Annotated in this window: 47 protein-coding genes, 2 pseudogenes and 1 riboswitch (1 of these 50 running past the window's edge); of the genes and pseudogenes, 25 read left to right on the top strand and 24 right to left on the bottom strand. The window is 70.2% G+C overall.

The annotated features are described in order from the left end of the window. Positions 1–2,750, bottom strand: partial view of a lanthionine synthetase LanC family protein gene (locus ACFWNN_RS08400; RefSeq protein WP_382439217.1) — the 5' portion only. The gene continues 19 nt to the left of window position 1, outside the view; 2,750 of the gene's 2,769 nt are visible here — the first part of the coding sequence; the start codon lies at positions 2,748–2,750; its stop codon lies off the left edge, out of view. 470 nt (positions 2,751–3,220) lie between these two features. Between ACFWNN_RS08400 and ACFWNN_RS08395 the strand changes: the two genes are divergently transcribed. Genes ACFWNN_RS08395 through ACFWNN_RS08385 form a run of 3 tightly spaced genes read left to right on the top strand, consistent with a single transcriptional unit; the run spans position 3,221 to position 8,830 of the window. Next, positions 3,221–5,623: a type 2 lanthipeptide synthetase LanM family protein gene (locus tag ACFWNN_RS08395; RefSeq protein WP_382439216.1), complete on the top strand. Its 2,403-nt coding sequence runs from the start codon at positions 3,221–3,223 to the stop codon at positions 5,621–5,623. Positions 5,624–5,680: 57 nt separating this feature from the next. Next, positions 5,681–5,905, top strand: a complete 225-nt coding sequence (locus ACFWNN_RS08390) for a hypothetical protein (protein ID WP_382439215.1) — start codon at positions 5,681–5,683, stop codon at positions 5,903–5,905. Between the two features lie 51 nt (positions 5,906–5,956). Continuing rightward, positions 5,957–8,830 (top strand): ATP-binding protein, encoded by a 2,874-nt coding sequence (locus ACFWNN_RS08385; RefSeq protein ID WP_382439214.1) that lies wholly within the window; start codon positions 5,957–5,959, stop codon positions 8,828–8,830. On the opposite strand, the gene ACFWNN_RS08380 is transcribed toward ACFWNN_RS08385, so the two are convergent. After that, positions 8,827–9,195: a nitroreductase family deazaflavin-dependent oxidoreductase gene (locus tag ACFWNN_RS08380; protein WP_382439213.1), complete on the bottom strand. Its 369-nt coding sequence runs from the start codon at positions 9,193–9,195 to the stop codon at positions 8,827–8,829. The genes ACFWNN_RS08385 and ACFWNN_RS08380 overlap by 4 nt on opposite strands. 63 nt (positions 9,196–9,258) lie before the next feature. Between ACFWNN_RS08380 and ACFWNN_RS08375 the strand changes: the two genes are divergently transcribed. The 4 genes and pseudogenes from ACFWNN_RS08375 to ACFWNN_RS08360 all read left to right on the top strand — a co-directional run bounded on the left by ACFWNN_RS08375 (position 9,259) and on the right by ACFWNN_RS08360 (position 13,112). Further along, entirely contained in the window at positions 9,259–9,801 is a 543-nt protein-coding gene (locus ACFWNN_RS08375) for an SMI1/KNR4 family protein (RefSeq protein ID WP_382439212.1), read from the top strand. A gap of 132 nt (positions 9,802–9,933) precedes the next feature. Continuing rightward, positions 9,934–11,742: pseudogene (locus tag ACFWNN_RS08370) on the top strand (glycoside hydrolase family 3 protein); the annotation flags it as partial. A 24-nt stretch (positions 11,743–11,766) separates the two neighbouring features. Then, the gene (locus ACFWNN_RS08365; RefSeq protein WP_382439490.1) at positions 11,767–12,156 is read left to right on the top strand and encodes a carbohydrate-binding protein; all 390 of its coding nucleotides are present in this window, start codon (positions 11,767–11,769) and stop codon (positions 12,154–12,156) included. Positions 12,157–12,215: 59 nt separating this feature from the next. Further along, a riboswitch (cobalamin riboswitch) is annotated at positions 12,216–12,579 on the top strand. A 20-nt stretch (positions 12,580–12,599) separates the two neighbouring features. Then, positions 12,600–13,112 carry an acyl-CoA thioesterase gene (locus ACFWNN_RS08360; RefSeq protein WP_382439211.1) on the top strand — a complete coding sequence of 171 codons (513 nt, stop codon included), beginning with the start codon at positions 12,600–12,602 and terminating at the stop codon, positions 13,110–13,112. A 260-nt stretch (positions 13,113–13,372) separates the two neighbouring features. Here ACFWNN_RS08360 and ACFWNN_RS08355 read toward each other — a convergent pair. The 4 genes and pseudogenes from ACFWNN_RS08355 to ACFWNN_RS08340 all read right to left on the bottom strand — a co-directional run. Next, positions 13,373–14,086: pseudogene (locus ACFWNN_RS08355) on the bottom strand (glycosyltransferase 87 family protein); the annotation flags it as partial. Positions 14,087–14,266: 180 nt separating this feature from the next. Further along, positions 14,267–14,893 carry a response regulator gene (locus tag ACFWNN_RS08350; protein ID WP_382439210.1) on the bottom strand — a complete coding sequence of 209 codons (627 nt, stop codon included), beginning with the start codon at positions 14,891–14,893 and terminating at the stop codon, positions 14,267–14,269. After that, the gene (locus ACFWNN_RS08345) at positions 14,890–15,909 is read right to left on the bottom strand and encodes a sensor histidine kinase (RefSeq protein WP_382439209.1); all 1,020 of its coding nucleotides are present in this window, start codon (positions 15,907–15,909) and stop codon (positions 14,890–14,892) included. The genes ACFWNN_RS08350 and ACFWNN_RS08345 overlap by 4 nt, the downstream gene beginning before the upstream one ends. Before the next feature lie 80 nt (positions 15,910–15,989). Continuing rightward, positions 15,990–17,216 carry an aspartate aminotransferase family protein gene (locus tag ACFWNN_RS08340; protein WP_382439208.1) on the bottom strand — a complete coding sequence of 409 codons (1,227 nt, stop codon included), beginning with the start codon at positions 17,214–17,216 and terminating at the stop codon, positions 15,990–15,992. A gap of 78 nt (positions 17,217–17,294) precedes the next feature. Between ACFWNN_RS08340 and ACFWNN_RS08335 the strand changes: the two genes are divergently transcribed. The 7 genes from ACFWNN_RS08335 (at position 17,295) to ACFWNN_RS08305 (ending at position 26,087) form a co-directional block, all read left to right on the top strand. Continuing rightward, positions 17,295–18,164 carry a LysR family transcriptional regulator gene (locus ACFWNN_RS08335; protein ID WP_382439207.1) on the top strand — a complete coding sequence of 290 codons (870 nt, stop codon included), beginning with the start codon at positions 17,295–17,297 and terminating at the stop codon, positions 18,162–18,164. A 2-nt stretch (positions 18,165–18,166) separates the two neighbouring features. Then, positions 18,167–19,150 carry a LacI family DNA-binding transcriptional regulator gene (locus ACFWNN_RS08330; RefSeq protein WP_382439206.1) on the top strand — a complete coding sequence of 328 codons (984 nt, stop codon included), beginning with the start codon at positions 18,167–18,169 and terminating at the stop codon, positions 19,148–19,150. Positions 19,151–19,238: 88 nt separating this feature from the next. Further along, positions 19,239–20,522 carry an extracellular solute-binding protein gene (locus ACFWNN_RS08325; RefSeq protein WP_382439205.1) on the top strand — a complete coding sequence of 428 codons (1,284 nt, stop codon included), beginning with the start codon at positions 19,239–19,241 and terminating at the stop codon, positions 20,520–20,522. Beyond that, entirely contained in the window at positions 20,519–21,424 is a 906-nt protein-coding gene (locus ACFWNN_RS08320; protein WP_382439204.1) for a carbohydrate ABC transporter permease, read from the top strand. Before ACFWNN_RS08325 ends, ACFWNN_RS08320 begins: the two co-directional genes overlap by 4 nt. Next, on the top strand, positions 21,421–22,248 hold the full coding sequence (locus ACFWNN_RS08315; RefSeq protein ID WP_382439203.1) for a carbohydrate ABC transporter permease: 828 nt from the start codon (positions 21,421–21,423) through the stop codon (positions 22,246–22,248). The genes ACFWNN_RS08320 and ACFWNN_RS08315 overlap by 4 nt, the downstream gene beginning before the upstream one ends. 5 nt (positions 22,249–22,253) lie before the next feature. After that, a complete protein-coding gene (locus tag ACFWNN_RS08310) occupies positions 22,254–25,040 on the top strand; it encodes a glycoside hydrolase family 2 TIM barrel-domain containing protein (RefSeq protein WP_382439202.1) in 2,787 nt (928 codons plus the stop codon). Positions 25,041–25,082: 42 nt separating this feature from the next. Continuing rightward, entirely contained in the window at positions 25,083–26,087 is a 1,005-nt protein-coding gene (locus ACFWNN_RS08305) for an LLM class flavin-dependent oxidoreductase (protein ID WP_382439201.1), read from the top strand. On the opposite strand, the gene ACFWNN_RS08300 is transcribed toward ACFWNN_RS08305, so the two are convergent. Continuing rightward, complete coding sequence (locus tag ACFWNN_RS08300; RefSeq protein ID WP_382439200.1) at positions 26,084–27,346, bottom strand: lanthionine synthetase LanC family protein; 1,263 nt, start codon at positions 27,344–27,346, stop codon at positions 26,084–26,086. The two genes, ACFWNN_RS08305 and ACFWNN_RS08300, sit on opposite strands and share 4 nt — an antisense overlap. A 19-nt stretch (positions 27,347–27,365) precedes the next feature. Between ACFWNN_RS08300 and ACFWNN_RS08295 the strand changes: the two genes are divergently transcribed. Both ACFWNN_RS08295 and ACFWNN_RS08290 read left to right on the top strand, forming a co-directional pair. Beyond that, positions 27,366–28,217: an aminoglycoside phosphotransferase family protein gene (locus tag ACFWNN_RS08295; RefSeq protein ID WP_382439199.1), complete on the top strand. Its 852-nt coding sequence runs from the start codon at positions 27,366–27,368 to the stop codon at positions 28,215–28,217. A 30-nt stretch (positions 28,218–28,247) separates the two neighbouring features. Then, on the top strand, positions 28,248–31,280 hold the full coding sequence (locus ACFWNN_RS08290) for a BTAD domain-containing putative transcriptional regulator (RefSeq protein ID WP_382439198.1): 3,033 nt from the start codon (positions 28,248–28,250) through the stop codon (positions 31,278–31,280). A 21-nt stretch (positions 31,281–31,301) separates the two neighbouring features. Here the strand turns inward: ACFWNN_RS08290 and ACFWNN_RS08285 are convergent, their stop codons facing one another. The 11 genes from ACFWNN_RS08285 to ACFWNN_RS08235 form a co-directional block, all read right to left on the bottom strand. After that, on the bottom strand, positions 31,302–32,075 hold the full coding sequence (locus tag ACFWNN_RS08285) for an ABC transporter permease (protein ID WP_382439197.1): 774 nt from the start codon (positions 32,073–32,075) through the stop codon (positions 31,302–31,304). Then, the gene (locus ACFWNN_RS08280) at positions 32,072–33,022 is read right to left on the bottom strand and encodes an ATP-binding cassette domain-containing protein (RefSeq protein ID WP_382439196.1); all 951 of its coding nucleotides are present in this window, start codon (positions 33,020–33,022) and stop codon (positions 32,072–32,074) included. The genes ACFWNN_RS08285 and ACFWNN_RS08280 overlap by 4 nt, the downstream gene beginning before the upstream one ends. Before the next feature lie 68 nt (positions 33,023–33,090). After that, a complete protein-coding gene (locus ACFWNN_RS08275; protein ID WP_382439195.1) occupies positions 33,091–33,534 on the bottom strand; it encodes a winged helix-turn-helix transcriptional regulator in 444 nt (147 codons plus the stop codon). Next, positions 33,531–34,541: an LLM class F420-dependent oxidoreductase gene (locus ACFWNN_RS08270; protein ID WP_382439194.1), complete on the bottom strand. Its 1,011-nt coding sequence runs from the start codon at positions 34,539–34,541 to the stop codon at positions 33,531–33,533. The genes ACFWNN_RS08275 and ACFWNN_RS08270 overlap by 4 nt, the downstream gene beginning before the upstream one ends. After that, complete coding sequence (locus tag ACFWNN_RS08265; protein WP_382439193.1) at positions 34,538–35,635, bottom strand: acyl-CoA dehydrogenase family protein; 1,098 nt, start codon at positions 35,633–35,635, stop codon at positions 34,538–34,540. Before ACFWNN_RS08265 ends, ACFWNN_RS08270 begins: the two co-directional genes overlap by 4 nt. 81 nt (positions 35,636–35,716) lie before the next feature. After that, a complete protein-coding gene (locus tag ACFWNN_RS08260; protein WP_382439192.1) occupies positions 35,717–37,243 on the bottom strand; it encodes a pentapeptide repeat-containing protein in 1,527 nt (508 codons plus the stop codon). Positions 37,244–37,294: 51 nt separating this feature from the next. Then, entirely contained in the window at positions 37,295–38,044 is a 750-nt protein-coding gene (locus tag ACFWNN_RS08255; protein ID WP_382439191.1) for a glucose 1-dehydrogenase, read from the bottom strand. Beyond that, entirely contained in the window at positions 38,045–39,550 is a 1,506-nt protein-coding gene (locus ACFWNN_RS08250) for an aldehyde dehydrogenase family protein (protein WP_382439190.1), read from the bottom strand. It abuts the gene before it with no gap. Positions 39,551–39,558: 8 nt separating this feature from the next. Next, positions 39,559–40,407 (bottom strand): 3-oxoacyl-ACP reductase, encoded by an 849-nt coding sequence (locus tag ACFWNN_RS08245; RefSeq protein ID WP_382439189.1) that lies wholly within the window; start codon positions 40,405–40,407, stop codon positions 39,559–39,561. A gap of 9 nt (positions 40,408–40,416) precedes the next feature. Further along, complete coding sequence (locus tag ACFWNN_RS08240) at positions 40,417–41,502, bottom strand: Zn-dependent alcohol dehydrogenase (protein ID WP_382439188.1); 1,086 nt, start codon at positions 41,500–41,502, stop codon at positions 40,417–40,419. 79 nt (positions 41,503–41,581) lie between these two features. Next, the gene (locus ACFWNN_RS08235) at positions 41,582–41,773 is read right to left on the bottom strand and encodes a ferredoxin (protein ID WP_382439187.1); all 192 of its coding nucleotides are present in this window, start codon (positions 41,771–41,773) and stop codon (positions 41,582–41,584) included. Between the two features lie 45 nt (positions 41,774–41,818). Here ACFWNN_RS08235 and ACFWNN_RS08230 point away from each other — a divergent pair, with 45 nt between their 5' ends. Together ACFWNN_RS08230 and ACFWNN_RS08225 are read left to right on the top strand one after the other, a co-directional pair. Further along, positions 41,819–42,979: an acyl-CoA dehydrogenase family protein gene (locus ACFWNN_RS08230; protein WP_382439186.1), complete on the top strand. Its 1,161-nt coding sequence runs from the start codon at positions 41,819–41,821 to the stop codon at positions 42,977–42,979. Positions 42,980–42,990: 11 nt separating this feature from the next. Then, a complete protein-coding gene (locus ACFWNN_RS08225; RefSeq protein WP_382439185.1) occupies positions 42,991–43,902 on the top strand; it encodes an acyl-CoA dehydrogenase family protein in 912 nt (303 codons plus the stop codon). Here the strand turns inward: ACFWNN_RS08225 and ACFWNN_RS08220 are convergent, their stop codons facing one another. Together ACFWNN_RS08220 and ACFWNN_RS08215 are read right to left on the bottom strand one after the other, a co-directional pair. Next, positions 43,903–44,991 carry an NAD(P)H-dependent flavin oxidoreductase gene (locus ACFWNN_RS08220; RefSeq protein WP_382439184.1) on the bottom strand — a complete coding sequence of 363 codons (1,089 nt, stop codon included), beginning with the start codon at positions 44,989–44,991 and terminating at the stop codon, positions 43,903–43,905. After that, complete coding sequence (locus tag ACFWNN_RS08215) at positions 44,972–46,558, bottom strand: acyl-CoA synthetase (RefSeq protein ID WP_382439183.1); 1,587 nt, start codon at positions 46,556–46,558, stop codon at positions 44,972–44,974. The genes ACFWNN_RS08220 and ACFWNN_RS08215 overlap by 20 nt, the downstream gene beginning before the upstream one ends. 74 nt (positions 46,559–46,632) lie before the next feature. Here ACFWNN_RS08215 and ACFWNN_RS08210 point away from each other — a divergent pair, with 74 nt between their 5' ends. Continuing rightward, positions 46,633–47,424, top strand: coding sequence for a crotonase/enoyl-CoA hydratase family protein (locus ACFWNN_RS08210; protein ID WP_382439182.1), 792 nt, complete (start codon positions 46,633–46,635; stop codon positions 47,422–47,424). 11 nt (positions 47,425–47,435) lie between these two features. Further along, positions 47,436–48,158 (top strand): HAD family hydrolase, encoded by a 723-nt coding sequence (locus ACFWNN_RS08205; RefSeq protein ID WP_382439181.1) that lies wholly within the window; start codon positions 47,436–47,438, stop codon positions 48,156–48,158. On the opposite strand, the gene kstD is transcribed toward ACFWNN_RS08205, so the two are convergent. From kstD to ACFWNN_RS08185, 4 genes are all read right to left on the bottom strand, one after another. Next, entirely contained in the window at positions 48,155–49,729 is a 1,575-nt protein-coding gene (gene kstD, locus ACFWNN_RS08200; protein WP_382439489.1) for a 3-oxosteroid 1-dehydrogenase, read from the bottom strand. The two genes, ACFWNN_RS08205 and kstD, sit on opposite strands and share 4 nt — an antisense overlap. A 128-nt stretch (positions 49,730–49,857) precedes the next feature. Continuing rightward, positions 49,858–50,310, bottom strand: coding sequence for a pyridoxamine 5'-phosphate oxidase family protein (locus tag ACFWNN_RS08195; RefSeq protein ID WP_382439180.1), 453 nt, complete (start codon positions 50,308–50,310; stop codon positions 49,858–49,860). Next, the gene (locus ACFWNN_RS08190; protein WP_382439179.1) at positions 50,303–51,814 is read right to left on the bottom strand and encodes an acyl-CoA synthetase; all 1,512 of its coding nucleotides are present in this window, start codon (positions 51,812–51,814) and stop codon (positions 50,303–50,305) included. Before ACFWNN_RS08190 ends, ACFWNN_RS08195 begins: the two co-directional genes overlap by 8 nt. Before the next feature lie 25 nt (positions 51,815–51,839). Further along, complete coding sequence (locus ACFWNN_RS08185) at positions 51,840–52,868, bottom strand: LLM class F420-dependent oxidoreductase (RefSeq protein WP_382439178.1); 1,029 nt, start codon at positions 52,866–52,868, stop codon at positions 51,840–51,842. A gap of 45 nt (positions 52,869–52,913) precedes the next feature. Here ACFWNN_RS08185 and ACFWNN_RS08180 point away from each other — a divergent pair, with 45 nt between their 5' ends. Genes ACFWNN_RS08180 through ACFWNN_RS08160 form a run of 5 tightly spaced genes read left to right on the top strand, consistent with a single transcriptional unit; the run spans position 52,914 to position 57,369 of the window. Then, complete coding sequence (locus ACFWNN_RS08180; protein WP_382439177.1) at positions 52,914–53,858, top strand: Zn-ribbon domain-containing OB-fold protein; 945 nt, start codon at positions 52,914–52,916, stop codon at positions 53,856–53,858. A gap of 7 nt (positions 53,859–53,865) precedes the next feature. Then, complete coding sequence (locus ACFWNN_RS08175) at positions 53,866–54,921, top strand: thiolase domain-containing protein (RefSeq protein ID WP_382439176.1); 1,056 nt, start codon at positions 53,866–53,868, stop codon at positions 54,919–54,921. After that, a complete protein-coding gene (locus ACFWNN_RS08170; protein ID WP_382439175.1) occupies positions 54,921–56,063 on the top strand; it encodes a thiolase domain-containing protein in 1,143 nt (380 codons plus the stop codon). Before ACFWNN_RS08175 ends, ACFWNN_RS08170 begins: the two co-directional genes overlap by 1 nt. After that, the gene (locus ACFWNN_RS08165) at positions 56,060–56,920 is read left to right on the top strand and encodes a TIGR03619 family F420-dependent LLM class oxidoreductase (protein ID WP_382439174.1); all 861 of its coding nucleotides are present in this window, start codon (positions 56,060–56,062) and stop codon (positions 56,918–56,920) included. The genes ACFWNN_RS08170 and ACFWNN_RS08165 overlap by 4 nt, the downstream gene beginning before the upstream one ends. Next, positions 56,917–57,369, top strand: coding sequence for a nuclear transport factor 2 family protein (locus tag ACFWNN_RS08160; protein ID WP_382439173.1), 453 nt, complete (start codon positions 56,917–56,919; stop codon positions 57,367–57,369). Before ACFWNN_RS08165 ends, ACFWNN_RS08160 begins: the two co-directional genes overlap by 4 nt. Positions 57,370–57,671: the final 302 nt, after the last annotated feature.

Below are 57,671 nucleotides of genomic sequence, written 5' to 3'. Positions count from 1 at the left end.
CGCAATGTCAGCGGCGACCGGGCGACGTGCCCAGCGAGCCGAAGCCGGAACGCGTGCACACCCGTGTACCCGCGCATGTAGTCGGGCCGAGGCACCCCGAGCCCCTCGGGAGCCCACTTGACCGCAAACCCGTCCCGAAACCGCAAAGCGTCCAACTTGCGTCCGATGTGGACGGCCCCGCCGTGGAACTCCTCGTGCTTCACTGCAAGATCGAGCAGGAAGTCCCCGTCCCCAGCCAGCCCGTGACACCGGCAGGCACTGCCGAACGGCCGGGCCGTGGTGATCGCCCGCCCGGCGCCCACCGCCCCGTCCTCGAACTCAGCGTCCCCGGTGAACTCAGCCAACGCCTGCAACAAGATCCCAACCCCGGCGGCCCCGTTGCACCAGTGCGACCACACGGTGTCGCTCCCACCCTTGTGCGGCCAGGACACCCCATCACCCGCAGGCACCGCTTTACCCAGCAACGCCCGCCCAGTGGCAACCGCCAAGTCCACCGCCACCGGATCGTCCACGGCAAGCCCCGCGTGCAACAGGAAGTACGCGACCCCGGCACTCCCGTGCGCGAACCCGTAGAAGTCCGACCCGTTGTTGGGCCAGGCAGGCCCGCCGTCCTTGTTGGACACCCCGCCCAGCACCTTGGCGATGACCTTCGAGACCTCACCGGCCCCTTCCCCCGTCGCCCGAAGCAACGCGACCTTCGCCAACCCGACCCCGGCCCACCCGTGGGTGACGTCCCACCCGTGCACCTCGACCGAGTCGAGCTCACCGGCGAACCGCAACGCCTCCTGCCGCCACAACTCCGGCTCGTGCCCGGCGGCCGCCAGCTCCGTCATGAGCCAGGGCAACGCCCCGAGCCCGAAGTACAACCCGGCCGGCGTCTGCCCGGGCACCACGGGATGGGCGTCGACGGTCCAGCTGATGAGCTTGTCGGCGTGCCCGAGCCAGGCCCGATCGCCGGTGGCCTCGTGCAGGTCGAGGTAGAACCGCGCAATCCCGGCCGTGCCCGCCATGAACGAGGCGGGGTGCATGGCTCCCGGCGCCCACCGCTGAGGCCAGGGCCAGGGATACCGGTCCCACTCGGCCAGCCGAACGAGCTCCTCGCCGGCCTTGACCGCTTCCTCGACAGTCGAGTCGGCACCGACCGCACCGATGACCGCCGGCTCGGCACCGCCCGACTCGACAACGCCGAAGTCCGCACCGTCGGCTTCCGAGCTGCCGAAACTGTCAGACCTGTCTGAGACGATGAGCGTGGCGGCCTCACACACCCCTCGGAGAGGCCGAAGGTGGATCGACTCCGCGTCCACCCCGGCGGGCGAAAGGGCAGCCACAGCCGTCGGCAGGTGCGCGGCATGGTCGACGTTCGTCCCCACGTCCTCCCCGGAAGCAAGCCGTCGGTCGTTCTGCCGTCCACGATCAGCGCGCAGGGGCCGAAGGTGGATCGACTCCGCGTCCACACCGGCGGGCGCGAAGGCAGCTACCACGGCTGGCAGGTGCGCGGCATAGTCGACGTTCGCCCCCAGGAACGGATCGATCCCGGTCAGCACGAAGTGCGCGATCGCCGCCAGCGCGTACTCGCTGTCCCCCGCCCAAGGCGCACCAGCCGGCACATACCCAGGCGTGTGCGCGACAAACGGCGGCTCCGCGGAGTCCACCAGCGCCGCATGCTCCAGATCGATCACCGACAGACGCGAGCCGGCAACCATGATGTTGTTGGGCGTCAGATCCAGCAGCCGAACCCCCAGGGCCTCGACCGACCGCACCAGCTCCCCCACCCGGTCCACCAGCTCGACCAACGAAGCAGCCGACGCAACAGACCGGTAGTTCGAGCGCTCCACCTCGGCCCGCAACGTCCGCCCCGGCAGGAACTCCTGCACGAGGTACGCGTTGTCCTCCTGATGAAAAAAGGCCAACGGCTCAGGTGCAAGCCCGGAGCCGGACAGCACCCGAAGCAGCTTCCATTCGTTCAGCAACGCGGTGCGCGAGTCACGGCCGAGCCGGTCAGGCGTGGTGCCGATGCGCGCTTCCTTCAGCACAGCGGGCACCCCCCGATGCAGCACGCGGAACACGCCGCCCTTCACCGACTGCCGCAGCACGCCCTGCACCACGATCTCGCGCCCGAACAGCCCGCTGCCGGGCCGCTCCAAGAACGGACGCGCGACAGAAGAAACCGTGTCGTCGATCCAGTCGGGTGCGGCGACCCCAGGCGCACGCCGGTCCTCGACGCGGCGGCCGGACGGGTCGACCAAGACATAGGTGAGGCTCTGCGAGACCGGATCGAAGACGCTGGAGCCGACGAACGCCCCGAACCGCAGGTAGACGTTGCTGTGCGGCCGGAAGCGGCGGTCCGAAGGGACCACGGGCGCGTCGAACTCGCGGGTGACGGAGTCCAGGGCGAGGCACAAGGACTCGACGTCGGAAGATGAGGGCGGGTAGATGGTGATGAACTTGCCCGACTGCGTCAGGGGTGACGGGGGCGCGCTCAGGTTCATCAGCTTGTCGATCGAGCGCGCGGCCTTCCAGCGCAGGGACAGCGGGGTGACGACGGCGGCCACTCGGCGCAGGACCTCGGCGGCGTGGGCCGGGGCGGCGCTCACGTGGATCTTCCAGCCCTGCCGGCGGGCCGGGACGTCCGCGACCGGGTCGAAGTGCCACCAGTACGGTTCGGCGCGCACGGTGTAGGTGTCGGCGTGTGTGGCGGCCAGCAGGCCCGCCTCGCGCCGGATCGGGTCCGGGGCTACGCGTCGTCGCATTCCACTCACCTGCCTGAGAAGGGACTTGCGGTGGGGCGCCCGACCGCCGGCCGCCGCCAACACCGAGGGCCCGTGCGATAATGGGATGGGGCCCAGGCCCAGACGGGCCGAGGGAGTTGTCCTCCATCAGCAGCGCGTCGTCCTCGAAGCCCATGGTCAGCAGGTCGGTCGCGTCGACGATCTTCTCCATCGGAATGCACCTCCGTGTAGTGGTACTGCCTGGTGTTTCGGGCCCCGTTTGCGGCCTGCCACAAATTTGCCGTCTACCTGCGAAAACCTCATCCGTGGCGGTTACCACCATTCGGAAACGGCAGCTCAGGACCGCCGGCGACGAAGGGAAACCAGGCGGCCGCTCAAGCGAGGTGCGAGCGGCATGGGTGAGGATGCGTAGTGGCCTGTACGTAGGCGCGGGGCAATGGTGGTGTTCTACACCCATGACCCGCCGGTAGCGCCCTGGCACGCTTCGTCTCATGGAGATCGCCTGCCGCGCCACACCCGCTCCCACGGACGTGTTCGCGCACGTCGTGGCCCCGTGGGTGAGCGCGGCGAGCGCCCGCCTGCACGCCAACCTGGCCTCGCTGCCCGAGCACGCCGTCGACGCGAACGCCCTCACCGCCGCCAGCGCCGAACGCCTCACCACGAGGCTCGCCCGCATCGCCACGCCCGTCCTCGTGCACGAACTCGCCACGGCGACGGACCTCAAGGGCGCGGACGAGCACACGCGGTTCCAGGACTTCCTCCAGCGGGACCACCTGGCCGGCTACCCCGTGCTCACGAACGACCTGGACCGCGAACGCGACGCCGCCGTCGAGGTCATCACCGAGCTCGCCACCCGCTACGCCGAGGACCAGGACCGCCTCACCGGCACGCTGCTCAACACCAAGTCCCCGCTCACCGCCGCCCACCCCGGCGGCGACCGGCACCGCGGTGGGCGTTCCACCACGGTGGCGGAGCTCAAGGACGGCCAGCGGATCGTCTACAAGCCGCGCGGTGTGGACGCGCACCTCGCCCTCGCCCACGTCGTCGAACTGGTCAACGACCTCGTCGACCTCGGCCTCGCGACGGTGAAGGCGGTGCCGTCCGACGGCTACGGCTGGACCGAGCACGTCGAGCCCGCGCCGCTGCCCACCCCCGACGCCTCCGCGTACTTCCTGCGCCTCGGCGGCCTGCTCGCCGTGCTGCACCTGGTGCGCGCCACCGACATGCACCACCAGAACGTGATCACCCGCGCCGACCAGCCGTTGCTGATCGACGTGGAGACCCTCTTCCAGGCCCAGCTGCCGGGTGAACGGCCCGATCCCGCCGTCGTCGCGCTCGGCCGTTCGGTCGCCCGCACAGGTCTGCTGCCCGCGATGGCCGGGCGCCACGGACTGGTCGACATCTCCGGCGCCGGCGGTGACGCGGGCCAGGAGACCTCCGGCACCACAACGGAATGGCTCGACACCGGCACCGACCGCATGCGCGCCGCCCAGCGCCCGGAGATCACGACCGGGGCGACCAACCGTCCCACCTGGCAGGGTGAGCCGGTCGAGGCCGCCGACCACGCCGACGCGATCACGACCGGGTTCCGCCAGACCTACGACGCGATCTCCTTCCACAGCGCGGAGTTCGCCGCACTGCTGGCCGGCTGCGCGTCGGTGCCGGTGCGGATCGTGCCGCGGCCGACGGCCCAGTACGCGGACCTGCTGGCCGCCGCCCGCGCCCCGGAGTTCCTGCGCCAGCCGAAAATCCGGCACCAGGCCTTCACCACGGCGTGCGCGACCACCACGCTCCCCGGACTGGCCGAGCTCGAAGCCGCGGAGCTCGACGCCGGTGACGTCCCGCTCTTCACGACCAGGGCCGACGGCCACGACCTGCACGCGGCGAACGGAAGCCTCGACGACGTGCTCGCCACGTCCGGCCTGGAGGACGCGCTCGCCTGCCTCGCCGGGTTCGACGAGTTCGACCGCGACGACCAGGAGTGGGTCATCGCCGCGTCGCTCGCCACCCGCCGCATCGCGGTCACCGGAACCGGTCCCGGACAGGTGCAGCCGCACGCCGTCGGCACCGACGAGGTGCTGTCCGCGGCGTGCGCCGTCGCCGACCGGATCGTGACCACCAGCTACGGCACCGAACGCGTCAACTGGATCGGCCTCGAACCCGTCGGCGACACCCGCTGGCTCGTGCTCCCGATGGGCGCGGGGCTCGCACACGGCTACACCGGCGTCGCGCTGTTCCTCGCGCAACTCGGGCAGATCAGCGAGGTCACCCGCTACACCGACGTCGCCCGCCGCGCGCTCAACGCGGTCCCCGACCTCCTCGCGGGCCTCAAGGGCAACGACGACATGATCGCCGCGGTCGGTTCCGGTGGCCTCACGGGCTTCGCCGGAATCGGTTACGGACTCGCCAGGATCGCCACACTCCTGGGCGACGACGAGATCGCGCGGTGGGCCCGCACGACCGTTCGGTTGGCAAGTGCCGCGGCGGAGTTCGAACCGGAACACGGCCTGGCGGCGGCGATGCGCGCGCTGGACGCGGAAATCGGCTGCTCCGACGCACGTGAGCTGGCCGAGCGCTACCCGGACGGACCCGCCGGTCCGGTCCAGTGGTGCCAGCACGATGCTTCCAAATGGACGGACGACGACTTGTCCTTGTGCCACGGGGAACTCGGCCATGCGGACGTGTCGGTCAGCGGCTGGTCCGCCGCACGCAGGCACCGCCGTACGGGTGAGGTGCTCGCGACGTTGCGGCGCGACGGCCCCCGCTGCGTCACCCCCGACCGCGTGCCGACACCGGGACTCCTCACCGGACTCGCCGGACTCGGAATCGGCCTGCTGCGCCTGGGTTTCCCGGAGCGCACGCCGTCCGTCCTGCTCTTCGAAGCAGGGAACTGATCTTCCCCGGATCCACCGGGGAGAGCTGGAAACCGTTACTCACCAACAGGAGAAGCAATGAGATTGCCGGAGACCCACGACCAGTCCGCCTCGGTTCGCGCCACCACCAAGAAGATCGGTATGCGGATCGCCGCGCTGACCGGCGTCGTTCTCTCCGCGGGCGTCATCGCCGCAGCTCCCAGCGTTTCCGCGGCCCCGGCCAACGCCGACGTCGTGCTCGACTCGGTCGTGTCCGTCACCGGCGGTGGAAACGGTTCCACGTGTTGCCGGCCGGAAAACTGACGCCCGATTTCTGACCGTGTGTCACCCTTTTGTGGCGTGACGTGATTGCATGTGCACGTGGCATTGCGTGCACCAGTCGTCGTCGGTCGTGACCATGAACTGGGACTGATCAGGACGACGTTGGCGAAAGTCGCTACGGGGAGGGGTCAGGTCGTATTCCTGACCGGTGAAGCCGGGATCGGCAAGTCCCGGCTCGCCTCCGCGGCGACCGACCTCGCCTACCAGAGCGGGATGAGCATCATGCGCGGCCGCGGCAGCGCCATGAGCCGCACGATCCCGTTCCGCTGTCTGAGCGAGGCGTTGCTGTCGCTGCAACGCCTGGGCACCACCGTCGACATCGACGCCTTGGGCCCCTACCGCCCCGCACTCGCCCGCCTCAACCCCGACTGGGGCACCGCGGCCGACGACCCGTCCGGCAGCTCGCTCATCGTGCTCGCCGAGGGTGTGCTGCGACTGACCGAACTGGTGGGGCGCAACGGTGGTTGCGCCGTCGTCATCGACGACCTGCAGTACGCCGACCCGGACACGTTGGCAGTGCTCGAATACGTCATCGACAACATCTCGCACCAGCCGACGTTGCTGCTCGCGACGATGCGCGACGACGACAGCGCGGCGCTGGAGTTCGCCCGCGCCACCAGCAAACGCGACTCGGCCACCCTCATCGAACTGCGCCGCCTGAGACACGAGCAGGTCTCCGCGCTCGCCGGCGCGTGTCTCGAAGGCACCGTTCCCGCGCCCGCGCTGGACCTGCTGTGGGCGGGCAGCGGCGGGTTGCCGTTGTTCGTCGAGGAACTGCTCGACGAGATCGTCTCGGACGGACACCTCGTGCGCACCGGTGACGTGTGGAGCATGGGCGACGCCGGGGTGCCGCCGTCCGCGTTGGTGCACAGCGTCGCGGGCCGCTTCGGACGCCTGAACGACCAGGCGCGCGAGTTCGTGTCGGTCGCGGCCGTGATCGGCCTGCGGTTCCCGCTGACGGTCGTCCGCGAGGTCACCGGACTCGACTACCGAACCCTCCTGCGGTACCTGCAGAGCGAGCCCGTCGCGCACCTGATCGGCCCCGACGACCACACGCCGGACTGGTACCTCTTCACGCACGCGCTGGTCGCCGACGCCGTGCTGACCCTGATCCCCGAGGACGTCCAGGCGTCGCTGGCCACCCGTGCCGCCGACGCCGTCGAGAAGCGCTACCCCGGCGTGCCCGGCGACTGGTGCCACCTCTGCGCGACGCTCCGCGAGGCGGCGGGCCAGACCGCGGCGGCGGGATCGCTCTACGCCGAGGCCGGACGGCGGGCGCTCGCCCAGGGCGCCGCGCAGTCGGCCGTCACCCTGCTCGACAGGTCGCTGGAACTCGTCGAGGACCCGGTGCAGCGCTTCGAGGCGTTGGAGGCCCAACTGCTGGCGCTCACCGAGGCGGGCCAGGTCGACCGGGCGCTGGCGATGAGCTTCGACAGCTCGGGCCTCGACCGCCCGCACCGCGCCCGCCTGCACACCCAGCTCGCGTGGGCGGCGAACCTCGCGGGCCGCACGTCCGACGGCCTGGCCCAGGTCGAGATCGCCCGCGCCCTGCTCGGCGACGCGGCCCCCGAGGACTGCGCGCCCGTCGACGTCGTGGCGGCCCACCTGGAGCTCGACCGCGCCGAACCCGGCGGCCTCGAACGCGCCGAGGAGATCGCCCTGCGCGCCGCCACCGTCGCCGAACGCGTGCCGCTCCCGGTCGTCGCCTGCCAGGCGTGGCAACTGCTCGGCGCGCTCACCCGCCGCCGCGACCCGGCCCGCGCCACCGCGTACCTGGAACGCAGCCGCGCGTTCGCGATCGCCCACGACCTGCCGATCTGGGAGATCCACGCCCTGGTGCGCCTGGGCCTCGACGACGCCCTGCGCTCCGGCGACGTGGGCCGCCTCGAACAGGCCCGCGACCTGGCGTCCCGGATCGGCGCGGTGATCGCCCGCTACCAGTCCGAGGTCAACATCGGCCTGCAGCTGGTCCTGCGCGCCGACTTCGCCGCCGCCTCCCTCGTCGTCGAGGACGTCTCGTCGGCCGCGAAACGCCTGGGGCTCCAGGAGATCGGCCAGTTCATGGCCGTGCTGCGCGCCGTGCTCGCGGGCCACCGAGGCGACCGGACAACGTTGACCGAAGCCTGGTCCGTGCTCTCCGAACCGGGCGGCGAACAGCACACCGCCCGCCTGCACGGCCTGGCGGCGACCTTCTGCTCGCTGCTGGAAGAGGACCGGCCGAGAGCCCGCGCGGACCTCGCGGCGGCGTTGGAGGCCGAACGCGCCACCCCGACCACCTACCACCTGACCGGCCGCCTGGGCCTGTCGCTGCTGCTGCGCGCCGTCGACGGCGACCTCACCATGGCCGAGTACGACACCGTGGTCGCCGACCCGGCCGCGGGCCTGCGCTGGGACCACCACTTCGCCCTCCTCGCCTCCGCCGTCCTGGCCGGCGCGGCGGGCGACCACGACCTGGCCGCCGCCCAGGTGGCCGAGAGCGGCGACGTGGGCCTGCTCTACCCGATGGCCCGCCACCTCGGCCTGCGGCTCGTCAGCGAGGCGGCGGCCCGCGACGGCTGGGGCGACCCCGAGACGTGGCTGCGCGCCGCCGAACACCACTTCCACGACGCCGGCATCCCGGCCGTCGCGGGCGCCTGCCGGGCCCAGCTGCGGCTGATGGGCGTCCGCGTCACGCAACGCCGCTCCGGCGTCGACGAGGTGCCCGACGAGCTGCGGCTCGCGGGCGTGACCGTGCGGGAGTACGAGGTGCTGCGGCTGCTCGGCGCGCGGCTCGCGAACAACGAGATCGCGGCGCAGCTGCACCTCTCCCGCCGCACGGTGGAGAAGCACGTGTCGAGCCTGCTGACCAAGACGGGCCTGACGAACCGGCTGGCCCTGGGCAAGCTCGCCACCGAGCACACCGACTAGAGGACGTCCATCCGGAGGAACTCCTTGATGCGCAGCGACTTCGGCGGGCGCTTCACGTCAGGGGCCAGCGCCTCGAACGCCTCCGCCTCGGTCACCACGCGCGGCGCCGTCACCTCGACGTCCTGGCCGCCCACGGTGAGCTTCGCACGGCCCGCCGCCATCACGTTGCGCACCCAGTCGGACTTGGACCCGTACACGAGGACGACGAGGTAGCCGCCGTCGACCGGATGGGCCTCCATCGGGGTGCGGTAGAGCATCCCCGAGCTGCGGCCGACGTGGGTGAGCACCGCCCACTTGCCGCTCCTGAGCGCGTGCGGGTTGAACACGCGCTTGTTGATGTGGCCCCACCACCTGGGCATAGGCATGGCTGACTCCTCTCCTGCACCAAGACGCCGTGGCCGCGCGATCTGTTGAAGTAGCGTGCGCGGGTGCAGATCACTGACGACCGCGCCTTCCCCGCCGCGCTGGCCGCTCTCAGCGGCATCGACTTCCCGTGGGAGTACGACGAGAAGGCCGACGAGCCCTCGCCGGGCAACATGGACTACGAGCCGTACCAGGAGTTCGACTCGGCCGAGGAGACGACGGACTGGATCCGGTCGTGGACCGGCAACAAGGAGCTGGACGGGGACGCGTTCCGGGTCTTCGGGCAGGACGGGACGGGTGGGCTCGCCACGCTCTGGCTGGTGCGCGAGGGGCCGTTGACGGCGCAGCCCGTGGTGTTCTTCGGGTCGGAGGGTGAGGTCGGGCCGGTCGCGACGAGCCTGGGCGAGTTCCTGTGGCTGCTCGCGGGCGGGGTGGGGCCGCAGGAGGCCGTCGAGTTCGGGTCCGACAGCGGGGTGGAGAACGCCGAACTGCGTGCCGTGGCGGAGGAGCACTCCGGGATCGCGCCGCGCACGCCCGCCGAGGTGCTGGCGGCCGCCAAGGCCGAGTTCCCCGAGTTCGCGGAGACGGTGCGGTCCTGGTGCCGGTAGGACCAGCCGGGGAACCGGTACTGGTTCCGGTTCCCCGATGGTCTATACCACTTGGTTAACGCACGTTACGCTCCGGCACAACCCTGTTGTGCCGCAAGGTAAACAGGACCTCGTCCCTCGGAGGTCTGCCCTGTGAGAAAGTTCCTCGCGGCCGCACTTCTGCTCAGTGCCGCCGTCATCCCCACCGGTACGGCCGCCGCGGCCGACCCGATCTACAAGGACCCGACGCAGCCGATCCCGGCTCGGGTGGCCGACCTGCTGGGCCGCATGTCGCTCGACGAGAAGGTCGGGCAGATGACGCAGGCCGAGCGGAACGCGGTCAGCAACGCCGACCTGACGAACTTCCGGCTCGGGTCGTTGCTGTCCGGTGGCGGTTCCGCGCCGTCGCCGAACAACGCCACGTCGTGGGCCAACATGTACGACAACTTCCAGCGCGCGGCGATCGCCACCCCGCTGGGCATCCCGATGATCTACGGCGTGGACGCCGTGCACGGGCACAACAACGTCGTCGGCGCCACGATCTTCCCGCACAACATCGGCCTGGGCGCGACCCGCGACCCCGGTCTGGTGCAGCGGATCGGCCGCGCGACCGCCGAGGAGGTGTCGGGCACCGGCATCGACTGGGACTTCGCGCCGTGCCTGTGCGTCGCGCGCAACGACCGCTGGGGCCGCACCTACGAGTCGTTCGGTGAGACGCCGCAGGACGCCACCGCGATGACCACGATGATCACCGGTCTGCAGGGCTCGAAGCTGTCCGACCCCGGTTCGGTGCTCGCGACGGCCAAGCACTACATCGGCGACGGCGGCACGACCAACGGCACCGACCAGGGCAACACGCAGGTCAGCGAGGCCGAGCTGCGGGCGACACACCTGCCGCCGTTCCGCGACGCCATCGCCAAGGGCGTCGGCTCGGTGATGATCACCTACAGCAGCTGGAACGGCACGAAGCTGCACGGCCACAAGTACCTGATCACCGACGTGCTGAAGAACGAGCTCGGCTTCAGCGGCCTCGTCGTCTCGGACTGGAACGCCATCGACCAGATCGACGGCCAGCCCGGCTTCACCGCGGCCGAGGTGCGCGACTCGATCAACGCCGGCCTCGACATGATCATGGTGCCGACCGAGTGGCGGCAGTTCATCACCTACCTCAAGCAGGAGGTGCAGGCGGGCCGCGTGCCGATGTCGCGCATCGACGACGCCAACCGCCGCATCCTCACCAAGAAGTTCGAGCTCGGCCTGTTCGAGAAGCCGCTGACCGACCGCACCTACACGCCGACCGTCGGCAACGCCGCGCACCGCGCCCTGGCCCGTGAGGCCGTGCGCAAGTCGCAGGTGCTGCTGAAGAACCAGAACGGCGTGCTGCCGTTGTCCAAGACCGCGTCGAAGATCTTCGTGGCGGGCAAGAGCGCGGACAACATCGGCTACCAGAGCGGCGGCTGGACGATCTCGTGGCAGGGCGGCAGCGGCGCGGTGACGCCGGGAACCACTGTGCTGCAAGGCATCCGCGGCGCCGTGTCGACGTCCACGACGGTGACGTACAACCGCAACGGCACCGGCATCGACGGCACGTACAACGCCGCGATCGCCGTCATCGGTGAGACCCCGTACACCGAGGGCGCGGGCGACCGGCCCGGCGGCCTGGGCCTCGACGCCGAGGACATCGCGACGCTGAACACGTTGCGCGCCACCGGTGTCCCGGTCGTCGTGGTGCTCGTGTCCGGCCGCCCGCTGGACATCGCGGCGCAGCTGCCGCAGTGGACCGCGCTCGTCGCGGCCTGGCTGCCCGGCACCGAGGGCAACGGCGTCGCGGACGTGCTCTTCGGCGACTACAAGCCGACCGGCACGCTGCCGTTCACGTGGATGCAGAGCGCCTCGCAGCAGCCGATCAACGTCGGCGACGGCAAGGCACCGCTGTTCCCGTACGGCTTCGGCACGCAGTTCCCGGCCACGCAGAACGCCTACAACATCATCGGCGCCTCGTACTACGACGAGCAGCGCGGCACGCAGGTCGAGCGGTGCACCGACTCGGGCTGCGGCCAGAACGTCGGCTACCTGACGCCGGGCGACTACGTGGCCTACGCGGACGTCGACTTCGGTGCCACGCCGCCGACGTCGGTGACCACGCGCCTCGCGTCGGGCTCCACGGCGAACGGCACGCTGCAGTTCCGCCTCGACAGCCCGACCGGCCCGGTGGTCGCGACGGTGCCCGCGGCGAGCACGGGCGGCTGGCAGACGTGGACGAGCCGCACGGCCGCCGCGTCGGGTGCGACCGGCGTGCACCGGCTGTACCTGGTGGCGGCCGGCGGCACGGGCGGTGACCTGGCGAACGTGAACTGGTTCCAGTTCGCCCGCTAGTGACCTGCGCGAACGGGGGTCCCGGCCACGCGCCGGGGCCCCCGTTCGCGCGTGCGGGTTAGGCTGACCGGGCTGACGGTTCGCTCCCCGGCAACGGGAGCGAGGCAAGAGGGAACCCGGTGTGAGTCCGGGACTGCCCCGCAGCGGTGAGTGGGAACGAAAGCTGCCAGGAAGCACTGGGTGGTGCCGCGGCAGTCAGCCTTTGCCCCGTCTTCGGTGTTCAGACGGTCGCATCGGGGTACCGGCCCCACACCCCTGTACTGGTTGTACCGGGGTGTGGGGCCGGTGCCGCGAGGTGACCTGCTGAGCGCCGAAGACGCGGCGAAGGCTGACTGACGTGGCACCAGCCTGGGAAGCGGTGGCCGGTAGGAGCGAGCGGTACGCCCACGAGTCCGAAGACCTGCCGCCGGCGTTCCATCCGCACGCTCGCGAGGAGAGAGCTTGTGATTCACCCAGTGCTGCCCGGAAGGTCACCCGCCGAGTCGCGGCTGACGCTGTCGCAGATCATGGACAACAACGACACCAACCTGATGGGCACCGTCCACGGCGGGGTGCTGATGAAACTCGCCGACTCGCTGGCCGGGGTGGTGTCGGCCCGCCACTCCGAGGGTGCCGCGGTCACCGTGGCGATCGACGAGATGACGTTCCGGGTGCCGGTGCGCGTCGGTGACGTGCTGCACCTGCACGCCCAGGTCAACTGGGCGGGCGCGACCTCGATGGAGATCGGGGTCCGGGCGCTCGCCGACCGCTGGGACAGCACGGTCCCGGCGGTGCACGTGGCGTCGGCCTACATCGTGCTGGTGGCCGTCGACGAACTCGGCACGCCGCGAGGTGTGCCCCCGGTGGTGCCGGTGACGGACGAGGACCGGCGGCGCTTCGGCGAGGCCGAGATCCGGCGGGCCCACCGGCTCGCGCGGCGGGCGGCGATCGAGGACTCCCGCGCACTCAGCGCCTGATCGAGCGAACGCGGCCGGGTGAGCGCGCCCGGCCGCACCGCGCACCAGACCAGGAACGCGAGCGCGAGCCACACGTAGGTGTTGCCGACGACGTGCTGCCACCACGTCCACGCCAGTTCCTTGTCCCCCGCCGACGGCAACAGCCAGTGCGGTCCGACGGCGAACACCGCGGCCACCAAGATCCTCACCCTGCCGCGCAACAACATCAACGCGGGCGCGATCCACACCCAGTGGTGCGACCACGACACCGGCGAGATCAGCAGACCCGCCGCCGCCGTCGCCACGAGGGCCGTCAGGTCGTCCCGCAACCGGGGCAGCACCACGAGCGTCAACGCCAGCACCGCCGCCACCGCGACGAACCACGCGAACTCCGGCGCGCCGATCCGGACCAGCAAGCCGCGCACCGACTGGTTCGACGTGTAGGCGAGGCCGCCGACGCGTTCGGGGTCGAGCATCGCGTGCAGCCAGAACTGCCTCGCCTGGCCGGGCGCGAGCACGGCGCACGCCCCGAACGTCGCCACGGCGGTCAGGGCCGGCCGCCACCGCCCCCGGCACAGGAAGAACAGCACGAAGATCGCCGGGGTCAGCTTGATCGCCGCGGCCAGCCCGACGAGCATCCCCCGCGGCCAGAAGGTGCGCGGCAGCAGGCAGTCCAGCGCCACGAGACCGAGCAGCACCAGGTTGATCTGTCCCAGGTCGAGCGTGGTGCGCATCGGTTCGAGCACCAGGAACACCGCGATCAGACCGAACCCCGCCCACACCCGTGCGGCCACCGTGAACAACCCGATGCCCAGCACCGAGAACAGCAGTGCCGCCACGGCCAGCGGCAACGGCGTCAGGGCGCTGAACAGCGTCGCCGAGAACGGCGGGTAGGTGAACGGCAAACCCTTGTAGGCGTGGAAGTCAGCGGTGTACAGGCTGGTGCCGCCGAGCCACGCCTCGCCGCCCGCGAGGTAGACGCGGAGGTCGATCACGCCGGTGCCGAAGCTGCGCACGAGCACCCAGACGAGCAGGCCGAGAACTGTTGCGCCCCAGAGGTTCTTCACACCTCCGAACACTGCCGGGACGAGCCGCGGCGCCAGATCGGCCGGACAGCACCAAGATCATGGCCGTTCGGGCAACCGGACGCGAGGGGACTGGCCGGACGGCCATGGTCAGCCGGCCACCACGTGCGCGCGGAACGCCCACGCGACGATCTCCACGCGGTTGCGCGCACCGACCTTGGTCTGCACCGACGCGAGATAGGCCTTCACCGACGACACCGAGACCTTCATCAGAGGCGCGATCTCGTTGTTGCTCAATCCTTTCGCGACGTGCCGCACGACCTCCAGCTCGCGTTCGGTCAGCACCTGGGCGTCGGCGGAGGCGACCGGCGGCGTGGACCTGCGCAGCACCCGCAGCACGACCTGGGGCGAGACCAGGACGTCCCCGCGCGCCGCCGACCTGACCGCCTCGACCAGCAGCCCGGGGCTCGCGTCCTTCGTGAGGAACCCGCACGCACCGAGGTCCAGGGCCTTGTTCAGCACGTCGTCGCTGTCGAACGTCGTCACGACGACGACGCGGGTGTGCGGGGCGAGCTGCCGGGTGACCTCCAGGCCGTCCAGCCCGGGCATCCGCACGTCCACCAGGCACACGTCCGGCTCCAGCGCGCGGGCCTGCTGCACCGCGCTCACCCCGTCCGGCACGTCCGCAACGACGCCGATGTCCGGCTGCGCCTCCAGGATCAGCCGGAACCCGGCGCGCACCATGTCCTGGTCCTCGGCGATGAGCACGGAGATCACGCGCGCACCTCCAGCGGCAGCTCGGCGGTGACGAGCCAGCCGTCCCCCGTGGCGCCCGCGAAGAACCGCCCGCCCAGTTCACTCACCCGTTCCCGCATACCCACCAGCCCGAACCCGCCCGAGTGCGCCGGTCGCGTCCTGCCGTTGTCCACAACGGACAGCAGCACGGCGTCGGCGGTCGACCGCACCTCCACCTCCACGCTCGTCGCGTCGAAGGCGTGCTTGCGGACGTTGGTCAGCGCCTCCTGCACGATCCGCAGCACCGACCGACCCAGCTCCGGCCGCACCTCGGCCAGCTCGACGTGGGTGCGCACCGGCAGCCCGGACTTCTCCGCGAGCTGGTGCAGGTCGGCCGTCAGGTCGGTGGTCGCCGTCGCGGTTCCGTTGTCCCGCAACGTTCTCACCATCGCGCTCATCGCCCCCAACGCGTCCGTGCCACCCTCGACGATGCCCGGCAGCATCGCGCACGCCTTGTCCTTGTCCTGTGCCGCCACCACGAGAGCGGCCTGCGCCTGCACCAGCATGCCGGTGACGTGGTGCGCCACCACGTCGTGCAGTTCCCGGGCCATGTCGAGGCGCTCGTCGCGGCGAGCCTGGTCCTCCGCGGCGAGGGCCAGCGCCGCCCGCGACCGTTCCCGCAGACGCAACAGCAGGCCGGCGCCGACCATGACGAGGGTCAGGAACAGCACGAGCTGAAGGGCGTCCGAGCGGTTCAACGCCGGGTGCGGGCGGTAGAACGCGGAGTGTTCGACGACGGCCAGCAACACGAGGATCGACGGCACGGCGACCGACGCCCGTGACCGCCACGCGTGGGCGAACACGAGGACCAGCATCGCGGCCACCTCGACGATCACGACCAGCGGGTGGGTGAGCGACGTGTCGCCGACCCCGATGCCGCGGGTGTTGCTCAGGTGGATCGCCCGGTCGAAGCCGATGATCCGCCCGGTGACGACGAAGATCTCGACGCACAGCACGACGGTGAAGACGACCAGCAGGCCGCGACGCGATTCCCCCACGCGGTCGATCGTAGGAGGATCACCGGCCACCTGCCTCGGCTGACCGGCCGAGGAGGTGGCCAGATGGCCAGAACCACAGGTCAGGCGGCCGCGATCGCCTGGTCGAGGACCGCGATGCCCTCCCCCAGCTCGTCCTCGGTCGCCGTCAGCGGCGGAGCGATCCGGAACACCCCGCCCATCCCGGGGATCTGCACGATGTTCATGTGCAGCCCCAGCTCCAGGCACTTCTGCGTGATCGGGGCGCTCAGCGACTCGTCCGCGATCTCCAGCCCCACCAGCAACCCGCGCCCGCGCACGTCCGACACCAGCGAGTGCCGCGAGGCGATGTCGTCCAAACCGGACCGCAGGAACGCCCCGAGCTTCGCCGCCCGCTCGTCCAGCCGTTCCTCTTCGAGCACGTCCAGCACCGTGTTGCCGACGGCGGCGACCAACGGGTCCGACACGTGCGTGGTGAAGAAGAGATAGCCCCGGGCGTGCGCCTCCGCCTCGATCTCGTCGGACGTGATCACGGCCGCCAGCGGCAACCCGGCGCCCAGCGTCTTCGACAACGTCAGGATGTCCGGGACGACGCCGTCGCGTTCGAACGCGTACCAGGTGCCGGTGCGGCACAGGCCGGTCTGCGCCTCGTCGAAGATCAGCAGCATGCCGCGCTCACGACACTTCTGCTGCAACGCGGCGAAGTAGCCCAGCGGCGGTTCCAAGATGCCGCCAGAGCTGAGGATCGGCTCGACGATGCAGGCGGCCAGGGAGCCGACGGACTGGGCGTCGATCAGGTCGAACGCCAGGTCGAGCTGCGCCTGCCAGTCTCCGGACGGCGCGGGGATCGCGAAGTTGCCGGGGGTGGCGGGGCCGTAGCCCTTGCGGCCCGCGCTGTAGGTGGCGGCGGCCGCGGCGGCGGTCATGCCGTGCCAGGACCGCGCGAAGGCGACCACCTCGTGCTTGCCGGTGACGAGCTTGGCCATCCTCAGCGCGGCCTCGTTGGACTCGGCGCCCGTGGTCAGCAGCTGCACCTTGGACAACGACGGGGGCAGCGTGCCCGCCAGCCTCCGGGCCAGGTCCACGACCGGGCGGCTGAGCATGCCGCTGAACAGGTGGTCGAGGTTCGCGATCTGGCGTTGGACGGTCTCCACGATGCGCGGGTGCGAGTGGCCGAGGATCGCGCTCATCTGCCCGGACGTGAAGTCGAGGACGCGGCGGCCGTCCTCGGTGAACAGGTGACTTCCCGACGCGCTGTCGATGATCTCGCGCGTGAACGTTCCGCCGTAGCGGACGAGGTGGCGGTCGACGTCGTCCCAGAAGGTGTCCATGGCTCAAAACGCTAAAAGCAACCGAGCAACAGGTCCATCTCACAATCCCACGCTCGCTGTTCGGAAATACTGCACAGCATGACGCTCAACCCGTGGCGCCTGCGCCTGCTCAGCCAGCTCGACGCGCTGGGCACCGTGCGGGCCGTGGCCCAGGCCGCGAACCTGAGCGCGTCGAGCGTGTCCCAGCAGCTCGCGGTGCTGGAGAGCGAGACGCGCACGCAGCTGCTCGAACGGACCGGGCGGCGCGTCCGGCTCACCTCGGCCGGGCTGATCCTCGCCAGGAGGGCGCGCTCGATCCTCGACCAGATGGACGCGGTCGAGGCCGAGCTGCGCGGCCTCAGCCAGGAACCGTCGGGCCTGATCCGGCTCGGCGCGTTCCAGAGCTCGATCCACACGCTCGTCGTCCCCGCGCTCGGCCGGCTCGACCACCCGCACCTCGATGTCGAGATCCTGGAGCTGGAACCGCACGCCAGCATGCCCGCGCTGCTGGCGGGAGAGGTGGACGTGATCATCACGACCACCGACTTCGTCGAGCTGCCGGTGCCGAAGGACATCGACGTCGTGCCGCTCGGCGAGGACCCGATCGTGCTCGTCTCCCCGCCGGGACAGCCCAAGAACGACCTGGCCGCGTGCAAGGACGAGCCGTGGGCGTTCGACATCCCCGGCTCCTACATGGCGAACCTCGCGACCAGGCTCTGCCGGCAGGCGGGGTTCGAGCCCAGGATCGCCGGCCGGTTCAGCAACTACATGCTCACGCTCCAGCACGTCGAGGCCGGTCTGGCGGTCGCGGTGCTGCCCGCGCTGGCCGTGGACCGGCGGTTCAACGTGGTCACGAAGGAGCTACCGGTGACGCGGCGGATCACCGCCGCCATCCGCCGCGACTCGCGCGCCGCGATCACCGCGGTGCTCGACGCCCTGCATACTCGGTCGCAGTCGGACGAGAGGTGATCATGAGCAAGCGCGTCACGATCAACGACGTCGCGCGGGTCGCCGGGGTCTCGCGGCAGACGGTGTCGCGGGCGCTCAACGACAAGGGCGAGATCGACGCGGGCACGAAGCAGCGGGTCCTCGACGCGGCCAAGGAGCTCGGCTACCGGCCGAGCCGGTTCGCCCGCGGCCTGGTCCGGCAGGACAGCACCACGATCGGCCTGGTCATCCCCGACCTGCTCAACCCGTTCTTCACCGAGGTCGCGGCCGGCGCGCTCGAAGCCGCGCGCTCGCACGGCTGGCACGTGATCGTCTACGACACCGCCGACAGCATCGCCGAGGAACGCGGCACGCTGGAGGTCGTCGCGTCCCAGGTGGACGCCGTGGTCGGCTACTTCAGCCTGCCCGAGTCCGAACTGGACCGGCACCTCGGCGGCATGCCCGCCGTGCTGATCGGCCGCGACCACCACGAACCGCGATTCAGCTCGATCCGCATCGACGGCGAACAGGGCGTGCACGCGGCCATCGACCACCTCGTCGCCGCGGGTCACCGCCGGATCGGCATGCTCGACCACGCGGGCCGCGCCGACCCGAGCCTGCGCCGCGACTGGTTCGAGGCCGCCATGACCGGGCACGGCCTGCACGCGCCCGTCGTGGGCAACGCCGTGCAGTCGGTCGACGGCGGCGCCGAGGCGTTGCGCCGGCTGCTGGACGAGCACCCCGACCTCACCGCGGTCTTCACCTACAACGACGTGATCGCGATGGGCGCGCTCAAGGCCGCCCGCAGGCTCGGCAAGGCCGTCCCGAAGGACCTGGCGGTGATCGGGTTCGACGGCCTGCAGCTCGGCACGGTCGTCGATCCGGCGCTCACGAGCGTCGCCCTCGACACCCGCCGGATCGGCACCCTCGCGATAGAGCAGGCCGGCCGCCTGGTCGCGGGCGAACCGCCGTTGCCTTCGGAAGAACTCCAGGTCAGCGCCGTTCTCTTGGTGCGCGAATCTGCCTGAGGGTTGACAGGCTCACTCGACCGGCTCATGCTTCGCGCCATCCGTGAACGTTCACGGGAGCGTTCACGGGCTCTCCGGAGGGTCCCCGATGACGTTGACTCGACGCAGGTTCCTGGCCGGCGCGGCGGCACTCGGCGCAACCGCGCTGGGCACCACCGCGTGCACCAGCCCGACCACCGCCAACCCGGGCAAGATCACGCTCTGGTACTCGACGAACGGCGTGTCGGAGAAGGTGCTCGGCCAGGCCGTGCAGCGCTTCCCCGCGCAGCACCTCACCCCGTCCAAGGTGAGCGGCGAACTGAACCGGCGGCTGCTCGCCGCCCTGTCCGGTGAGGCCTACCTGCCGGACATCACGATGCTCGGCGACGGCATCTCCACCTACTTCAGCGCCACGGACCGGTTCGCCGACCTCAACGCGCTCGGCGCGAAGCAGGACGAGCCGAACTACCTGCCGTGGAAGTGGCAGGCGGGCCGCAGCCCCGACGGCTTCCAGCTCGGCTTCCCGATCGACACCGGACCGGCCGCGCTCTACTACCGGCACGACCTGTTCGGCGAGGCGGGCCTGCCGACCGAGCCGGCCGCGGTCGCCGCCGCACTGTCCACCTGGGACGACTACTTCGAGTTCGCCCTGCGGGTCAAGGACAAGCTGCCCGGCCGGTATCTGATCACCGACACGAAGATGGTGTTCACGTACTCGCTCGCCCAGGAGAAGCAGAAGTACCTCGACCGGCAGAACCGGTACCTGGAGGACCAGTCGCAGGTGCGGCGGGCGTGGGACCGCGCGGTCAAGGCGTTCCGGATGGGGCTCACCGCGGGCTACGCGGGGTCGGCCACCGGCGAGGGCGTGGACCGGCGTGCGGCCTGGACCAACGGCAAGGAGGTCGCGTTCGTCAACGCCTCCTGGATCACCGGCAACCTCAAGCAGTCCGCGCCGAGCACGTCCGGCCAGTGGCACGTCTGCCAGGCGCCCGGCGGTCCCGGCAACCAGGGCGGCTCGTTCCTCGCGATCACGAGGTACTGCCCCGATCCGCAGGGCGCGTACGAGATCGTGAAGTGGCTGATGTCGCCGGAGAACCAGGCGGCGGCCTACCTCGAACTGGGCCTGTTCCCGTCCAGCCCGGCGGTCTACTCGGACCCGTCGGTGCTGGCGCCGGAGGAGTTCTTCGGCGGGCAGTCCTCGATCCAGGTGTTCGGCGAGATCGCGGAGAAGGTCGAGCCCGTCTACTTCTCCCCCTGGGACATCACGATCTCCGACACCTACACCGACGAGCTGACCAACGTCGAGTCCGCGGGCAAGGACCCGGAGCAGGCGTGGCAGGACGCGCGGACCGCTGTCGACCGGCTGCTGCGCCGGCAAGGGGTGCTCGCATGACCGCCGTCGCCGCGAACCGCAGGTGGAAGTACCTGCCGCAGTACCTGGCGATCGCGCCGTTCTTCGTGCTGTTCGCGATCTTCGGCGTCTACCCCGTCGTGTACTCGCTGTGGTTGTCGTTGCAGCGCTGGAACGGCGTCAGCGAGATGAAGTTCGTCGGGCTGGAGAACTTCAAGTTCCTGCTCACCGACACCGCGTTCTGGGACGCCATCGGCAACACCCTGGTCATCTGGGTGATGTCGACGATCCCGATGTTGATCCTGTCGATGCTCGTGGCGCTGGGGCTCAACTCCTCGGTGCGCCACAAGGGTTTCCTGCGGGTGGCGTACTTCCTGCCCAACGTCACGTCGATCGTGGCGATGTCACTGGTGTTCGGCTCGTTCTTCTCCAGCGAGTTCGGTGTCCTGAACTGGTTCCTGGGCCTGATCGGCGTCGACCCGGTGCAGTGGCTGACCGACCCGTGGGCGATCCGGATCGCGATCTCGTTGATGATCATCTGGCGGTGGACCGGCTACAACGCGATCATCCTGCTGGCCGGGCTCCAGGCGTTGCCCCAGGACGTCTACGAGGCCGCGAAGCTCGACGGAGCCGGGCCCGTGCAGACGTTCTTCCGCGTCACGCTTCCGTTGCTGCGCCCGGTGTTGCTGTTCTCCGTGGTGATGTCGGCGATCGGCGGCCTGCAGATCTTCACCGAGTCGCAGATCCTGCTCGGCGACCGCGGCGGCCCCGAGGGCGCGGGCATGACGATGGTCCTCTACTTCTACAACACCGCGTTCGCGGACAACGACTTCGGCTACGGCGCCGCGATCGCGTGGGGCATCTTCGTGGTCGTCGTGCTGTTCTCGATCCTCAACTGGCGGCTCGTGCAGCGCCCGGCCCGCGCGAACGGAGGCGACCGGTGAACCGGACCACTCCAGGCACGATCCTCACCTACGGCGCGATGGCGGTCGGCGCGCTGATCACGTTGTTCCCCTACTACCAGCTCGCGGTGATGGCTTCGAACACCACCGCGGACATCTACTCGTCGCCGCCGACGTTCTGGTTCGGCGGGCACCTCCTCGAGAACATCGGCGAGGTGTTCGCCAAGATCGACTTCTTCGGGTCGTTGCTCAACACGCTGGTCGTGGCGATCGCGACGACTCTGCTGGTGCTGTTCTTCGACTCGTTGGCGGCCTTCACGTTCGCCAAGTACGACTTCCCCGGCAGCAACGTCCTCTTCGGCATCCTGCTGGCGACGTTCGTGGTGCCGACGCAGCTCGCGGCGATCCCTCAGTTCGACCTGATGGCGAAGTTCGGCCTGGTCGGCAGTCTGAACGCGCTGATCATCCCGGCCGCCGCCAACGCGTTCGGCATCTTCTGGATGCGGCAGTACGCGCGCGGCGCGATCTCCGACGAGATCCTGGAGGCGGCGCGGGTCGACGGCGCGGGCTTCTTCCGCACCTACCTGTCGGTCGGGCTGCCGGTGCTGCGGCCCGCGCTGGCGTTCCTCGGGATCTTCACGTTCGTCAACGCGTGGAACGACTACCTGTGGCCGCTGGTCGTGCTGATCGACTCGAACCACACGACGTTGCAGGTCGCGTTGTCGCAGCTCAACGGCCTGTACCTGCAGGACTACGCGGTCGTGATGGCAGGGACGCTGGTGGCGATCGTGCCGCTGGTGATCGTGTTCCTGATCGGGGCCCGTCACTTCATCCGCAACATCGCCGCCGGCGCCGTGAAGGGCTGAACACCTTGACCTACCTCGAAGACATGGGTCCCGGCACCGGTTCGGTGGCGCCTCGCTCCTTCTTCACGTCCGACGCGGCCTCGCTGTCGCTGGACGGGGAGTGGTGCTTCCGGCTGTCACCTCACGCTTCCGTGCCGCTGGGCGCCGAGGCCGACGACTTCGACGACAGCGGCTGGGACACGATCACCGTCCCCGGCCACTGGCAGCTGCAGGGGCACGGGTCGCCCGCGTACACCAACGTGCGCTACCCGTTCCCGGTCGAACCGCCTTTCGTACCAACGGAGAACCCCACCGGTGATCACCGGCTGACCTTCGACCTGCCTTCCGGCTGGCCTGCCGAACCCGCTGTGCTGCGGTTCGACGGCGTCGACTCGTGCGGCCTGGTGTGGCTCAACGGCGTCGAGCTGGGCGTGACGCGCGGCAGCAGGCTGCCGACCGAGTTCGAGATCGGGCACCTGCTGCGCGCCACCGGAAACGTGCTGGTGGTGCGGGTGCACCAGTGGTCGGCCAGCAGCTACCTCGAAGACCAGGACATGTGGTGGATGTCCGGGATCTTCCGCTCGGTGACGCTGCTGTCCCGGCCGCGCGGCGGGGTCGCGGACTACGAGATCCACGCCTCCTACGACCACGTCTCCGGCTCCGGCACCTTGTCCGTCGAGGGCGGCCTGCTGTCCGTGCCCGAGCTCGACGTGCGCGACCTCCTTCCAGGGCAGTCACTTTCGCTGCCCGTCGAACCGTGGAGTGCCGAGCGCCCTCGGCTCTACCACGGCATCGTGCACACCGACGTGGAGCGCGTGCCGGTGCGGATCGGTTTCCGCACGGTCGCGATCACCGACGGCGTGCTCACGGTGAACGGTGCTCGTGTCGTGTTCCGCGGCGTGAACCGGCACGAGCACCACCCCGACCACGGCCGCGCGGTGCCGCGCGAGGTGGCCCTGGCCGACGTGCTGATGATGAAGCGGCACAACGTGAACGCCGTGCGCACCAGCCACTACCCGCCGGACCCGTACTTCCTGTCGTTGTGCGACGAGTACGGCCTGTGGGTGATCGACGAGTGCGATCTGGAGACGCACGGCTTCGGCGAGCTCGGCTGGTCCGGCAACCCCAGCTCCGACCCGCGCTGGACCGAGTCCTATGTGGACCGGATGCGCCGGATGGTCGAACGCGACAAGAACCACCCGTCGATCGTCCTGTGGTCGTTGGGCAACGAGTCGCACACCGGCGCGAACCTCGCGGCGATGGCCGAGTGGGCCCGCGACCGCGACCCGTCCCGCCCGATCCACTACGAGGGCGACCACGACTGCGCGTACGTCGACGTCTACAGCCGCATGTACGCCTCGCACGAGGAGGTCGACGAGATCGGCCGCACCGAGGCGCACGGCCTGCCGTTCGTGCTGTGCGAGTTCGCGCACGCCATGGGCAACGGGCCGGGCGGCATGCTCGAGTACCGCGAGCTGTTCGAGCGGTATCCGACGGTGCAGGGCGGGTTCATCTGGGAGTGGATCGACCACGGAATCGCGCGGGACGGCCACTTCGCGTACGGCGGCGACTTCGGGGAGCCGTTGCACGACGGCAACTTCGTGATCGACGGGCTGGTGTTCCCCGACCGGACGCCGTCGCCGGGGCTGCTGGAGTTCGCCAAGGTCTTCGAACCGGTGCGGATCAGCGGGGTCGACGGCGGTATCCGGGTGACGAACCTCTACGACCACGTGGGGCTGGAGCACCTGAGGTTCGACTGGGTGCTGGAGGAAGAAGGGGTGGAGGTCGCCTCGGGCACGCTCGGCGATGGCGAGGCCGCCACGGGCGAAGGTCAGTGGCCGGTGGCAGGCGATCACGCCGATCTCCCCCTCCCCGCCCTGCCTCCCACCACCGGCGAAGCGTGGCTCACCATCCGCGCCTCGCTCGTCTCCCCCACCGCGTGGGCCGAGGCGGGGCACCTCGTCGCCTGGGGCCAGCTCCCGATCTCCGAGGCCACGCCCACTCCGTTCGCGGGCTCGGCGTCCCTGTCCGGCCTGGCCGAGTTCGACGAGGTCACCGGCCTGCTGACCCGGCTCGGCGACCTCGCCCTGACCGGCCCTCGCCTCGACCTCTGGCGCGCCCCCACCGACAACGACCGAGGCGGCGACCACCCCGACGAGAAGGCCTGGCGCAACGCGGGCCTGCACCGCCTCCAGCACCGCGTGATCGACGTCGACACCCACGAGTCCGGGCTGGTCGTCCGCACCCGTGTGGCACCACCGGCCTGGGGCTTCGGCCTGTTCGCCGACTACCACTGGACCGCCTCGGCCGACCGGCTGCGTCTCCAGGTCGACGTCACGCCCGACGGCGAGTGGCCGTGCACGCTCCCCCGCCTCGGCCTGCGGATGGCGCTCCCGGCGGCCGACGCCGTCGAGTGGTTCGGCAAAGGCCCAGGTGAGGCGTACGCGGACAGCCGCCAGGCCGCGCGGATCGGCCGGTTCACGACGACCGTGGACGCGTTGCAGACGCCGTACGTGTTCCCGCAGGAGAACGGCAACCGCGCCGACGCCCGGTGGCTCACCATCGGCGGGCTGCGGATCGAGGGCGAGCCGACGTTCGACTTCACCGCCCGCCGCTGGACCAGCGAGGACCTCGACCGCGCCACCCACACCGACGAGCTCCAGCCCCGTGACCAGGTGTTTCTCAACCTCGACCTGGCCCAGCACGGCCTCGGCACGGCGTCGTGCGGACCGGGCGTGCTGCCGCAGTACCGGCTGAACGCGCAAAAGTGCAGCTTCGCCGTCACCTTCGTCTCAGCATCCGGACTTAGTTGAGACGTCACCTAAACTCGGAGGGAGACGCTGAAGGAGGGTTCCGTGCCGCGGAAGTCAGAGCCGTTGCGAAAGCTCGGTTTTCTCACCATCGGGCTGTTCGACGAGCAGGATCCGGGCGCGGGTCACCGGTCCACGCTCGACGTGATCGTGCTCGGCGAGGAGCTCGGGTTCGACAGCGCGTGGGTGCGGCACCGGCACCTGCAGTTCGGCATCTCGTCGCCGGTGGCGGTGCTCGCCGCCGCCTCGCAGCGGACCAGCCGCATCCAGCTCGGCACCGCGGTGATCCCGCTCGGCTGGGAGAACCCGCTGCGCCTGGCCGAGGACCTCGCGACGGTCGACGTGCTGTCCGGCGGCAGGCTCAACCCCGGCGTGAGCGTCGGGCCGCCGATGCACTGGGACGACGTCAAGGGCGCGCTCTACCCGGAGACCGCGGACGTCGAGAACTTCAGCTACGACAGGGTGAAGCGGCTGCTGGACTTCGTCGGCGGCGAGAAGGTCGCGTCGTTCAGCGGCGTCGAGGGCATCGAGGTGTGGTCCGACCGCGTCCAGCCGCACGCCGCCGGGCTGCGCGACCGGATCTGGTACGGCGGCGGCAGCCTGCGGTCGGCGCGCTGGGCCGGGGAGAACGGGCTGAACCTGCTGGCCAGCAACGTGATCCAGTCCGAGGGCTCGCTGGACTTCGCGGAGACCCAGCGCACGCTGATCAAGACGTTCCGCGAGCACGGCGGCGGCCGCGTCTCCCAGGGCCTGGTCGTGATCCCGACGGATTCGGCCACCCCGGAGCAGCGCGCGAAGTACGAGGCGTACGTCGCCGGCCGCGCGGACCGGGTGGGCAAGACGTTCGGGCCGCGCGACTTCATGTTCGAGGGCGACATCGTCGGCACGTCCGCGGAGATCGCCGAACGGCTGTACGCGCACGCCGGCTTCCAGGAGGTCGACGAGGTGGCGTTCGCGCTGCCGTTCAGCTTCGAGCACGAGGACTACGTGCAGATCCTCACCGACATCGCGACGAAGCTCGGCCCGGAACTGGGCTGGCAGCCGGCCTAAAGCGCCCACCAGGTGTCGATGCGCGGCACGGACCGCGCATCGCCGTCGGCCACCCGGTCGGCGTGGAACAGGAACCCGGCGATGCCCGCCGCTCCCTGCATCCAGCCGATTCCAGGTGGTAGCACCGGGTCGTCGTTGCGGTGCTCCAGGAACCGCCAGCACACGCCCGCCCCGTCGCGCACGGCGTGGTCCACCACGACGTCGGCCAGGCGCAGCGCGAAGTCCGTGTGCTGCCCGGAATCGAGCAGCCCGTCGCCGACGCCCGCCGTGCCGCAGCACCGGCCGTCGTTGTCCCAGAACCCCGGGTACCTCCGTTCGGGCAGGCCGGACACGACGATGCTGTGCAGCCCGCGGCGACGCCACTCCCCCACGTCCACACCGGCCACTTCGGACACTCCGGCGTGCCGCAGAGCGGGCCACAGCAAGGAGGTTCCGGTCGGTCCGTGGCACCAGCCGTAGAAGAACTCGTCGAACTCCTCCAGCAGGGGTACGCGCACCGGCACGCGGAAACCGCCATCGGAAGTGTCGCCCAGCGTCACCAGGTGCTCGGCGCCCGCAGCCGCGGCAGCGACGAGATCCGGACGCCCGAACTCCGCTCCGCCCAGCGCGAGCGCCGTCGCGACGCCCGCGAGCCCGTGCGAGAAGTTCGGGAACTCCCGTTGCTCCAGACAGAACCGGACCGGCACCATCCGCCAGTTCAGCCCGCCCGGCACCTCCTCCCGTTCCGCGAGCAGCACGTCGGCCGCCACGCCCGCGAGGTCCCGAGCACCCGCCACCCCGTGCCGATGGGCCCACACCGCGCCCAGCAACACCCCGGCCGTGCCCACCGTCAGGTCGTGCACGCGCGCACCCTCGTGGTACTGCGGCGGACCGAACCTCTCGTGCGCCCAGCCGTCCGGTGTGGCCAGGTCGAGCATCCGGGCGACGGCCTCGTCGGCACCGGCGGCGCCCAGCGCCGTGAGCACGCTGATCGAGCTGACCAGCCCGTTGAAGAAGCTGGGTTGGCCGGACCGATCGGCACGCACCCGAGCCGCGATGGCCTCCGCCAGTTCCTCCTCCTGCGCCGTCCACGCCCGGACGAGCCGGATCTCCGCCAGCACGTGCGCGAGCCCGCCGACCCCGGCGTACATCCCCGCCCGCCACTCCGGCAACAGGTCGCCGCCGGGGAACTCCGGGATCCACACCCCGTCGTCGTCCTCCTGGACCTGGTCCAACACCCATCGCCACGCGAGTTCGGCGGTCCCCCGGAACGTCCCCATGCTCACTACATTGGCGGAGGTGACCTTGGAACGCATCCTCGAAACCGCAGGACTTTCCGGCGCGACCACGACCCCGCTGGGCGGCGGCACCTACAACTCCGTGTTCCGGGTCTCGTCCCGCGAAGGCGAGTTCGTGCTGAAGATCGCGCCGGAAGGCCCGCCCGGCCTCACCTACGAACGGCAGCTGATCAGCACCGAGGCGATGTTCTGCCGGCTGGCGTCGAAGGTCGCGCCCGTCCCCGAGATCGTCCACACCGACGACGCCACCGCACTCCTGGCCACGTTCCTGCCCGGCGAACCCGTGTTCGGCCGGGACGTCGACCGCCCGCTGATCCGCCGCCAGCTCGGCGAGGCGGTCCGGGCGGTGCACGAGATCACCGGCCCCGGCTACGGCTACCCGCAGCTGGGCCTGCACGGCACGTGGACAGAAGCGTTCCAGCACATGTACGCCGCCGTGCTCGCCGACGCCGAACGATTCGGCGTGCGGCTGCCGACGACCGACCTGAGCCGCCACGCGAAGGCGTTCGACGAGGTGCGGCGCCCCGCCCTCGTGCACTTCGACCTGTGGGACGGCAACGTCCTCGCCGACACCGGACTTTCCGGACTGGTCGACGGCGAACGGGCGTTCTGGGGCGATCCGGTCGCGGAGTTCGTGTCGCTCGCCCTGTTCGGCACCATCGAGGACGACCGCGACCTCCTGGCGGCCTACGGCTTCGAGTTCACCGACTCCGCGCGCGTCAGACTGGCCGCCTACCAGGCGTACCTCTACTCGATCATGCTGACCGAACGGGTCCCGCGCGGCAGCTCGGACGAGGCGTTCGAGCGGGTGATCATGGACGCGTTGACGCGCGCACTGGGCGTTCTCGCCTGATCGCCGCGGGTGATCTGGGAAACTGGAGCCGTGCGCGTGGCATTGCTGGGCCCGACGGTGGTCGAGGCGGAGGACGGCACACCGGTCGACATCGGTGGTGCCCGCGTCCGCATGCTGGTGGCACGCCTCGCGCTCGACCCCGGCCGCCCGGTCCCGGCGACGACGCTGATCGACGACCTGTGGGGCGAGCAGCCGCCCGCCGACGGCGCGAACGCCCTGCAGTCGCTCGTGTCGCGGCTGCGCAAGGTCTGCCCGGTGGCGCTGGAACCTGGCGGGTACCGGCTGGGCGTGGCCGCCGAGGACGTCGACGTGTTCCGGTTCGACCGGTTGCGCGCGGCCGGGCAGGTGGACGAGGCGCTGGCGTTGTGGCGCGGCGAGGCGCTCGCGGACGTGCGGGAGGCGCCGTTCGCCGGGCCTGTCGCCGCACGGCTGGACGAGGCGCGGCTCGCGGCCGAGGAAGATCGCGGCGAGCTGGACGTGGCGGCGCTGACGGCGTTGCACGAGAAGCACCCGTTGCGCGAACGGCTGGCCGGGTTGCTGATGCGGGCGTTGTGCGCGCAGGGCAGGCAGTCCGACGCGCTGCACGTGTACGCGGAGGTGCGCGATCGGCTGGCCGACGAGCTGGGCGTCGATCCGTCGCAGGAGCTGCAGGACGTGCACCTCGCGGCGTTGCGCGGGGAGCTCGGGCCGCGGCCGGTGGTCGACCGGCTGCCGGTGCGGCTCACCAGCTTCGTCGGGCGGGACGAGGAGCTGCGGGAGATCTCGGCGTTGCTCGGGCAGGCCCGGCTGGTGACGCTGGTCGGGCCCGGCGGTGCCGGGAAGACGCGGCTCGCCACCGAGGTCGCGGCGCGGCATCCGTTGCACGGCAAGGGACGCGTGTGGTTCGCGGCGCTCGCCGGCATCCACGCCGCCGAGGACCTGCCCGGCGTGGTGCTCAAGGCGTTCGAGCTGCGGATGACCACGACCGACCCGATGCGGCGGCCCAACGAGGGCATGGACCGCATCGCCGAGGTGCTCGGCGCGGGCGAGTCGGTGCTGGTGCTGGACAACTGCGAGCACCTGATCGCGGCGGCCGCGGAGTTCACGAGCCGGCTGCTGCGCCGGGTGCCGAACCTCAAGATCATCGCGACCAGCCGGGAACCGCTCGCGATCGACGGCGAGTCGTTGTGCCCGATCGGGCCGCTGGCCGTGCCGAACGGCCAGGCGGACGTGGCGGACTTCGGCGCGGTACGGCTGTTCGTGGACCGGGCGAACGCGGTCAAGCCGGGGTTCCGGCTGGACGAGTCCACTGTGGAGGACGTGAAACTGGTGTGCCGCAGGCTCGACGGCATGCCGCTCGCGCTGGAGCTCGCGGCTGCACGGTTGCGGTCCATGACGATCCGCCAGATCACGCAACGGCTGGACGACAGGTTCCGGCTGCTCACCTCGGGCAGCCGGACGGCGTTGCCGCGGCAGCGGACGTTGCGCGCGGTCGTGGAGTGGAGCTGGGACCTGCTGACCTCCGACGAGCTGGTGCTCGCCCGCCGGCTCGCGGTGTTCCCGGCGGGCGCGGACCTCGCGGCGATCGAGGCGGTCTGCGGCGAGGACGCGCTGTACGTGCTGACGTCACTGGTCGAGAAGTCCATCGTGGACGTCGTCGAACTGGACGGCGAGGCGCGGTACCGGATGCTGGAGACGATCCGGGTGTACGCGGCGGAACAGCTCGAAGCTTCCGGGGAGAAGCGCGAGTTCGTCGGCCGGTTCCGGCGCTACTACCGGGACCTGACCGCGCGCTGGGAGCCGTTCGTGCGCACCGCGCGGCAGATCGAGGCGATCAAGGTCTACCAGGCGGAGCAGGACAACGTCGTGGCCGCGTTGCGCGGCGCGATCGACGACCGGGAGTCCGGTCTCGCGGCCGACATCCTCGGCGGGGTGTTCTGGTACTGGCTGATCAAGGGCGACAACGAGCGGTCGGAACGGTCGGTGCGCGAGGTGCTCGCGCTGGCCGACGACCTGCCGGCGGACGTCGTCGCGACGTTCAGGGCCATGCGGCTGATCATGACCGCGATCCCCGGTCTGCCGGAGCCGATCGAGGCCTCGCAGGTCATCGAGGACTGCGTGAACACGGGTGCCACCCAGAAGTACCCGTCGCTCGCGATCGCGTTGCCGATGCTGGCTTTCCTGAGCCAGAACAAGGAGCTCGCGCGCCGGGAGGTGCACCGCGCGGCGGCGAGCGAGGACGCGTGGGCGCGGGCGGGCGCCGACTGGGCGATGAGCTTCATCCTCAGCGAGGACGGCGACCTGGCCGGTGCCGAACAGGCCCGGGACCGCGCGTACGACCAGTTCGTCGCGGTCGGCGACCGGTGGGGGTCGGCGATGACGCTCGGCATGAAGGCCGCGTTCATCTCGCACACCGGCGACAACCTGGCGGCGATCGCCCTGTACCAGCAGGGCATCGAGGTGGCGCGGGAGCTCGGGTCCGTCGAGGACTCCGTGCAGCAGCGGTGGCGGCTCGCGGTCGAGTACGCGCGGTTCGGTGACACCGAGGCGGCCGCGCGCGAGGTCGCCCAGGCCGAGCAGTACGTCCACGACGCCGGCAACGACCAGCTGAACCTGATGATCGGCTACGCGAAGGCCGAGGTCATGCTGCGTTCGGACCGCATTCCGGAGGCTCGTGAGCTGAGCACGCGGTTCAAGGACGCCGCCTTGGTCGCGGCGTTCCTGGGCCCGTTCGTGACGGAGTGGTCGGCGATCCTGGACGCGCGGATCGCGCTCGCCGAGGGCAAGCCGGACGAGGCGGCGGAGTGCGTGGCGGTCGCGGTCGGCACCACGTCGGACCGCGGCGACATGCCGGACCTCTCGGGCGTGACCGAGCTCCTGGCTCGCGTCCGGCAGGCGCAGGGCCGCACGGACGCGGCGGTGCGGTTGCTCGCGCTGGCCCAGCTGATCCGCGGCCGGCTCGACCTGGGCGACCCGGACGTGCGGCGGATGGTCGCCGACCTGGGCGAGCCCGAGCCGTTGACGATCACCAAGGCCGAGGCGTTGCGCCAGGTGCGCGCGGAGGCGGGCCTCAGCGTCGGCTGAGACCCGCCTCGTTTCGTCCGGTCACACGCGCTTGCGGTACGCCCACATCGCGAGCGGGAAGAACACCGCGACCACGCCGACCATCCAGATCAGCGACCCCGTGAGCGGCCCGGCGATCGCGCCGCCGTTCAGCAGGCCGCGCAGCGCGTCCGACAGCAGGCTGACCGGGCTGACGTCCGCCCACGCCTTGAGCCAGCCCGGCATCGTCGAGGTGCCGACGAAGACGTTGCTGCCGAACGTGAGCGGCATGATCAGCACGAACATCAGGCCCTGCACCGCCTGCGGCGTCTTGAGCAGCATGCCCACGAACACCGAGGCCCAGCAGAAGCACAGTCCGAACGCGATCGTCAGGCCGGCCGCGATGAGCAGCTCGGCCGGTCCCGTCTGGACCCGGAAGCCCATGACCGTGGCGACCACCAGCAGCACGACGATGCACACGACGTACCGCACGATGTCCGCGAGCACCGCGCCGACCAACGGCGCCGACCGTGCGATCGGCATCGAGCGGAACCTGTCGAACACGCCCTTGGAGACGTCCGTGTTCATCTGCACGCCCGCGGTCATGCTGGCCTGCAGGATGTTCATCACCATGATGCCCGGCACGAGCATCTGGAGGTACGCGTCCGTGTTGCCGGCGAGCGCGCCGCCGAACAGGTACGTGAACATCACCAGGAAGATGATCGGCGCCAGCGTGACGTCCATCAGCTGCTCGGGGTTCTTGCGGATCTTGAGGATTCCCCGCCAGGCCAGCGAGAAGCCGTGGCGCACACCCTGATCCAACGCGATGGTGCTCATACCAGGCTCCCCTCGTTCTGCTTGCCGGTGAGCGCCAGGAAGACCTCGTCCAGCGAGGGCAGTCGCAGCGCCAGTTCATCGGCGGTGATGCCCGCGTCGTCGAGCTTCCTGACCAAAGTGGACAACAGCACCGGGTCGTTCACCGGCGCCGTCAGCAGTCCCGTGTCGTCGTCGCGGGTCGGTCGTGCCCCGGTGAGGTCGCCGAGGATCCGGTAGACCGCGTCGAGGTCGCGCATCGACGTCGGCCGCACCTGCAACGTCTGCCCGCCGACGCGCCGCTTCAGCTCGTCCGGCCTGCCCTCGGCCACGACGCGGCCGTGGTCGAACACCGTGATCGAGTCGGCGAGCTGGTCGGCCTCCTCCAGGTACTGCGTGGTGAGCAGGACCGTCACGCCGTTCGCGACGAGCTTGCGCACCACCGCCCACACCTCGTTGCGGGCGTGCGGGTCGAGGCCTGTGGTCGGCTCGTCCAGGTACAGCACGGACGGGTTGCCGACCAGGCTGGCCGCGAGGTCGAGCCGCCGCCGCATGCCGCCCGAGTACGTCTTGGCGGCCCGGTGCGCGGCATCGGTGAGCTCGAACTGCTCCAACAGCTCCGCGGCCTTCGCCTTCGCCCCCGCGCGCGAATGGTCCAGCAGCCGTGCGAGCAGCACGAGGTTCTCCGTGCCGGACAGGTCCTCGTCCACCGACGCGTACTGCCCGGTCAGCCCGATGAGCGACCTGACCGCCCTCGGGTCCTTCACGACGTCGTGCCCGTGCACGGTCGCGTGCCCCGCGTCCGGGCGCAGCAACGTCGCCAGCACCCGCACCGCCGTGGTCTTGCCCGCGCCGTTCGGCCCGAGCACGCCCACGACCTTCCCCTCCGGCACCTCGAGGTCGACGCCGTCCAGCGCCTTGGTCTCCCCGTAGTGCTTGACCAGGCCTTCAGCCCTGATCGCGAGTGCCATCGTTCCTCCCTGAGTCCCTCGGGGAGAACTGTGCGCCTGCCCGCTGGCAGCGCGCTGGCAGCCCGCTGTCAGCCCTCGCGGGCCGTCACGTCGTGGGCGGTGATCTCCTCGCCGCAGCACCGGCACGCCAGGAAGGCGTCCACCGTCCTGCCGCACGCGTTGTGCTCCAGCACGATCGGCGGCCCGTCGGGGTCGGGCACGTGCGCGTCGCCCCACTTCATGAGGATCACGATGGCGGGGAACAACTCCAGCCCCGCCGGGGTGAGCCGGTACTCCTCGCGGTCCTCCGCGTACGGCACCCGTTCCAGCAGCCCGGCCTCGACCAGCGTCTTCAGCCGCGCCGACAACGTGGGCCGCGGGATGCTCAGGTTGCGCACGAACTGCCCGTACCGCTTCACCCCGAAGAAGGCCTCGCGGAGGATCAGCAGCGTCCACTTCTCCCCCACCAGGTCGAGCGCGCGCCCGACGGACTCGCCGCGGAACCGGCGGCCGAGGGCTGTGGGGTCGGTCATCGGCGTCCCTTCGTGAGCAGCGGGGAGAGCGTGGTGAGCAGTCTGCGCCCGGCCGGATCCTCCGCCGTCGCCGGGACCAGTCCGACGTGCTCGGCGCCGGCCTCGTGGTACGCGGCGACGCGGTCGGCGATGGTCTGGGCCGAGCCGATCGCGCCGACCTGTTCGAGCAGGTCACGCGGGATTTCGGCGGCGAGTTCGGCGCGGGGTTTGCCCTGCCTGGCCTGGTCGACGAGGTCGCCGTGGCCGAGGGCGGTGAACATCTCGCCGTAGCCGGGTGGGGCGAGGTAGACGGCCAGCTGCGCGCGGAGCTGGCGGAGGGTGGTGGGGCCGGGGTCGAGAGCGGCTGGAATCCAGACGGCCAGGGGCGGGGGCGGTGGGGCGGTGGCCGGGTCGATGGGCGGCGGGGCGGCTGACGAACCAGCGGCCGCCGTCCCGCCACCTGCCGTCCGCGCAGCGGCCAGGCGGTCTCGAACGGCTGCCACGTGGTCGGCGCTGACCAGGTTGAGCACCACCTCGTCGCCCTCTGCCGCCGCCACCTTCGTCATCGCCGGTCCGAACGCGGCCACCGAGATCGACGTGCCCGGCACCGGTTGCTGGAGCCGGAACCCCGACACGCGGTTGCCGTCGAGCAGCGCGCGGGTGTCCCTGATCGTCTCCTTCATGCGGCGCACGGGTTCCCACTCGCGGCCGTGCCACCCCGTCACGATCCGAGGACTCGACGCACCGAGCGCCAGACTGGCCGTCCTGCCCGTGGTGGCGACCACTGTGGACAGTCCCAGCGCGAGCGCCACCGGGCTGCGCACGCCCACGGCGAGCGGCCCGATCTTCAGCGAGATCCTGGACGTCCTCAGTCCCACCGCGGTGGCCAGGGCGAACGCGTCGAAGGTCGCCATCTCGCCGATCCACAGCGTGCCGAAGCCCGTGTCGTTGGCCGCCAGGGCGATGTCCAGCGCCTCGACCGGCGGCCGGTCCAGCCAGAACGGCGTCACCACACCGACCGAGCTCACAGCTGCTCCGTCTGCGCCTGGACGCCCAGCAACACCTTGCCGGGCAGCTCGAACGAGGCCGCGTTGACCTGGAAGTGCGCCGACGCCGTGTGCGCGTCCCGGAACCTGCGCTGCAACGCCGCCCCGTCGTAGATCGCCCCACTACCAGCGAGATCGTACAACTCCGACACAACCACTCGCGCCGTGCGAGCCGCGTGCGTGGCCGCCAGCCGCAACCCGGCCTTCAGCTCGACCGGCACCTCACCGGCCTGCGCCGCCTCCCAAGCCTCCGCGATAGCCTCGAAGAAGTAGGCCCTCGCCGCCTTCACCGACGCGGTAGCCGACGCCACCGCGGCCTGCGTGGACCCGCGCTCGGCCAGCGTGCGACTGGACCCGAGCGGACTCCGTTCAACGGCCAAGCCCACGAAGTCGTCCAACGCCCCGAACGCGTTGCCGAGCGCCGCCGCCGCAACCGACAACGCGAAGAACCCGAATACCGGAAAGCGGTACAGCGCCCCACCACCCAGTGGACCGTCCAAAACGGACAGCACCCGCCGCTGCGGCACGAACACCTCCCGAGCCACGCAGTCGTGACTGCCGGTCCCCCGCAACCCGGTCGTGTGCCAGGTGTCGAGCACCTCCAGCTCGGCCCGCGGAATCGCGGCCACCTTCAACGTCTTCTCGTGCACGAACCCGGCGAACAACCAGTCGGCGTGCCCGATCCCCGAACAGAACGACCACTGCCCGGACACCACCACACCCCCGTCGACCGACACCCCACGCCCCTTGGGCGCCCACACCCCGGCCGCCACCGACCGCGGATCCCCGAAGACCTCCCGCGCCCCGTCCTCCGGCAGATACGCACCCAGCAGCCCCGACGTGGCCGCGATCGACACGCACCACCCAGCCGACGCATCCCCACGAGCGATCTCCATGGCAGCGGCCAACGTCTCCGCAGGCGGCAACTCCACCCCACCGAGGTTCGCCGGCACACCGGCCCTGAACAGCCCGGACTCCCCAATGGCCGCCAGCAGCTCCGGTGCCAGAGCACCCCCGGCCTCGGTCTTGGGCGCGACCTCACGGGCCAGGTCGGCGACGGTCCGGACGTCAGCCACGGTGTCCTCCCAGTTCACTTTTCTTACCGGTTCAGTTTCCTTACCGTAACCAGGCCGCCCTGAACCACGCAAGGGAGCCCATCACCGCTTGACGCGAGCCCTGATCGCCAGCACCGCGAGCGCCAGCAGCAACGGCCCGAACGCCCGCCCTGCCATCACCGTCCACACACCGGCAGGCGTCAGCCGCTGGTCAGCCTCGCGGAACACCACCGAACCCAGCGCGATGCGCACGGCCTTGCTCATCCGGTCGGCCGTCCACCGGTCCGCCGGCAACGTCGCAGGCCCCGGCTTGACCTCCAACGTCACCTGCTGCGGTTGGCCCGCGACAGCAGGCGGGATGGTCCCGATCATCTGCTGCAACGCCGTGCCGTCCGGCAGCCCGTACGCGGTCAGCAGCACGAACAACAACCCCACCAACACGGCCAACGCCCCGAACGCCCGGCTGGCCCGCTGCCCGTACCCCGACAGCAACCAGTACGCCCACAGCACCGCGCGCTCACCACCCTTGGTGGTCCGTGAGTGCCGCCGGGCCTCCATCTCGCCGTAGTAGAAGTCGCCGGCCCCGGCCTCGTTCTTGCCGTCCTCCAGGGCTTTGCGCAACGACCGGTACATCACCGCGAGCCGCTCGGCCCCGACGTTCTTCCCGTCGATGTCAGCCCAGCCCGCGTTCTTGCTGAGAGTGAGACGCCACGGGTGCTCCTCGGCCAGCACCTGACGACGCCCCCAGCGCCAGCTCTTCGGCGGCTCGGCGAACGGCGTCCAGCCTTCGAGCCGCAACTTGTCCAACTGGTGCGCGCCCGAGAAGCGGCACCGGCTCAGGTCGACGTCCGCGATCGTCAACTCGGACACGTCGGTGCCCTGCAGCGACAACAGCCTGGGCGTCGAGTCCACCCCGCTCACCGATGACGGCGCGCCGAAGTACGTGCGCTCCAGGCTCACAGCAGCGTCCTGGATCTGAAGCTCGACCCCGGCCTCGAACCGCGCCTCGTACGCCGAGAGCTCCCGCCCCCGCACCCTGAACACGGCTGCCTTCACGAAGATCGAGGCACGCAGGTCCACCAACTTCCCACCCGACAGGCCGAAGCGGGCGTCCTCCTCGAAGCGCGCCTCAGCGAACAGCGCGTCGTCATCGACCTCCACGCCGTAGAAGTTGACGCGGCCGCGGAACACCGCTCCTTCGAAGGTCGCCCAGGCCTTGAAACTCGTGTCGTAGAACGACACGGCCCCCTCGAACGTGGCTCCCGAGAACCTCGCGGCACCGCCGAAGACGGCTTGCTCGAACGGAATGACCCCTTCTGCGCGGTAGCCGAATCCGTCCTTCTCCCAATAGCGCTGGAAAGTGCAGTAGGAGAAGTCAGCGCGGCCAATCCGAGGGCCGTCATTCCTGCTCAAAGCCAGCAGAAGCCGGTCGAGAAGCTTCGGGCTGAAGGTGGTTCCCCGCAGATCCAGATCCCCGCCGGGCACGACTCGATCGAGAAACAAGTCCAGTTCGCTGCCACGGAGGTGTTCGAGGCACGCCGAGGAGGTGTCGACCCGCCTGCCGGTGCAGTCGTCGGCCGCACACGTGGGCCAGGTCGGCGTGAAGGTGAGTCTGCTTCCGTCAGCCACCGGACTGTTCTACGTGACCCACCGAACGCCAACCCCGAACTCGCCGCGTTGTCACCCGCTCAGCGCATGCGTCGCGGTAGCCCCTCCGTCCACCACGAACTCCCCACCCGTGCAGTAAGCACTGTCGTCGCTGGCCAAGAACAACACGACGTTGGCCACGTCCTCCGGCTGCCCGATCCGCCGCAGAGCCAGCTTCTTCCCGATCGGCGACACGTCGATCGGCCGGCCAAGAGCCTCGCTCACCATCGGTGTGTCGATCGCGCCGGGATGCACGGAGTTGACGCGGATCCCGAACTGCCCCAACTCCATCGCGGCCACCTTGGTCATGCCGCGGATCGCGAACTTCGACGCCGTGTACGCCGTCAGGTACGGCATCCCGCCGAGCCCCTCGACCGACGACACGTTCACGATCGACCCTCCACCGGCCGACTTCATCGAACCGACCACGGACCGCATGCCGAGGAACGTCCCGACCTGGTTGATGCCGATCACCCGCTGGTAGTCGGCCAGCGTCGTGTCCGCCAACGCCGAGAAGTGCAGGATCCCGGCGTTGTTGACGAGCACGGACACGTGGCCGAACGTCGACTCGGTGAACTCGACGGCAGAGGCCCACTCCGACTCCGACGACACGTCGAGGTGGCAGTACTCCGCACCGAGCGATGACGCCAACTCCTTGCCCTGGTCGTCGAGCACGTCGGTGATCATCACCGACGCACCCTCGGCCACGAAGCGACGGGCGGCGGCCGCTCCCTGACCACGGGCGGCGCCGGTGATCAGGGCGACCTTTCCGGACAGGCGCATCTACATCATCTCGTCGGTCAGCGGCATCATCACGGTCTTCAGCTCGGTGTAGGCCTCGTACGCGCTCTGCCCGCCCTCGCGCCCCAGGCCCGACTGCTTGTAGCCGCCGAACGGGATGTGCGGTTCGAGCTGGAAGCCGTTGATGCCGACCATTCCCACCCGCAGCGACTTCGAGACGCGGAACGCGCGGCGCACGTCGTTGGTGTAGACGCCCGCGCCCAGGCCGTAGTCGGTGTCGTTGGCGATGCGGATCGCTTCTTCTTCCGTGTCGAACGGGACGACGGTCAGCACCGGGCCGAAGATCTCGTCACGGGCGATGGCCATGTCGTTGGTGGCGTCGGCGAAGATCGTCGGTGCCACGAAGTTGCCCGAGGCGTAGTCGCCGTCGAGACGCGCGCCGCCGGTGACGAGACGGGCGCCCGCCTCCTGGCCCTGGGCGATGTAGCCGAGGACGCGGTCGAGCTGGCGCGCGTTGATCAACGGGCTGGCGAGCACGGCCGGGTCGAACGGGTCGCCGAACGTCACGGCGCCCGCGAGCATCTGCGCCATCGCGATGAACTCGTCCTGGGCCTCGCGCTGCACCAACGCGCGGGTGTGCGCGACGCACGCCTGGCCGGACAGGCCCATCGTGACCATGCCCATGCAGGTCATGGCGGCCAGCCCGACGTTCGGGGCGTCGGCGAACACGATCGCGGGCGACTTGCCGCCCAGCTCCAGCGACACCCGCTTCATCGTGCCGGCGGACGCCTCGACGATCCGGCGGCCGACCGCGCGGCTGCCGGTGAAGCTGATCTTGTCGATGCCGGGGTGGGTGATCAGGGCTTCGCCGGTCGGCGTGCCGGGGCCGGTGACGAGGTTGACCACGCCCTCCGGCAGACCGGCCTCGATCAGCAGCTCCACCATGCGGATCACGCAGAACGACGCGTACTCCGACGGCTTCACCACGACCGTGCAGCCGGCGGCCAGTGCGGGCGCGAGCTTCTGGGCGAACAGCACGAACGGCGCGTTCCACGGCAGGATCGCCGCGACGACGCCGACCGGTTCGCGGAACGTCATCGCCAGGTGGTCGCCGCCCTGGTACGGCGGCAGCGTCTGGCCGCCGACCTTGTCGATCCAGCCAGCGTGGTGGTCGAAGATGTCGGCCGCGATGCCGACCGAGGTGGCGTAGATCTGCCCGAACGACAGCGGCACGCCGTTGTCCAGCGCCTGCAGGCCGCGCAGCTCGTCGGCGTGCTCGCGGAGCAGGTCGCCGTAGCGGCGCAGGATCTTGATGCGTTCCGAGGCGCGCGACCGCGGCCAGGTGCCCTCGTCGAACGCCTTGCGGGCCGCCAGCACCGCCGCGTCCACGTCCTGCGCGGAGGCGACGGCGAAGCTGCCGATCTCCTCGCCGGTGGCGGGGTGGTGGTGGGTCCAGGTCTCGTCCGCCTCGCGGAACTCGCCTCCGATGAGGAGCCGGCCGTCCTTGAGGCCCAGGGTCTCGCGGTGCGGTTGGACGGTGAGCGACACAGCTCCTCCTACAGGGCCATCGTTTCCGTGCAAGCGAACGTCCTTTGTGGATCGCGATCGGCGAAGTAGCCGTCGAGATCCGCCAACGCGTCAAACTTCTGCTCGACGGTCGGGGGTGCCATCAGCGCGACCATGCCGCCGTGGACGACGAAGACCTGACCGTTGATCTTGTCTCCGGACGGCCCGGCGAGGTGCGCGACGAACCGGGCCACGTGCGACGGGTCGAGCGAGTCGTCGCCGTCAGGAGCATCCCCGAACACGTGCGCGGTCATCTGGGTGCGGGCGCGCGGGCAGATCGCGTTGGCGCGCACGCCGTAACGACTTGTGCCACGGGCGGTCGCGACGGTCAGCGCCGCGATGCCCGCCTTGGCCGCCGCGTAGTTGGCCTGCCCCTCCGACCCGAGCAGGAACGCCTCGGACGCGGTGTTGACGATCCGCCCGTACACGGGTGCGCCGGCCGACTTCGACTGCTGCTTCCACAGCGCGACGGCGTTGCGCGACAACAGGAAGTGGCCGCGCAGGTGCACCCGGACGACCAGGTCCCACTCCTCGTCGGTCATGTTGAACAGCATCCGGTCGCGCAGCACGCCCGCGTTGTTCACCAGCACGTGCAGCCCGCCGAACTGCTCCACAGCGGTGGTGACGAGGGCGTCGGCGGTCGCCCGCTCACCCACGTCACCCTCGACCACGACGCACTTGCCGCCCAGCTCCTCGATCTCGGCCGCGGCGGCGTCGGCCGATCCCGGCAGGTCGTTGAGCACGATCGACGCTCCGGCGCGCGCGAGCTCCAGCGCTTCCGCACGGCCGAGCCCGGCACCGGCGCCGGTGACCACGGCGACCTTCCCCGCAAGGTCCACAAGAGACTCCTAATCGAAGAGAATCACCTGGCGGATCAGGGATCCGCCGCCACGCAACGCCTGCAGGCCCTCGTTCACGTCCTCGAGCCTGATCCGCTTGCTGATCATGCCTTCGAGGTCGAGACGTCCCTGCCGCCACAGCGCGATCATCCGCGGGATGTCCCGGCGGAAGTTCGCCGTGCCGTAGAACGAGCCGTGCAGCGTCTTGTCGTGCAGGAACAGTTCCTGGGCGCTGAACGACACCATCGCGTCCGCCCGCCCCGCGCCGACGATCACCGTGTGGCCGCCGCGCCGGGTCAGGTCCCACGCCTGCCGGATCGTCGCGGGCAGGCCGACGACGTCGAACACGTAGTCGAAGCCCATCCCGAAGTTCAGCTGGTTGTTGAGGTCCGCGATGCCGTCCGGCGTCGTCGCGTGCGTCGCGCCGAACTTCTGCGCCACCTCGTGCTTCTCCAGCACGGGGTCGACGGCGACGATCCGGGCCGCGGCCGCGAGCCGGGCGCCCTGAAGCACCGCGACCCCGACACCACCGCAGCCGATCACGGCGACGCTGGAGCCCGGTTCGACCTTGGCGGTGTTGAGCACCGCGCCGACGCCGGTCAGGATTCCGCACGACAGCAGGGCGGCGACGTCCCACGGCACGTCGTCGTCGATCTTCACGGCCGCGTCGGCCGGCACGACCATCTCCTCGGCGAACGCGCCGAGCCCCGCGTACCCGAACGCCGGGTTGCCGCCGACGACGAACCGGGGCGAGGTGAACGCGGAGATCGTGTGGATCAGGCACAGATGTGCTTGCCCCGTAACGCATTGGGCGCACTTCCCGCACGGCGGCACGAACGTGATCGCCACGTGGTCACCGACCGCGAGCGACGTGACGGCGCTCCCGACCTCGGCGATCTCACCGGCGCCCTCGTGACCCACGACGCCGGGTGCCAGCGCGGGCAACGTTCCGTCCATTGCGGACAGATCACTGTGGCAGACACCGCACGCCTTGATCTTGATGCGGATCTCGGCGGGCCCCACGGGTGTGGTGGTCACGTCGTCGCGGAGCTCGAGCTTGTCGTCGCCTACCTGGTTGAGCACGGCAGCCTTCACCGGTATCACTCCTCGCTGAGCTCACGGCCGAAGTAACCCGTCGGACACTAGAATCTGTTCCTGTTCTTGACAAGGCCCATCAGCGTGAGAGGCGGAGCGCGCCCTTGGGGCAGGACGCCACCGCGCGTTCGGCCGGACCTTCCTCCGCCGACGCCAGCTCACCGTCCCGGATCTGCAAAACTTCCTCGTCGTCGAGGTCGAACACCTCGGGCAGGATGGTCATGCACTCCCCGTGCGCCTCGCACAGCGAAGGGTCCACGCCGACCTTCATCGCGGCCTCCTGACATGAAGTAGAACTTGTTCTAGAGTAGCGGTCATGCGCATCGGTTTCACGCCCGAACAGGAGCAGTTGCGCCAGGAGTTGCGGGCGTACTTCGCCGCGCTCATGACGCCCGAACGCCGAGCCGGGCTCGCCGGAGGCAGCGACTACGGCGACGCCGAGGTCTACAAGGACACCGTCCGCCGGATGGGGCTGGACGGCTGGCTGACCATCGGCTGGCCCGAGGAGTACGGCGGCCGCGACCGGCCGATGATCGAGCAGCTGATCTTCCTGGACGAGGCGTCCGCCGCCGGCGCGCCCGTGCCGTTCCTGACGCTCAACTCCATCGGGCCGACGATCATGACCTACGGCACGCCCGAGCAGAAGGCCTTCTACCTGCCGAGAATCGCGTCCGGCGAGCTGCACTTCGCCATCGGCTACTCCGAACCGGAGGCGGGCACCGACCTCGCCGCGCTGCGCACGCGGGCCGTCCGCGAGGGCGACGAGTACGTGATCAACGGCCAGAAGATGTGGACCAGCCTCATCCAGTACGCCGACTACGTGTGGCTCGCCTGCCGGACCGACCAGGAGTCGAAGCGGCACCGGGGCCTCAGCATCATCATGGTGCCGACCACCGACCCCGGCTTCTCCTGGACGCCGGTGCCGACCATGTCGGGGCCCACGACCAGCGCGACCTTCTACGACAACGTGCGCGTGCCGGTCGGCAACCTCATCGGCGAGGAGCACAAGGGCTGGAAGCTCATCACCAACCAGCTCAACCACGAACGCGTCGCCCTGTGCTCGGCCGCGCCGCTGCAGACCGCGCTGCGCGAAGTTCGTCAATGGGCGGACGAAACCGGTGCCGCCCAGCACGAGTGGGTGCGCCTGCACCTCGCCCGCGTGCACGCCAAGACCGAGTTCCTCAAGCTCGTCAACTGGCGGATCGCCTCCGGTTCCGACGAGGCGCCGTCCCCGGCGGAGGCGTCGGCGACCAAGGTGTTCGGCACCGAGTTCGCGACCGAGGGCTACCGGCTGCTGATGGAGGTGCTGGGCGCCAACGGGATCGTGCGCGCCGGCTCACCGGGAGCGTTGCTGCACGGCCGGGTCGAACGCATGCACCGCTCGGCGCTGATCCTCACGTTCGGCGGCGGCACCAACGAGATCCAGCGGGACATCATCGCGCGCGTGGGCCTGGGACTGCCCGCCGTGCCCCGGTAGAGGAGACTTCCGTGGACTTCACCCTGACCGAGGCCCAGCGCGAACTGGCCGCGCTGACCCGCAAGATCCTCGACTCGTCCGACACCCCGTGGCTCGACCTGGTCAAGTCCGGGGTCGTGCCGGAGCAGCCCGACGAGTTCGGCGTCCTGGAGCAGTGCGCGGTGCTGGTCGAACTGGGCCGTGCGGTCTCCCCCGCGCCTTACCTGCCGACGACGGTCGCGTCGTCCGCGCTCGCCGAGTTCGGCACCGCGGGCCAACGCGAACGCTGGCTGACCCCGGGAACCGTGCTGTCCGTGGCACTTCAGGAGACCGACGGCGAGCTGACGACCGTGCCGTCCGCCTCCGCAGCGGCGGCCTTCCTCGTCGCCCAGGGCGACCAGGTCTTCGTGGTCGCCGCGGAGGACCTGGAGATCACACCGCAGGAACTCGTCGACGGCTCGGAGGCGGGCTCGTTCGCGTTCACGGGTGGCGAGGTCGTCCCCGGCCTCACGCCGGACTGGCTGGTCACCCGCTACACGCTGGGACTGTGCGCCCACCAGCTGGGCGTCACCGAACGCGCGCTGGAACTGACGGCGGAGTACGCCCGGACCCGCGTGCAGTTCGAACGCCCGATCGGCAGTTTCCAGGCCGTGGCCCAACGGCTCGCCGACGCCTACATCGACGTGGCCGCCATCCGGCTCACGCTCTGGCAGGCCGCCTGGCGACTGTCCGAGGGTCTCGACGCCGAGGCCGAGGTGGCGACCGCGAAGTTCTGGGCCGCCGACGCCGGGCACCGCGTGGCGCACACGGCCGTGCACGTCCACGGCGGCACCGGTATCGACATGAGCCACGACGTGCACCGCTACTTCACCGCGGCCAAGCGCAACGAGTTCGAGCTGGGCGGTGCGACCGCCCAGCTCCTGAAACTCAGTGCCGCGATGTGATCAGCGAGCCTTGTTCAGCCGTTCCACGGCCTGGTCGTACTCGCTCAGCAGGTCCGTCATCACGTCGGCGACGGGCCGCACCTCGTTCATCCGCCCGACGATCTGCCCGACCGGCATCGACACCACCGACGGGTCGCCCGAGCGGGCGATCCGGTGGTGCGCCTCGCTGACCAGCAGGTTCTGCAACGGCATCGGCAACGGCTCGGGCGCGTCCGGTTCCGTCCACGCCTCGGTCCAGCGGGTCCTGAGCAGCCGCGCCGGCTTGCCGGTGTAGACGCGGGTGCGCACGGTGTCGCTCGACCCGGCGGCGAGCAGCGCCTCCTGCGTGCTGGAGTTGCCCAGGGCGTACTCGGCCGTGGTGAGCCAGTACGAACCCATCCACACGCCGGACGCGCCGAGCGCCAGTGCCGCGGCCGCCTGCCGGCCCGAGCCGATGCCACCGGCGGCGAGCACCGGGACGTCGACCGCGTCCACGATCTCCGGCACGAGCACCATCGACGCGATCTCACCGGTGTGGCCGCCCGCCTCGTAGCCCTGTGCCACCACGATGTCGACGCCGTTGGCCACGTGCCGTCGCGCGTGTTCGGCCTTGCCCGCCAGCGCGGCCACCGGAACGCCTGCCGCGTGCACGCGTTCGATGACGTCCGTCGGCGGTGAGCCCAGGGCGTTCGCGATGAGCCGGATCGGGTGTTCGAGGGCGACGTCCACGTGCGACCGCGCGACCGAGTGCAGCCAGCCCAGCACGCCCTCGCCCTCCTCGCCGTCCGGCAGCGGGGGCACGCCGAGCTTCAGCAACGTCTGCGCCACGAAGTCCTTGTGGCTCTGCGGGATGAGCGTGGCGAGGTCGATCTGCGTGCCCTCGGCCGGGATCTTCGCGGGCATCACGATGTCGACCCCGTACGGCTTGCCGTCGGTGTTCTCGTCCATCCACGTCAACGCGCGGTCGAGGTCCTCCGCGTCGTTGAACCGCACGCACCCGAGGACACCGAGCCCGCCCGCCCGGCTGATCGCCGCCGCCACGTGCTCGGACGGCGTGAAGCCGAAGACGGGGTGCTCGATGCCCAGCTCGTCACACAGGCTGGTGCGCATGGTCCTCCACGTGGCGCTTCGCCCACTGGTAGTCGGGTTTGCCGCTCGGGGTGCGGCCGATCTCGGGCACCAGCCACAACGAGCGCGGTACCTTGTAGCCCGCCAGCGACTCGCGGACGTGAGCGTCCAGTTCGGACAGTGTCGGCGTGGTGCCGTCACGCGGCTGGATGATCGCTCCGACGCGTTGGCCGAGCGTGTCGTCGGGGACGCCGATCACGAGCGCGTCGAACACGTCGGGGTGCGACTTCAGCACTCCCTCGACCTCTTCCGGGAAGACCTTCTCGCCGCCGGTGTTGACGCAGGTGTTGCCGCGCCCCAGCAACGTGATGTCGCCGTCCTCCTCGAACCGGGCGAAGTCGCCGGGCACGGTGAACCGCCTGCCGTCGACCTCCACGAACATCCGCGCGGTCTTCTCGGGGTCCTTGTAGTAGCCGATCGGGATGTGCCCGCCACGCGCCAGCTTGCCGATGACACCGGGCGACGGCTCCAGTTTGTTGCCGTCCTCGTCGATGACGATGGTGTCCTCGTTGAGCTTCACTTTGGTGCCGTCGGTCTTCACCATCTCCTTGGGCACCGCGCCGATGCCGGTGGACCCGGTCTCGCTGGACCCGATGGACTCCAGCAACGTCGTGTGCGGCAGGTGCTCGTGGTACTGCTTCTTCACCGTGTACGAGAAGAGCGCGGCGCTGCTGTTGAGGATGTAGAGCGACGAGGCGTCGTACGTGCCGCGCTGGAACTCCTCGATCAACGGCCGGCCCATGGCGTCGCCGGTGATGACGGCGACCTGGACCTTTTCCCTTTCGATCACCTGCCAGATCTCGACGGGGTCGAACTTGGGCACCAGCACCACCGTGCTGCCGCTGAACAACGCGCCCAGCACGGCCCACTGCGCGGCGCCGTGGATCAGCGGCGGCAGGCACAACCGGATCAGGCCGTAGTCCTTGCCCGCCCTGGCCTGGTGCCACTCGTCGGCCAGCCGTTCGCCGGTGACGAAGTCGATGCCGCCGCCGAGCGTGCGCCACACGTCCTCGTGCCGCCACATCACGCCCTTGGGCATGCCGGTCGTGCCGCCGGTGAACAGGATGTAGAGGTCGTCAGGACTGCGCGGGGAGAAGTCCCGGTCACCCGACTCGGCGCTCAGGGCCGTCTCGTAGTCGGCGCCCTCGAAGGGTTCCTCGGTCTCGTCGTCGATCACGACGGTGTGGCCGGGCGCGCCGACCTCCGCGACCAGCGGCGCATAACGCCGTTCGTGCACGAGAGCGGTCAGGTCCGCCTCGCCGAAGAGGTATTGCAACTCGTTCTTGGTGTAGCGGTAGTTCACGTTGATGGCCACGGCACGCAGCTTGTAGACCGCGATCATGGCTTCGACCAGCTCGATCGAGTTGCGCGCGTAGAGCCCCACGTGCGCACCCTGCGTCACGCCGTTCTTTGCCAGGTGGTGAGCCAGTTTGTTGGCTCGCGACTCGAGCTCGGCGTAGGTGACCCTCTTGGCCCCGCACACGAGCGCGGTCCGGTCGGGCACGGTGTCGGCGGCGTGTTCAACGAGGTCTGCGACGTTGAGGGCCATAGCACGCAAAGTAGAACGTGTTACTGTTCTGGACAATCCCCCGTGCGGTCAGACTCGATCCAGGAGGCGCGCGAATGACGACCACGACAGAACCACACGCGTTGGTGGACTTGGTCGGCAACGTCTTGGTCGTCACGATGAACCGGCCCGAGGTCCGCAACGCCTTGTCCGGCCCCATGTTGGCCATCATGAAGGACGCGTGGGACCGCGTCGACACCGATCCGGACGTGCGCGTCTGCGTCCTGACCGGCGCGGGCGGCTCCTTCTGCGCGGGCGCGGACCTCAAGGCGATGACGTCCAACCACCCCAGCGAGAACGCCGGCAAGTTCGACTTCTCCGTCATCGAACCGCTGCTGAAAGGACGTCGATTGACGAAACCGCTCATCGCGGCGGTGGAGGGCCCGGCGGTCGCCGGCGGCACCGAGATCCTTCAGGCGACGGACATCCGGGTGGCGGGCGAGAGCGCGCGGTTCGGCGTCTCCGAGGCGCGCTGGGGCCTGTTCCCGATGGGCGGCTCGGCGGTGCGGCTGCCCCGCCAGATCCCGTACACGGTGGCGGCGGACCTGCTGCTGACCGGACGGCACATCAGGGCGGCCGAGGCCAAGGAGATCGGCCTGATCGGCCACGTGGTGCCGGACGGCCAGGCGCTGGACAAGGCCCTCGAACTGGCCGGGCTGATCACCGCGAACGGGCCCATCGCGGTGCAGAAGATCCTGCAGACCATGCGGGAGACCGAGGTCATGCACGAGAACGAGGCGTTCACAGTGGACGCCCGGCTCGGCATGGAGGTGTTCTCCAGCGAGGACGCCAAGGAAGGACCCCGGGCATTCGCGGAAAAGCGCAAGCCGGAGTTCAAGGGCCGGTAGCTTTCCCGTACGTGAGCACCTCCGTTGTCATCATCGACCTCGACGACTGCCTGATCCCGGACGGCTCGGCGGCCCGCGCCGCCATCGCCGCGGTGCTCGGTGAGCTCGCGATCCCGACCACCGAGCAGGCGGTCGACGTCGTGCTGGCCGCGGCCCGGCGGGAGTGGCGGGAGAACCGGACCGTCACGCACCGCGAGGTCGAACGGGTCGCGTCCTGGGAGGCGCTCTGGGCCGACTTCCACGAACTGCCGATGCCCCAGGACGTCATCGCCGCGTTGGTGGGCAACGACGTGCGGGCGTGGCGGCTGGCGCTGGCGGACCTGGGGAGTGCGGCCGAAGCGCAGACCGCCGCACTGGCGTTCCGGCGGCTGCGCAGGGCGTTGGTTCGGCCGTTCCCCGGCGTAGAGTCCGCTTTGGACTCACTGGCGCTGCGGCACGAGCTGTGGCTCGCCACCGACGGCTGCCGGTCGTTGCAGCGCGCCAAGATCGGGCTGTCGGGCCTGGCCGACCGGTTCGCGCGGATCTTCGTGTCGGGCGAGGTCGGCCACCCCAAGGGCACGCCTGGGTTCACCGACGCGGTCAGGACCGCGCTGACGGACGGCAGGACCGTGTGCATGGTGGCCGGGGACAGCCTGACCACCGATCTCCTGCTGGCGGAGACCGGTGGCTGGCCGTTCGTGCAGGTCGGCGCCGCGCTGACGTTCGCCGACGTGCCCGCGCGCTGCCGCTGCTAGATGTCGTTCGCGGCGATGTAGCCGAACGTCATCGCGGGCCCGATGGTCGAGCCCGCTCCGGCGTAGCTGCGGCCCATCACGGCCGAGCTCACGTTGCCCGCCGCGTACAGGCCGGGGATGACCGAGCCGTCCGGCCGCAGCACGCGCGCACGGGCGTCCGTCACCAGGCCGCCCTTCGTGCCGAGGTCGCCGGGCACGATCTTGAACGCGTAGAACGGCGCCAGCCACAGCGGGGCGAGGCACGAGTTCGGGAAGACGGCCGGGTCGGTGTAGTAGTGGTCGTAGGCGCTGTCGCCGCGGTGGAAGTCCGCGTCGCGGCCGGTCATGGCCTGGCCGTTGAAGCGGCTGACGGTCGCCTTCAGCGCGGCGCCCGGCACGCCGATGGCGGAGGCGAGGCCGTCCAGCGACCAGTTCTTCACCACCGCGCCCGACTGGTACCAGCCGTCCGGGAGCGGCAGGGCCGGGGCCACGTCGGCGAACAGGTACCTGTTGCGGTAGTTCTGGTCGACGATGAGCCAGGCCGGGATGCACGGGTCGGTGGGGTTCTTGTCGTACATGGTGTGCACGACGTCGCTGTACGGCCCGGCCTCGTTCACGAAGCGCCGGCCCGCCGCGTTGATCATCAGGCCGCCGGGCAGGGTGCGCTCGGCGAGGCAGAAGTACGGTGAGCCGGGGGTCGGGATGGCCGGGCCCCACCAGGCGTCGTCCATCAGGTCGACGGCGGCGCCCGCGCGCAGGCCGGCGCGGTGACCGTCGCCGGTGTTCTCCTTGGCGCCGACCGTCCACTGAGTACCGATCGGCTGGCGCTGGTACTGGGCGCGCATGGCCGCGTTGTGCTCGAAGCCGCCGGAGCCCATGATCACGCCGCGGCGGGCGCGCACAGCACCTCGTGAGGTCAGCACGCCGCGGACGGCGCCGTTCTCGACGATCAGGTCGTCGAGGCCGGTGTTCAGCCAGACCGGGACGTTCGACTGCAGCAGGCCCGCCCGCAGGCCGCCGGCCAGGGCCTGGCCCATCGTCAACGGCTTCTGGCCCGCCAGCGCGGCGGCGGTGCCCCGGGCCAGCGCCGCCGCTGCCGTGGCCGCGCCCTTGGCGTTCACCAGTGCCAGGGCGAGCCACTTGTAGTCGGCGCCGTAGATGACCAGGCCGGCGGGCGGCGTCAGGTAGGGCGCGTTGAGGTTGGCCAGTTCGGCGCCGAGGACGCGGCCGTCGAGCATCTCCGGTTCGATCGAACGACCTCGCGCGATGCCGCCGGGGAGTTCCGGGTAGTAGTCGCTGTAGCCGTCCATGTGCCGGAACCGCAACGGGCTGTTGCGCATGACGAACGAGATCATCTGCGGCCCGTGCGCGAGGTAGGCCTGCTGCCGCGCCAACGGGATGTCGCCGACGACGGCCGCCAGGTACTGCGTGGCCTTCGCGGGGGTGTCCGGGATGCCGGCGGCGAGGATGATCTCGTTGTTCGGGATCCAGATGCCCGCGCCGGACCGCGCCGCCGAGCCGCCGTACGTCGGCGCCTTCTCCACGACCACGCAGCTCAGCCCGCGCTTGGCGGCGGTCAGCGCGGCGGTCATGCCGGCCGCACCGGCGCCCACCACGACGACGTCGAACTCACCGAGGTCGGCCGACGCCGTCCCGGTCCTGACCAGTCCCGAAGCCAGCGCGAGCCCGGCTCCGGCGAGCACCTGACGGCGGTTCAGGTTCACGGTGTCACTCCCGACATCGTCTTGCGGTGGTCCCAGCTGGCGGTCTTGGTCGGACGGAAGATCACGGCGACGCGCCGGGCCATCGCCTTCTTCAACGCCTCACGGGCGGCCGGGTCGTCGCCGACCTCGCCGAAGTTGCGCGCCACCACGGCGTCCACGACCGGCCCGAGGTCGGTGAACTCGGTGACGCCCTCCATGTGCACGCCGCGCAGCTGGTCGTATGACTCCCCGGTCTCGGCCAGCACGCTGCAGCGCGGATCCCGTTGGAGGTTCAGGATCTTCTGCGACTTGCGGTCGGTGCAGAAGACGATCTCGCCGTCCACCCACGCGAACCACATCGGCGCGAGGTGCGGCAGCCCGGTGCGGCCGATGGTCGCCACGATCAACGTCTTCTGCCCGCGCAGGAACTCCTCGACCTCGCCGGCCGACATCCTGATCGCGTCACGCATCGCGCAGCTTCCGCTTGTACAGCTTGCCGTTCGGGTCGCGGGGCAGCTCGGCCCGGTACTCGACGGTCCGGGGCAGCTTGAACTTGGCGAGCCGGGTGCGCGCGAACTCCAGCAGCTCCTCGGTCAGCGCCTCGGACCCCTCCACGCCATCGGTCGGCTGCACGACGGCCTTGATCGCCTCGCCCCAGTCCGGGTGCGGCACCCCGAACACCGCCACGTCCGCGACCTTCGGGTGGCAGATCAGCTCGCCCTCGATCTCGGCCGGGTAGATGTTCACCCCACCGGAGATGATCATGTCGTTCTTGCGGTCGCACAGGAACAGGTAGCCGTCCTCGTCGAGATACCCGATGTCCTGCAACGTGAACAGCTTGCCGACGCGCGCGGCCCGGGTCTTCTCGGCGTCCTTGTGGTACTCGAACGTCGAGGTGCCCATCCGCATGTAGACGAGCCCCTGCTCCCCCACCGGCAGTTCGGTGCCGTCCTCGCCGAGGATCTTGATCTCGGACGTCGGCCACGGCAGCCCGACCGATCCGGGCTTCTTCAGCCACTCCTGAGCGGTGATCGCCGTGCCGCCGCCCTCGGTGGCGGCGTAGTACTCGATCACGACCGGGCCCCACCAGTCGAGCATGCGGCGCTTGACTTCGAGCGGGCACGGCGCCGCGCCGTGGATCATCGACCGCAACGACGACATGTCGTAGCGCGCCTTCACGTCGTCGGGCAGAGCCAGCAACCGGTGGAACTGGGTCGGCACCATGTGGCTGTGGGTCACCTTGTGGCGCTCGATCAGCCGCAGCATCTCCTCGGGCGCCCAGTGGTCCATCAGCACCGCGGTGTGGCCCAGCTGGATCGAGATGGTCACGAAGTTGAGCACGGCCGTGTGGTAGAGCGGTGATCCGCAGAGGTGCACGTGCCCGTCGTGCGGCTTGATCCCGAAGATGCCGAAGAACCAGGCGGCGTTCGGCGGCACGTCGTCGGGATCGGCGCCGGTCAACGGCCTGCGCACGCCCTTCGGCCGTCCGGTCGTGCCGGAGGTGTAGAGCATCGGCGACCCGGTGGTGCGGCCGTCGGGCCTGCCTTCGCCGTCGGCCCCGAGTCCGCTCAACGGCGTGAACCCGTCGATCTCACCGACCGCGAACCTCGCCTCGGCGGGAAGGCTCGCGGCGGCCTCCACGGCGGCCGCCGCGAACCGCTCGTGGGCCACGACGGCCTTGGCACCGCTGTCCTGCACGAGGTACGCGACCTCGGCCCCGGTCAGGTGCCAGTTGGCCATCACGACGTAGAGACCGGTCTGGTAGGCCGCGAAGTAGACGGCCACCAGTTCGGCGCTGTTGGGCAGCATCAGCACGACGCTGTCACCGGGGTTCAGGCCCAGGGCCCGGAACCCGCGCCCGTAGCGGTTCGCGTCGCCCGCGAGCTCGGAGTAGGTGATCTCGCGACCACTCGGATCGACCAGCGCGGTCAGGTCCGGCTGATCGGCAGCGATGTTCCAGAGTCCTGTGACCACACCCTCAAAGTAGAACGCGTTTCACCTACTGACAAGCCTCCGCGACGGCCTTGATCGAGGCAACGTCGCGACATCCGACGAGCAGTGTCGTGACGCCCGCCTTCTCCCACCGGCGGACCTCCTCGCGCACCCGCTCGGCTGTCCCGACGATGCTGATCTCGGACACCAGCTCGTCCGGAACCACCTGCGCCGCCTCGTCCTTGCGCCCGGCCTGGAACAGCCTGCCGATGTCAGTCACGACCTCGCCGTAGCCCATCCGCGTGAAGACCTCGGCGTGGAAGTTCATGCCGGGCGCGCCCATTCCGCCGATGTACAAAGCGACGAAGGGCTTCAGCATCGCCCGCACAGACGCCGGATCGTCCGTCACGACGACCTGGCACGTGGCCGCGACCTCGAAGTTCTCCCTGCTGCGGCCCGACTTGGCGAACCCGTCGTCGAGCCATTCGTTGTACATGTCGGCGAGCCGCGGCGCGTAGTAGATGGCGAGCCACCCGTCCGCGATCTCCGACGTCAGCGCGACGTTCTTCGGCCCCTCGGCCCCGAGCCAGATGGGCAGGTCAGCGCGCAGCGGATGGGTGATCGGCTTCAACGGCTTGCCGAGCCCCAGCGCCCCCGGCCCCTGGTAGGGCAACGGGTAGTGCGGGCCGTCGTTGCGCACGGGCGCCTCGCGCGCCATCACCTGACGCAGGATCGACACGTACTCCCTGGTCCTGGCAAGGGGTTTCGCGAACGGCCGCCCGTACCAGCCCTCCACGACCTGCGGCCCGGACACGCCGAGCCCGAGGATGAACCGCCCGCCCGACAGGTGATCGAGCGTCAGCGCGTGCATCGCGCACGCGGCCGGCGTGCGAGCCGACATCTGGACGACGGACGTCCCCAGCCGCACCCTGGAGGTCTCGGATCCCCACCACGCCAACGGGGTGAACGCGTCCGATCCCCACGCCTCGGCGGCGAACACCGCGTCGAAGCCGAACTCCTCCGCCGCCGCCACGAGTTCGGCGGCGTTCAGGGGCGGCTGAGCACCCCAGTACCCGAGCTGCAGACCGAGCTTCATGCACCCATCTTGCCACCATTTCGAGAACCTGTTTCACTTTGATCTGTGACTCGGCCGCTGAGTGCTCCGCTCGACGTTGGCTTCGACTACACGCGTTCGCTCGGCCCGACGCTGGGCCGGTTCCTCTCGGATCTGCGCCGCCGCAAGGTGACCGGGATCCGGGGTTCCGACGGGCGCGTGCACGTGCCGCCGCTCGAGTACGACCCCGTGACCGCCGAACGCCTCCACGAGTTCGTGGGCGTGGCGGCGACCGGTGTCGTGCGCGGGTGGTCGTGGATTCCCGAGCCCCTCGAAGGACAGCCGCTCGACCGGCCGTTCGCGTGGGCGCTCATCCAGCTCGACGGCGCGGACACCTCGCTGCTGCACGCCGTCGACGCGGGCACCCCGGACCAGATCTCCACCGGCGCGCGCGTACGGGTGCGATGGCGCGACGAACGGGTCGGCGCGATCACCGACATCGAGTGCTTCGAGCTCTCCGACTCCCCGGCCGACGAACCAACGGACGCCGACGACGTCACGATGGTGACCACGCCGGTCAACCTGCACTACACGCACTCGGCGTCGCCGACCGAGGACCCGTTCCTGCGCGGTCTCATGGAGGGCAGGCTGCTCGGCCAGCGCTGCCCGTCCTGCGAGAAGGTCTACTTCCCGCCGCGCCCGGCCTGCCCGACCGACGGCGTGCCGACGACGGACCAGGTCGAGCTCGCCGACCGCGGCACGATCACGACGTACTGCGTGGTCAACGTCCCGTTCCTGGGCCAGCGCATCCCACCGCCGTACGTCTCGGCTTACGTGCTGCTCGACGGCGCGGACATCCCGTTCCTGCACCTGCTGCTCGGCGTCGCGCCGGAGGACGTGCGGATGGGCATGCGCGTCGAGGGCGTGTGGAAGCCGCGCGAGGAGTGGGGCCCGACGATGCAGAACATCGACCACTTCAAGCCGTCCGGTGAGCCGGACGCGCCGTTCGACTCCTACTCCCAGCACCTGTGAGGCTCGCGTGCGTGACATTGCGGTAGTCGGCTTCGCGCAGACGCCCTGCGTGCGCGAGACCGACGGCACCACCAACGGTGTCGAGATGCTGGTCCCGATCTTCCACGAGGTGCTCGGCGGCCTCGGCCTCACCAAGACCGACATCGGGTTCTGGTGCTCGGGCTCGTCGGACTACCTGGCGGGCCGCGCGTTCTCGTTCGTCTCGGCCGTCGACGCGATCGGGGCGTTCCCGCCGATCGCCGAGTCGCACGTCGAGATGGACGCCGCCTGGGCGTTGTACGAGGCCTGGGTCAAGCTGCTGTGCGGTGAGATCGACACCGCCCTCGTCTACGGCTTCGGCAAGTCCTCGGCCGGGCAGCTCCGCCGCGTGATGGCGATGCAGCTCGACCCGTACGTCGTCACTCCACTGTGGCCGGACACGCTGGGGCTGGCGGGCATCCAGGCGCGCATGGGCATCGAGACCGGCCTGTGGGACGAACGCGCGATGGCCTCGGTAGCCGCGCAAAGCCGTCGCAACGCCCTCTCGAACCCACTCGCCCAGCTCTCCGGCGAAGTGGAGGCCGACGAACTCCTGTCGCTGCCCTACGTAGCGGACCCGTTGCGGCGCCACGACTGCGCCCCGATCACTGACGGCGCGGCCACGATCGTGCTGGCCGCCGGTGACCGCGCCCGCGAGCTGTGCGAACGCCCGGCGTGGATCACCGGCTTCGAGCACCGCACCGACTCCCCATCGTTCGGCACCCGCGACCTCACGACCTCGCCGTCCACCGTCGCCGCGGGCAAGGCGGCGGGCACGGACGGCGTCCAGGTCGCCGAGCTGCACGCGCCTTTCACCCACCAGGAGATCCTGCTGCGCCAGGCGCTCGGCCTCGGCGACGACGTGAGCGTCAACCCGTCCGGCGGCGTCCTCGCGGGCAACCCGATGTTCTCCGCCGGCCTCGCCCGCATCGGCGAGGCCGCCCGCCGCATCCACGACGGCACCGCCGAGAAGGTCCTGGGCCACGCCACCAGCGGCCCCCTGCTCCAACAGAACCTCGTCTGCGTCATGGAAGGGCGTGCGTGATGCGACCGGCAGCAGTGGTCGGCACCGGCCAGACGCACCACGCGGCGAAGCGCCTGGACGTCTCGATGGCGGGCCTGTGCCGCGAGGCGATCGACCGCGCGATGGCCGACGCGGGCGTCGACTGGCCCGACATCGACGCCGTGGTCCTGGGCAAGGCCCCCGACCTCTTCGAGGGCGTCATGATGCCCGAACTCTTCCTCGCCGACGCCCTGGGCGCGGTCGGCAAACCCTTGCTGCGCGTGCACACCGCCGGCTCCGTCGGCGGCAGCACCGGCAACGTGGCCGCCTCCCTCGTCCAGTCCGGCGTCCACAACCGCGTACTGGCCGTGGCATTCGAAAAGCAGTCCGAGTCGAACGCCATGTGGGCGCTCTCCGTACCCACTCCCTTCACCATGCCCGTCCACGCGGGCGCGGGCGGCTACTTCGCCCCGCACGTCCGCTCCTACATCCGCCGGGCGGGCGCCCCCGAACACGTGGGCGCCATGGTCGCCGCCAAAGACCGCCGCAACGGCGCGCGCAACCCGTACGCCCACCTCAAACAACCCGACATCACCGTGGAATCGGTCCAAGCCTCCACGATGCTGTGGGACCCGATCCGCTACGACGAGACGTGCCCGTCCTCCGACGGCGCCTGCGCGGTGGTCATCTCCTCGGAACCCACCTCCGGCAAGGCGGCCTGGATCCGCGCCACCGCGATGCGCACCGAGCCCACGACGTTCGCCGGACGAGACCAGGTCAACCCCCAGGCGGGCCGCGACGCAGCCCGAGCGCTCTGGAAGCAGGCGGGCATCACCGACCCGCTGTCCGAAGTGGACGCCGCGGAGATCTACGTCCCGTTCTCCTGGTTCGAACCGATGTGGCTCGAGAACCTCGGCTTCACCGACATCGGCCAGGGCTGGAAGCTCACCGAGGCAGGCGAAACCGAGATCAAGGGCCGCCTCCCGGTCAACCCGAGCGGCGGCGTCCTCTCGTCCAACCCGATCGGCGCCTCAGGCCTCCTCCGCTTCGCCGAAGCGGCGATGCAGGTCATGGGCACGGCAGGAGACCACCAGGTGGACGGTGCACGAGTAGCCCTGGGCCACGCCTACGGCGGCGGCTCCCAGTTCTTCGCCATGTGGGTAGTCGGATCGGAGAAGCCGTGAAGTTCACCGTAGGCATCGCCATGAGCCCGCTCGACCAACTCACCGAGCTGGCCCAGTGCGCAGAAGAGTGCGGCTACGCCTCAATAGCCCTGCCGGACTCCCTCTTCTTCTCCGAAAAGGTCTCCGCCGACTACCCGTACACCCCGGACGGCTCCCGAATGTGGAACGCGGACACCCCCTGGGTGGACCCGTTCGTAGCGGCAGCGGCAATGGGCGCGGTCACGTCCCGCATCAACTTCTACACCCAGGTCCTCAAACTGGGCTCCCGCAACCCACTACTCCTAGCCCGCCAAGTCGGCTCAGTCGCCCACATGACCGGCAACCGCTTCGGCTTCGGCGTGGGCCTCGGCTGGTCCCCCGAGGAATTCGAGTGGTGCGGCGTCCCGTTCAAGAACCGCGGCCCGCGCGTAGACGAGATGATCGACATCCTCAAACTCGTCCTGGCCGGCGGCATGGTCGAGTACCACGGCGACTACTTCGACTTCGACCGCCTCCAAATGTCCCCGGCCCCCACCGCCCCGGTGCCGTTCTACGTGGGCGGCCACACCCCGGCCGCCCTCAAACGAGCCGCACGCGTAGGCGACGGCTGGACCTCGGCCATGATCAAGTACGACGAACTCAAACAGGTAATCGCCACCCTAGAAGACCTGGGCGCCTTCGAACGCCCCTTCGAGATCCAGGCGGTCTGCATCGACCGCTTCGGCCTGGACGGCTACAAACAACTCGCCGAGGTAGGCGTAACCGACACCATCGTCGTCCCCTGGCTCTTCTACGGCGTGGGCTTCGACGGCACCCTCCAGGCCAAAAAGGACGGACTTCGGCGCTTCGCCGACGAAGTGATCGGAGAACTCGCATGACCACAGCCGCCGCAGTCACCTGGACGGCCTCCAAGACCGAAACCCCGGCCCGAGTGGCCTCCTGGCGCTCCATGGAAGCCGTCTCACAAGGCCGCAAGGAAGACTGGCTGGCCCTCTTCGCCGAGGACGCCGTGGTAGAAGACCCGGTGGGCCCGTCCATGTTCGACCAGGAAGGCAAGGGCCACCACGGCAAGGAGGCCATCGCCGCCTTCTGGGACCTGGCCATCGCCAACGTGGAACGCTTCGAGTTCGCCATCCACGACTCGTTCGCAGCAGGCACCGAATGCGCGAACGTGGGCACCATCAGCGCCTTCCTCCCAGGCAACGCCCGCGTGGACACCGAGGGAGTCTTCGTCTACAACGTGGGCGAGGACGGCCTCATCAAATCCGTACGCGCCTTCTGGGAAACCGAACGCGCGATGGCCACCCTCCGCGTAGAGGAGGCCTGACACACACGCACAAGTGGCCCTCCGCCCAAGAGGTGGAGGGCCACACTCACGCACAAACACGCACGCACCCATGCCCACGCGAAGCCGAAGGCGAGCCCGTACGAGCACCGCACATCGATCAAGCGGTGTGGTGACCTACCAGCACAAACGCAACCACGCACCCGAAGAGATTGGGGCTTGACTTTGGGTGCGAGGTGCTAGCCTCTCGAGCTCGGCCGGGCGCTTTTCAGCCCGGCCTTTCCGGCCGACCAGCACCTCGCAAGGGCCCCGAAGTCAAGCCCCAATCTCTATCGTCGCGCAGC

It is taken from the genome of Lentzea sp. NPDC058450 (assembly GCF_042721395.1).
GTDB lineage: Bacteria > Actinomycetota > Actinomycetes > Mycobacteriales > Pseudonocardiaceae > Lentzea.
The sequence above is the reverse complement of the archived record's forward strand: the minus strand, read 5'-3'. Positions and strand labels throughout refer to the sequence as shown.

Coding starts and splice junctions, on each gene's coding strand:
- kstD (WP_382439489.1), bottom strand. CDS start 49,729: ATGACCGCCGCGCTGACCGCCGCCAAGCGCGGGCTGAGCTGCGTGGTC.
- ACFWNN_RS08235 (WP_382439187.1), bottom strand. CDS start 41,773: ATGAAGGTCGGCGTGGACCCTTCGCTGTGCGAGGCGCACGGGGAGTGC.
- ACFWNN_RS08300 (WP_382439200.1), bottom strand. CDS start 27,346: ATGGGGACGTTCCGGGGGACCGCCGAACTCGCGTGGCGATGGGTGTTG.
- ACFWNN_RS08335 (WP_382439207.1), top strand. CDS start 17,295: ATGACGCTCAACCCGTGGCGCCTGCGCCTGCTCAGCCAGCTCGACGCG.
- ACFWNN_RS08285 (WP_382439197.1), bottom strand. CDS start 32,075: ATGAGCACCATCGCGTTGGATCAGGGTGTGCGCCACGGCTTCTCGCTG.
- ACFWNN_RS08255 (WP_382439191.1), bottom strand. CDS start 38,044: ATGCGCCTGTCCGGAAAGGTCGCCCTGATCACCGGCGCCGCCCGTGGT.
- ACFWNN_RS08325 (WP_382439205.1), top strand. CDS start 19,239: ATGACGTTGACTCGACGCAGGTTCCTGGCCGGCGCGGCGGCACTCGGC.
- ACFWNN_RS08320 (WP_382439204.1), top strand. CDS start 20,519: ATGACCGCCGTCGCCGCGAACCGCAGGTGGAAGTACCTGCCGCAGTAC.
- ACFWNN_RS08330 (WP_382439206.1), top strand. CDS start 18,167: ATGAGCAAGCGCGTCACGATCAACGACGTCGCGCGGGTCGCCGGGGTC.
- ACFWNN_RS08170 (WP_382439175.1), top strand. CDS start 54,921: ATGCGACCGGCAGCAGTGGTCGGCACCGGCCAGACGCACCACGCGGCG.
- ACFWNN_RS08220 (WP_382439184.1), bottom strand. CDS start 44,991: ATGCGCACCAGCCTGTGTGACGAGCTGGGCATCGAGCACCCCGTCTTC.
- ACFWNN_RS08210 (WP_382439182.1), top strand. CDS start 46,633: ATGACGACCACGACAGAACCACACGCGTTGGTGGACTTGGTCGGCAAC.
- ACFWNN_RS08195 (WP_382439180.1), bottom strand. CDS start 50,310: ATGCGTGACGCGATCAGGATGTCGGCCGGCGAGGTCGAGGAGTTCCTG.
- ACFWNN_RS08390 (WP_382439215.1), top strand. CDS start 5,681: ATGAGATTGCCGGAGACCCACGACCAGTCCGCCTCGGTTCGCGCCACC.
- ACFWNN_RS08230 (WP_382439186.1), top strand. CDS start 41,819: ATGCGCATCGGTTTCACGCCCGAACAGGAGCAGTTGCGCCAGGAGTTG.
- ACFWNN_RS08280 (WP_382439196.1), bottom strand. CDS start 33,022: ATGGCACTCGCGATCAGGGCTGAAGGCCTGGTCAAGCACTACGGGGAG.
- ACFWNN_RS08275 (WP_382439195.1), bottom strand. CDS start 33,534: ATGACCGACCCCACAGCCCTCGGCCGCCGGTTCCGCGGCGAGTCCGTC.
- ACFWNN_RS08160 (WP_382439173.1), top strand. CDS start 56,917: ATGACCACAGCCGCCGCAGTCACCTGGACGGCCTCCAAGACCGAAACC.
- ACFWNN_RS08340 (WP_382439208.1), bottom strand. CDS start 17,216: ATGGACACCTTCTGGGACGACGTCGACCGCCACCTCGTCCGCTACGGC.
- ACFWNN_RS08395 (WP_382439216.1), top strand. CDS start 3,221: ATGGAGATCGCCTGCCGCGCCACACCCGCTCCCACGGACGTGTTCGCG.
- ACFWNN_RS08185 (WP_382439178.1), bottom strand. CDS start 52,868: ATGAAGCTCGGTCTGCAGCTCGGGTACTGGGGTGCTCAGCCGCCCCTG.
- ACFWNN_RS08215 (WP_382439183.1), bottom strand. CDS start 46,558: ATGGCCCTCAACGTCGCAGACCTCGTTGAACACGCCGCCGACACCGTG.
- ACFWNN_RS08380 (WP_382439213.1), bottom strand. CDS start 9,195: ATGCCTATGCCCAGGTGGTGGGGCCACATCAACAAGCGCGTGTTCAAC.